The 55,499-nt window shown below is 69.1% G+C and carries 65 protein-coding genes (2 of these 65 only partly in view); 57 read left to right on the top strand and 8 right to left on the bottom strand.

Going from position 1 to position 55,499, the window contains the following annotated elements:
* From rpsL to map, 29 genes are all read left to right on the top strand, one after another.
* Nucleotides 1-362: the 3' portion of a 30S ribosomal protein S12 gene (gene rpsL, locus DEJ12_RS02795; protein WP_017885540.1), read on the top strand. It extends 7 nt beyond the left edge of the window; only the last 362 of its 369 coding nucleotides appear in the window; the start codon falls outside the window, past its left edge; its stop codon occupies nucleotides 360-362.
* A gap of 5 nt (nucleotides 363-367) precedes the next feature.
* Entirely contained in the window at nucleotides 368-838 is a 471-nt protein-coding gene (rpsG, locus tag DEJ12_RS02800; protein ID WP_017885539.1) for a 30S ribosomal protein S7, read from the top strand.
* Nucleotides 839-925: 87 nt separating this feature from the next.
* Nucleotides 926-3,043 (top strand): elongation factor G, encoded by a 2,118-nt coding sequence (gene fusA, locus DEJ12_RS02805; protein ID WP_027466735.1) that lies wholly within the window; start codon nucleotides 926-928, stop codon nucleotides 3,041-3,043.
* A gap of 147 nt (nucleotides 3,044-3,190) precedes the next feature.
* Nucleotides 3,191-4,378: an elongation factor Tu gene (gene tuf / locus DEJ12_RS02810; RefSeq protein WP_027466734.1), complete on the top strand. Its 1,188-nt coding sequence runs from the start codon at nucleotides 3,191-3,193 to the stop codon at nucleotides 4,376-4,378.
* Between the two features lie 173 nt (nucleotides 4,379-4,551).
* Nucleotides 4,552-5,529 (top strand): DNA topoisomerase IB, encoded by a 978-nt coding sequence (locus DEJ12_RS02815; protein WP_111023287.1) that lies wholly within the window; start codon nucleotides 4,552-4,554, stop codon nucleotides 5,527-5,529.
* 80 nt (nucleotides 5,530-5,609) lie between these two features.
* Nucleotides 5,610-6,437 carry a DarT ssDNA thymidine ADP-ribosyltransferase family protein gene (locus tag DEJ12_RS02820; protein ID WP_084741336.1) on the top strand — a complete coding sequence of 276 codons (828 nt, stop codon included), beginning with the start codon at nucleotides 5,610-5,612 and terminating at the stop codon, nucleotides 6,435-6,437.
* Between the two features lie 521 nt (nucleotides 6,438-6,958).
* Complete coding sequence (gene rpsJ / locus DEJ12_RS02825) at nucleotides 6,959-7,267, top strand: 30S ribosomal protein S10 (protein ID WP_017885534.1); 309 nt, start codon at nucleotides 6,959-6,961, stop codon at nucleotides 7,265-7,267.
* Nucleotides 7,268-7,279: 12 nt separating this feature from the next.
* Nucleotides 7,280-7,936 (top strand): 50S ribosomal protein L3, encoded by a 657-nt coding sequence (rplC, locus tag DEJ12_RS02830; protein WP_027466731.1) that lies wholly within the window; start codon nucleotides 7,280-7,282, stop codon nucleotides 7,934-7,936.
* A 2-nt stretch (nucleotides 7,937-7,938) separates the two neighbouring features.
* Entirely contained in the window at nucleotides 7,939-8,598 is a 660-nt protein-coding gene (gene rplD / locus DEJ12_RS02835; protein WP_027466730.1) for a 50S ribosomal protein L4, read from the top strand.
* Entirely contained in the window at nucleotides 8,595-8,894 is a 300-nt protein-coding gene (gene rplW / locus DEJ12_RS02840; protein WP_027466729.1) for a 50S ribosomal protein L23, read from the top strand. The genes rplD and rplW overlap by 4 nt, the downstream gene beginning before the upstream one ends.
* 18 nt (nucleotides 8,895-8,912) lie before the next feature.
* Nucleotides 8,913-9,752 (top strand): 50S ribosomal protein L2, encoded by an 840-nt coding sequence (gene rplB, locus DEJ12_RS02845; protein WP_027466728.1) that lies wholly within the window; start codon nucleotides 8,913-8,915, stop codon nucleotides 9,750-9,752.
* Nucleotides 9,753-9,763: 11 nt separating this feature from the next.
* Complete coding sequence (gene rpsS / locus DEJ12_RS02850) at nucleotides 9,764-10,045, top strand: 30S ribosomal protein S19 (RefSeq protein WP_017885529.1); 282 nt, start codon at nucleotides 9,764-9,766, stop codon at nucleotides 10,043-10,045.
* Between the two features lie 25 nt (nucleotides 10,046-10,070).
* Entirely contained in the window at nucleotides 10,071-10,463 is a 393-nt protein-coding gene (rplV, locus tag DEJ12_RS02855) for a 50S ribosomal protein L22 (protein ID WP_035809257.1), read from the top strand.
* Nucleotides 10,463-11,275, top strand: a complete 813-nt coding sequence (rpsC, locus tag DEJ12_RS02860) for a 30S ribosomal protein S3 (protein WP_017885527.1) — start codon at nucleotides 10,463-10,465, stop codon at nucleotides 11,273-11,275. The genes rplV and rpsC overlap by 1 nt, the downstream gene beginning before the upstream one ends.
* Nucleotides 11,276-11,277: 2 nt before the next feature.
* The gene (gene rplP, locus DEJ12_RS02865) at nucleotides 11,278-11,697 is read left to right on the top strand and encodes a 50S ribosomal protein L16 (protein ID WP_017885526.1); all 420 of its coding nucleotides are present in this window, start codon (nucleotides 11,278-11,280) and stop codon (nucleotides 11,695-11,697) included.
* A complete protein-coding gene (rpmC, locus tag DEJ12_RS02870) occupies nucleotides 11,697-12,017 on the top strand; it encodes a 50S ribosomal protein L29 (RefSeq protein ID WP_017885525.1) in 321 nt (106 codons plus the stop codon). Before rplP ends, rpmC begins: the two co-directional genes overlap by 1 nt.
* Complete coding sequence (gene rpsQ / locus DEJ12_RS02875) at nucleotides 12,017-12,301, top strand: 30S ribosomal protein S17 (protein WP_017885524.1); 285 nt, start codon at nucleotides 12,017-12,019, stop codon at nucleotides 12,299-12,301. The genes rpmC and rpsQ overlap by 1 nt, the downstream gene beginning before the upstream one ends.
* 31 nt (nucleotides 12,302-12,332) lie before the next feature.
* A complete protein-coding gene (gene rplN / locus DEJ12_RS02880; RefSeq protein ID WP_017885523.1) occupies nucleotides 12,333-12,701 on the top strand; it encodes a 50S ribosomal protein L14 in 369 nt (122 codons plus the stop codon).
* 3 nt (nucleotides 12,702-12,704) lie between these two features.
* Nucleotides 12,705-13,064, top strand: coding sequence for a 50S ribosomal protein L24 (gene rplX / locus DEJ12_RS02885; RefSeq protein WP_111028970.1), 360 nt, complete (start codon nucleotides 12,705-12,707; stop codon nucleotides 13,062-13,064).
* Nucleotides 13,064-13,654 (top strand): 50S ribosomal protein L5, encoded by a 591-nt coding sequence (gene rplE / locus DEJ12_RS02890; protein ID WP_042537502.1) that lies wholly within the window; start codon nucleotides 13,064-13,066, stop codon nucleotides 13,652-13,654. The genes rplX and rplE overlap by 1 nt, the downstream gene beginning before the upstream one ends.
* Nucleotides 13,655-13,807: 153 nt before the next feature.
* Nucleotides 13,808-14,206, top strand: coding sequence for a 30S ribosomal protein S8 (rpsH, locus tag DEJ12_RS02895; RefSeq protein WP_017885519.1), 399 nt, complete (start codon nucleotides 13,808-13,810; stop codon nucleotides 14,204-14,206).
* A 6-nt stretch (nucleotides 14,207-14,212) separates the two neighbouring features.
* Complete coding sequence (gene rplF / locus DEJ12_RS02900) at nucleotides 14,213-14,749, top strand: 50S ribosomal protein L6 (protein WP_017885518.1); 537 nt, start codon at nucleotides 14,213-14,215, stop codon at nucleotides 14,747-14,749.
* Nucleotides 14,750-14,751: 2 nt separating this feature from the next.
* Nucleotides 14,752-15,126 (top strand): 50S ribosomal protein L18, encoded by a 375-nt coding sequence (gene rplR / locus DEJ12_RS02905; RefSeq protein WP_027466725.1) that lies wholly within the window; start codon nucleotides 14,752-14,754, stop codon nucleotides 15,124-15,126.
* On the top strand, nucleotides 15,123-15,971 hold the full coding sequence (gene rpsE / locus DEJ12_RS02910; protein ID WP_111028971.1) for a 30S ribosomal protein S5: 849 nt from the start codon (nucleotides 15,123-15,125) through the stop codon (nucleotides 15,969-15,971). The genes rplR and rpsE overlap by 4 nt, the downstream gene beginning before the upstream one ends.
* Nucleotides 15,971-16,156 carry a 50S ribosomal protein L30 gene (gene rpmD / locus DEJ12_RS02915; RefSeq protein ID WP_017885515.1) on the top strand — a complete coding sequence of 62 codons (186 nt, stop codon included), beginning with the start codon at nucleotides 15,971-15,973 and terminating at the stop codon, nucleotides 16,154-16,156. The genes rpsE and rpmD overlap by 1 nt, the downstream gene beginning before the upstream one ends.
* On the top strand, nucleotides 16,153-16,617 hold the full coding sequence (gene rplO / locus DEJ12_RS02920) for a 50S ribosomal protein L15 (RefSeq protein ID WP_027466723.1): 465 nt from the start codon (nucleotides 16,153-16,155) through the stop codon (nucleotides 16,615-16,617). Before rpmD ends, rplO begins: the two co-directional genes overlap by 4 nt.
* Before the next feature lie 147 nt (nucleotides 16,618-16,764).
* Nucleotides 16,765-18,087 carry a preprotein translocase subunit SecY gene (gene secY / locus DEJ12_RS02925; protein ID WP_027466722.1) on the top strand — a complete coding sequence of 441 codons (1,323 nt, stop codon included), beginning with the start codon at nucleotides 16,765-16,767 and terminating at the stop codon, nucleotides 18,085-18,087.
* Nucleotides 18,084-18,674, top strand: a complete 591-nt coding sequence (locus tag DEJ12_RS02930; RefSeq protein WP_111028972.1) for an adenylate kinase — start codon at nucleotides 18,084-18,086, stop codon at nucleotides 18,672-18,674. The genes secY and DEJ12_RS02930 overlap by 4 nt, the downstream gene beginning before the upstream one ends.
* A gap of 59 nt (nucleotides 18,675-18,733) precedes the next feature.
* Entirely contained in the window at nucleotides 18,734-19,513 is a 780-nt protein-coding gene (gene map, locus DEJ12_RS02935; protein WP_245164871.1) for a type I methionyl aminopeptidase, read from the top strand.
* 140 nt (nucleotides 19,514-19,653) lie between these two features.
* Here map and DEJ12_RS02940 read toward each other — a convergent pair whose 3' ends face one another.
* Complete coding sequence (locus DEJ12_RS02940) at nucleotides 19,654-20,946, bottom strand: LCP family protein (RefSeq protein WP_111028974.1); 1,293 nt, start codon at nucleotides 20,944-20,946, stop codon at nucleotides 19,654-19,656.
* Between the two features lie 294 nt (nucleotides 20,947-21,240).
* On the opposite strand from DEJ12_RS02940, the gene infA reads away from it, so the two are divergent.
* From infA to glmM, 13 genes are all read left to right on the top strand, one after another.
* Nucleotides 21,241-21,462 (top strand): translation initiation factor IF-1, encoded by a 222-nt coding sequence (gene infA / locus DEJ12_RS02945; protein WP_017885509.1) that lies wholly within the window; start codon nucleotides 21,241-21,243, stop codon nucleotides 21,460-21,462.
* A 70-nt stretch (nucleotides 21,463-21,532) separates the two neighbouring features.
* Nucleotides 21,533-21,649, top strand: coding sequence for a 50S ribosomal protein L36 (gene rpmJ, locus DEJ12_RS02950; protein ID WP_022903266.1), 117 nt, complete (start codon nucleotides 21,533-21,535; stop codon nucleotides 21,647-21,649).
* Between the two features lie 186 nt (nucleotides 21,650-21,835).
* Nucleotides 21,836-22,210, top strand: coding sequence for a 30S ribosomal protein S13 (gene rpsM, locus DEJ12_RS02955; RefSeq protein ID WP_017885508.1), 375 nt, complete (start codon nucleotides 21,836-21,838; stop codon nucleotides 22,208-22,210).
* Between the two features lie 9 nt (nucleotides 22,211-22,219).
* On the top strand, nucleotides 22,220-22,618 hold the full coding sequence (rpsK, locus tag DEJ12_RS02960) for a 30S ribosomal protein S11 (RefSeq protein ID WP_017885507.1): 399 nt from the start codon (nucleotides 22,220-22,222) through the stop codon (nucleotides 22,616-22,618).
* 205 nt (nucleotides 22,619-22,823) lie between these two features.
* Nucleotides 22,824-23,819 carry a DNA-directed RNA polymerase subunit alpha gene (locus tag DEJ12_RS02965; RefSeq protein ID WP_017885506.1) on the top strand — a complete coding sequence of 332 codons (996 nt, stop codon included), beginning with the start codon at nucleotides 22,824-22,826 and terminating at the stop codon, nucleotides 23,817-23,819.
* 63 nt (nucleotides 23,820-23,882) lie between these two features.
* Nucleotides 23,883-24,461, top strand: coding sequence for a 50S ribosomal protein L17 (rplQ, locus tag DEJ12_RS02970; RefSeq protein WP_071245471.1), 579 nt, complete (start codon nucleotides 23,883-23,885; stop codon nucleotides 24,459-24,461).
* Between the two features lie 122 nt (nucleotides 24,462-24,583).
* On the top strand, nucleotides 24,584-25,720 hold the full coding sequence (locus DEJ12_RS02975) for an aromatic acid exporter family protein (RefSeq protein ID WP_146244986.1): 1,137 nt from the start codon (nucleotides 24,584-24,586) through the stop codon (nucleotides 25,718-25,720).
* 76 nt (nucleotides 25,721-25,796) lie between these two features.
* Nucleotides 25,797-26,705 carry a tRNA pseudouridine(38-40) synthase TruA gene (gene truA, locus DEJ12_RS02980; RefSeq protein WP_111028975.1) on the top strand — a complete coding sequence of 303 codons (909 nt, stop codon included), beginning with the start codon at nucleotides 25,797-25,799 and terminating at the stop codon, nucleotides 26,703-26,705.
* Nucleotides 26,702-27,445 carry an MBL fold metallo-hydrolase gene (locus tag DEJ12_RS02985; protein WP_111028976.1) on the top strand — a complete coding sequence of 248 codons (744 nt, stop codon included), beginning with the start codon at nucleotides 26,702-26,704 and terminating at the stop codon, nucleotides 27,443-27,445. Before truA ends, DEJ12_RS02985 begins: the two co-directional genes overlap by 4 nt.
* A gap of 85 nt (nucleotides 27,446-27,530) precedes the next feature.
* Nucleotides 27,531-30,617: an ExeM/NucH family extracellular endonuclease gene (locus tag DEJ12_RS02990; protein WP_111028977.1), complete on the top strand. Its 3,087-nt coding sequence runs from the start codon at nucleotides 27,531-27,533 to the stop codon at nucleotides 30,615-30,617.
* A 330-nt stretch (nucleotides 30,618-30,947) separates the two neighbouring features.
* Nucleotides 30,948-31,394: a 50S ribosomal protein L13 gene (gene rplM / locus DEJ12_RS02995; protein ID WP_111028978.1), complete on the top strand. Its 447-nt coding sequence runs from the start codon at nucleotides 30,948-30,950 to the stop codon at nucleotides 31,392-31,394.
* 36 nt (nucleotides 31,395-31,430) lie between these two features.
* The gene (rpsI, locus tag DEJ12_RS03000) at nucleotides 31,431-31,916 is read left to right on the top strand and encodes a 30S ribosomal protein S9 (RefSeq protein WP_027466716.1); all 486 of its coding nucleotides are present in this window, start codon (nucleotides 31,431-31,433) and stop codon (nucleotides 31,914-31,916) included.
* 22 nt (nucleotides 31,917-31,938) lie between these two features.
* The gene (gene glmM, locus DEJ12_RS03005; RefSeq protein WP_071406153.1) at nucleotides 31,939-33,312 is read left to right on the top strand and encodes a phosphoglucosamine mutase; all 1,374 of its coding nucleotides are present in this window, start codon (nucleotides 31,939-31,941) and stop codon (nucleotides 33,310-33,312) included.
* A 98-nt stretch (nucleotides 33,313-33,410) separates the two neighbouring features.
* On the opposite strand, the gene coaA is transcribed toward glmM, so the two are convergent.
* From coaA to DEJ12_RS03020, 3 genes are all read right to left on the bottom strand, one after another.
* Nucleotides 33,411-34,355 carry a type I pantothenate kinase gene (gene coaA / locus DEJ12_RS03010; RefSeq protein WP_027466714.1) on the bottom strand — a complete coding sequence of 315 codons (945 nt, stop codon included), beginning with the start codon at nucleotides 34,353-34,355 and terminating at the stop codon, nucleotides 33,411-33,413.
* 105 nt (nucleotides 34,356-34,460) lie between these two features.
* Complete coding sequence (locus tag DEJ12_RS03015; protein WP_111023295.1) at nucleotides 34,461-34,946, bottom strand: glutathione peroxidase; 486 nt, start codon at nucleotides 34,944-34,946, stop codon at nucleotides 34,461-34,463.
* Nucleotides 34,947-34,956: 10 nt separating this feature from the next.
* Nucleotides 34,957-36,144, bottom strand: coding sequence for an ATP-binding protein (locus tag DEJ12_RS03020; RefSeq protein WP_071406151.1), 1,188 nt, complete (start codon nucleotides 36,142-36,144; stop codon nucleotides 34,957-34,959).
* A 116-nt stretch (nucleotides 36,145-36,260) separates the two neighbouring features.
* Between DEJ12_RS03020 and glmS the strand changes: the two genes are divergently transcribed.
* The 10 genes from glmS to DEJ12_RS17925 all read left to right on the top strand — a co-directional run bounded on the left by glmS (nucleotide 36,261) and on the right by DEJ12_RS17925 (nucleotide 45,692).
* Entirely contained in the window at nucleotides 36,261-38,108 is a 1,848-nt protein-coding gene (gene glmS / locus DEJ12_RS03025; protein ID WP_111028979.1) for a glutamine--fructose-6-phosphate transaminase (isomerizing), read from the top strand.
* Nucleotides 38,109-38,116: 8 nt separating this feature from the next.
* Nucleotides 38,117-38,512, top strand: coding sequence for a holo-ACP synthase (locus DEJ12_RS03030; protein ID WP_110863202.1), 396 nt, complete (start codon nucleotides 38,117-38,119; stop codon nucleotides 38,510-38,512).
* Nucleotides 38,509-39,612: an alanine racemase gene (gene alr, locus DEJ12_RS03035; protein ID WP_071406148.1), complete on the top strand. Its 1,104-nt coding sequence runs from the start codon at nucleotides 38,509-38,511 to the stop codon at nucleotides 39,610-39,612. Before DEJ12_RS03030 ends, alr (DEJ12_RS03035) begins: the two co-directional genes overlap by 4 nt.
* Entirely contained in the window at nucleotides 39,609-40,775 is a 1,167-nt protein-coding gene (alr, locus tag DEJ12_RS03040) for an alanine racemase (protein ID WP_181433001.1), read from the top strand. The genes alr (DEJ12_RS03035) and alr (DEJ12_RS03040) overlap by 4 nt, the downstream gene beginning before the upstream one ends.
* Nucleotides 40,772-41,281, top strand: a complete 510-nt coding sequence (tsaE, locus tag DEJ12_RS03045) for a tRNA (adenosine(37)-N6)-threonylcarbamoyltransferase complex ATPase subunit type 1 TsaE (protein ID WP_181433000.1) — start codon at nucleotides 40,772-40,774, stop codon at nucleotides 41,279-41,281. Before alr (DEJ12_RS03040) ends, tsaE begins: the two co-directional genes overlap by 4 nt.
* A 154-nt stretch (nucleotides 41,282-41,435) precedes the next feature.
* Nucleotides 41,436-42,602, top strand: a complete 1,167-nt coding sequence (locus DEJ12_RS03050; RefSeq protein WP_111028981.1) for a Fic family protein — start codon at nucleotides 41,436-41,438, stop codon at nucleotides 42,600-42,602.
* Nucleotides 42,603-42,633: 31 nt separating this feature from the next.
* Nucleotides 42,634-43,269, top strand: a complete 636-nt coding sequence (gene tsaB, locus DEJ12_RS03055) for a tRNA (adenosine(37)-N6)-threonylcarbamoyltransferase complex dimerization subunit type 1 TsaB (protein WP_111028982.1) — start codon at nucleotides 42,634-42,636, stop codon at nucleotides 43,267-43,269.
* Nucleotides 43,266-43,811 (top strand): ribosomal protein S18-alanine N-acetyltransferase, encoded by a 546-nt coding sequence (gene rimI, locus DEJ12_RS03060; RefSeq protein WP_111028983.1) that lies wholly within the window; start codon nucleotides 43,266-43,268, stop codon nucleotides 43,809-43,811. The genes tsaB and rimI overlap by 4 nt, the downstream gene beginning before the upstream one ends.
* The gene (tsaD, locus tag DEJ12_RS03065) at nucleotides 43,798-44,853 is read left to right on the top strand and encodes a tRNA (adenosine(37)-N6)-threonylcarbamoyltransferase complex transferase subunit TsaD (RefSeq protein WP_111028984.1); all 1,056 of its coding nucleotides are present in this window, start codon (nucleotides 43,798-43,800) and stop codon (nucleotides 44,851-44,853) included. Before rimI ends, tsaD begins: the two co-directional genes overlap by 14 nt.
* Nucleotides 44,854-44,939: 86 nt before the next feature.
* The gene (locus DEJ12_RS17925; RefSeq protein ID WP_181432999.1) at nucleotides 44,940-45,692 is read left to right on the top strand and encodes a DUF4190 domain-containing protein; all 753 of its coding nucleotides are present in this window, start codon (nucleotides 44,940-44,942) and stop codon (nucleotides 45,690-45,692) included.
* A gap of 63 nt (nucleotides 45,693-45,755) precedes the next feature.
* On the opposite strand, the gene DEJ12_RS03075 is transcribed toward DEJ12_RS17925, so the two are convergent.
* Entirely contained in the window at nucleotides 45,756-46,958 is a 1,203-nt protein-coding gene (locus DEJ12_RS03075) for a class I SAM-dependent methyltransferase (RefSeq protein ID WP_111028986.1), read from the bottom strand.
* A 160-nt stretch (nucleotides 46,959-47,118) separates the two neighbouring features.
* On the opposite strand from DEJ12_RS03075, the gene groES reads away from it, so the two are divergent.
* Entirely contained in the window at nucleotides 47,119-47,415 is a 297-nt protein-coding gene (gene groES, locus DEJ12_RS03080; RefSeq protein WP_017885484.1) for a co-chaperone GroES, read from the top strand.
* A 165-nt stretch (nucleotides 47,416-47,580) separates the two neighbouring features.
* Nucleotides 47,581-48,543 carry an EamA family transporter RarD gene (gene rarD, locus DEJ12_RS03085; RefSeq protein ID WP_071406138.1) on the top strand — a complete coding sequence of 321 codons (963 nt, stop codon included), beginning with the start codon at nucleotides 47,581-47,583 and terminating at the stop codon, nucleotides 48,541-48,543.
* A 99-nt stretch (nucleotides 48,544-48,642) separates the two neighbouring features.
* Here the strand turns inward: rarD and DEJ12_RS03090 are convergent, their stop codons facing one another.
* Nucleotides 48,643-49,971, bottom strand: coding sequence for an ABC transporter substrate-binding protein (locus DEJ12_RS03090; protein ID WP_071404636.1), 1,329 nt, complete (start codon nucleotides 49,969-49,971; stop codon nucleotides 48,643-48,645).
* 262 nt (nucleotides 49,972-50,233) lie between these two features.
* Here DEJ12_RS03090 and DEJ12_RS03095 point away from each other — a divergent pair, with 262 nt between their 5' ends.
* On the top strand, nucleotides 50,234-51,034 hold the full coding sequence (locus tag DEJ12_RS03095) for an SDR family oxidoreductase (RefSeq protein ID WP_111029107.1): 801 nt from the start codon (nucleotides 50,234-50,236) through the stop codon (nucleotides 51,032-51,034).
* A 52-nt stretch (nucleotides 51,035-51,086) separates the two neighbouring features.
* Here the strand turns inward: DEJ12_RS03095 and DEJ12_RS03100 are convergent, their stop codons facing one another.
* Both DEJ12_RS03100 and guaB read right to left on the bottom strand, forming a co-directional pair.
* Nucleotides 51,087-51,488, bottom strand: a complete 402-nt coding sequence (locus tag DEJ12_RS03100) for a VOC family protein (RefSeq protein WP_111028987.1) — start codon at nucleotides 51,486-51,488, stop codon at nucleotides 51,087-51,089.
* 75 nt (nucleotides 51,489-51,563) lie between these two features.
* Nucleotides 51,564-53,066 (bottom strand): IMP dehydrogenase, encoded by a 1,503-nt coding sequence (guaB, locus tag DEJ12_RS03105; protein ID WP_071404638.1) that lies wholly within the window; start codon nucleotides 53,064-53,066, stop codon nucleotides 51,564-51,566.
* Nucleotides 53,067-53,392: 326 nt separating this feature from the next.
* Between guaB and DEJ12_RS03110 the strand changes: the two genes are divergently transcribed.
* Together DEJ12_RS03110 and DEJ12_RS03115 are read left to right on the top strand one after the other, a co-directional pair.
* Nucleotides 53,393-54,703, top strand: coding sequence for a branched-chain amino acid ABC transporter permease (locus tag DEJ12_RS03110; protein WP_084740736.1), 1,311 nt, complete (start codon nucleotides 53,393-53,395; stop codon nucleotides 54,701-54,703).
* Nucleotides 54,704-54,715: 12 nt separating this feature from the next.
* Nucleotides 54,716-55,499 carry the 5' portion of a branched-chain amino acid ABC transporter permease gene (locus tag DEJ12_RS03115; protein ID WP_027466698.1) on the top strand. The gene runs 203 nt beyond the window's last position, so only the first 784 of its 987 coding nucleotides appear in the window; the start codon lies at nucleotides 54,716-54,718; the stop codon falls past the right edge of the window.

Here is a 55,499-nt window from a genome sequence, read left to right on the forward strand (position 1 = left end):
CTATTCAGCAGCTGGTTCGCAAGGGTCGTACGCCGAAGGTCACCAAGACCAAGGCGCCCGCCCTGAAGGCGAACCCCCAGCAGCGTGGTGTGTGCACCCGCGTCTACACCACCACCCCCAAGAAGCCGAACTCGGCACTGCGCAAGGTCGCTCGTGTCAAGCTCTCGAACGGCACCGAGGTCACGGCCTACATCCCCGGTGAGGGCCACAACCTCCAGGAGCACTCGATGGTGCTCGTCCGCGGCGGTCGTGTGAAGGACCTCCCGGGTGTGCGGTACAAGATCATCCGTGGCGCCCTGGACACCCAGGCAGTCAAGAACCGTAAGCAGGCTCGTAGCCGCTACGGCGCGAAGAAGGGTTGAGTTAGATGCCTCGTAAGGGTCCCGCCCCCAAGCGTCCCGTCGTCGCCGACCCGGTCTACGGTGCGCCGATCGTCAGCCAGCTCGTCAACAAGATCCTGCTCGACGGCAAGAAGGGCCTCGCCGAGCGCATCGTCTACGGTGCACTCGAGGGCGTTTCCGCCAAGAACCAGCAGGATGCCGTCGTGACGCTGAAGAAGGCGCTCGACAACGTCCGTCCGACCCTCGAGGTCCGTAGCCGCCGCGTCGGTGGCTCGACCTACCAGGTCCCGGTCGAGGTCAAGCCGCACCGCGCGAACACCCTCGCGCTCCGTTGGCTCACCTCGTACGCCAAGGCCCGTCGCGAGAAGACGATGACCGAGCGTCTCATGAACGAGATCCTCGACGCGTCGAACGGTCTCGGTGCCGCGGTCAAGCGCCGCGAGGACACGCACAAGATGGCCGAGTCGAACAAGGCCTTCGCCCACTACCGCTGGTAGTCCCGGCACCGTCCGGGCGCCGGTGGTCAAGAACCCCGGCGCCCGGACGGCCGCCAACCTCTCCTACAACTCTTCCGGAGGAACCCTGTGGCACAGGACGTGCTCACCGACCTGAACAAGGTCCGCAACATCGGCATCATGGCGCACATCGATGCCGGCAAGACCACGACGACCGAGCGCATCCTGTTCTACACGGGCATCACGCACAAGATCGGTGAGGTCCACGACGGCGCTGCCACGATGGACTGGATGGCGCAGGAGCAGGAGCGCGGCATCACGATCACGTCGGCCGCGACGACCTGCTTCTGGGACAACAACCAGATCAACATCATCGACACCCCCGGTCACGTGGACTTCACGGTCGAGGTGGAGCGTTCGCTCCGCGTCCTCGACGGTGCGGTCGCCGTCTTCGACGGCAAGGAGGGCGTCGAGCCCCAGTCCGAGACCGTCTGGCGTCAGGCCGACAAGTACGACGTCCCGCGCATCTGCTTCGTCAACAAGATGGACAAGCTGGGCGCCGACTTCTACTACACCGTCGACACCATCGTGAACCGCCTCGGCGCGGAGCCCCTCGTGCTCCAGCTGCCGATCGGTTCCGAGAGCTCGTTCGAAGGCGTCGTCGACCTCGTCCAGATGCGTGCACTCACCTGGCGCGGCGACGCCAAGGGTGACGTCGCGATGGGCGCGAAGTACGAGATCGAAGAGATCCCGGCCGACCTGCAGGACCGCGCCGCCGAGTACCGCGAGAAGCTCATCGAGCGCGTGGCCGAGGCGGACGACGTCCTCATGGAGCGCTACCTCGAGGGCGACACCGACTTCTCGGTCGCCGAGATCAAGGCAGCCATCCGTGCCCTCACGGTGAGCAGCACGCTCTACCCGGTCCTCTGCGGTTCCGCGTTCAAGAACCGTGGTGTCCAGCCGATGCTCGACGCCGTCATCGACTACCTCCCGTCCCCGCTCGACGTGCCGCCGATGATCGGCCACGACGTCAAGGACGAGGAGAAGGAGATCATCCGCAAGCCCGACGCGTCGGAGCCGTTCTCGGCCCTCGCGTTCAAGGTCGCGGTGCACCCGTTCTTCGGTCGTCTGACCTACGTGCGCGTCTACTCCGGCTCGATCGAGTCCGGTGCCCAGGTCATCAACTCGACCAAGGGCAAGAAGGAGCGCATCGGCAAGATCTTCCAGATGCACTCCAACAAGGAGAACCCGGTCGCCAACGTGACCGCTGGCCACATCTACGCGGTCATCGGCCTCAAGGACACCACCACCGGTGACACCCTGTGCGACCCGACCAACCAGGTCGTCCTCGAGTCGATGACGTTCCCGGAGCCGGTCATCGAGGTCGCCATCGAGCCGAACACGAAGGCCGACCAGGAGAAGCTCTCCACGGCCATCCAGAAGCTCGCCGAAGAGGACCCGACGTTCCGCGTCGAGCTCAACGCCGAGACCGGTCAGACGACGATCAAGGGCATGGGCGAGCTCCACCTCGACATCCTCGTCGACCGCATGAAGCGTGAGTTCCACGTCGAGGCGAGCGTCGGCAAGCCCCAGGTGGCCTACCGCGAGACGCTCACCAAGATCGTCGAGCGCTACGACTACACCCACAAGAAGCAGACCGGTGGTTCCGGCCAGTTCGCGAAGGTGCAGATCGCGCTCGAGCCGATGGAGGTCACGAGCGAGAAGGTCTACGAGTTCGTCAATGCGACCTCCGGTGGCCGTGTCCCGCGCGAGTACATCCCGTCGGTCGACGCCGGTATCCAGGACGCCATGCAGGTCGGCATCCTCGCGGGCTACCCGACGGTCGGCGTGAAGGCCATCCTCAAGGACGGCGCGGCGCACGACGTCGACTCGTCCGAGATGGCGTTCAAGATCGCCGGTTCGATCGCCTACAAGGAAGCGGCTCGCAAGGCCGGTCCGGCGATCCTCGAGCCGATCATGGCCGTCGAGGTCCGTACTCCTGAGGAGTACATGGGCGACGTCATCGGTGACCTGAACTCCCGTCGTGGCCAGATCGCCTCGATGGAGGACGCCTCGGGCGTCAAGGTGGTCCGCGCGAGCGTGCCGCTGTCCGAGATGTTCGGCTACGTCGGCGACCTGCGGTCGAAGACCTCTGGTCGTGCGGTCTACTCGATGACCTTCGAGACCTACAGCCAGGTCCCGGCCAAGGTCGCCGAGGAGATCATCGCGAAGAACGCGGGGGAGTAGCGCTCAGCGCTTCTCCACAGGCGGGGGCGCCCGGCGACGGGCCCCTCGCCACCAAGTAAAGTACAGACACACACCGCGCACCAACGGTCCCGAGCCCATCCAGGGCCGGCCGGGGGTGACGCTTCCGAGTCCTGAGGAGGACCCACAGTGGCCAAGGCCAAGTTCGAGCGCACCAAGCCGCACGTCAACATCGGAACCATCGGTCACGTCGACCACGGCAAGACCACGCTCACGGCGGCGATCACCAAGGTTCTGCACGACCAGTACCCGGACCTCAACGAGGCCCGCGACTTCGCGCAGATCGACAACGCTCCCGAGGAGCGCCAGCGCGGCATCACGATCAACATCTCGCACGTCGAGTACCAGACCGAGAAGCGTCACTACGCGCACGTCGACGCCCCCGGTCACGCCGACTACGTGAAGAACATGATCACGGGTGCGGCACAGATGGACGGCGCGATCCTCGTGGTCGCCGCCACCGACGGCCCGATGCCCCAGACGCGTGAGCACGTCCTGCTCGCCCGCCAGGTCGGCGTCCCCTACATCGTCGTCGCACTGAACAAGTCCGACATGGTGGACGACGAGGAGATCCTGGAGCTCGTCGAGCTCGAGGTCCGCGAGCTCCTCGGCTCGCAGCAGTTCGACGAGGACGCCCCCGTCGTGCAGGTCTCGGCGCTCAAGGCGCTCGAGGGCGACGAGAAGTGGGTCAAGTCGGTCCAGGACCTCATGGCCCAGGTCGACGAGCACGTGCCGGACCCGGTGCGCGCCACCGACCAGCCGTTCCTGATGCCGATCGAGGACGTCTTCACGATCACCGGTCGTGGCACGGTCGTCACCGGCCGCGTCGAGCGTGGCACGCTCAACCTGAACGCCGAGGTCGAGATCGTCGGCATCCGCGCGACGCAGAAGACCACGGTCACGGGCATCGAGATGTTCCGCAAGCTGCTCGACCAGGCGGTCGCCGGTGACAACACCGGTCTGCTCATCCGTGGCCTCAAGCGCGAGGACGTGGAGCGCGGCCAGGTCGTCGTGAAGCCGGGTTCGGTCACGCCGCACACCGAGTTCCAGGCGAACGCGTACATCCTGACCAAGGACGAGGGTGGGCGTCACAACCCGTTCTACGCGAACTACCGCCCGCAGTTCTACTTCCGCACCACGGACGTCACCGGCGTCATCACGCTGCCCGAGGGCACCGAGATGGTCATGCCCGGCGACACCGTCGCCATGACGGTCGAGCTGATCCAGCCGATCGCCATGGAAGAGGGCCTCCGTTTCGCCATCCGTGAGGGTGGTCGTACGGTCGGTGCCGGTACGGTCGAGAAGATCATCAAGTAACTCCGGTTCCTTGCGACAGCGGGGTCGGGCCTTCGGGCCCGGCCCCGCTTCGTCGTACGCGGCCACTGGCGAGCCGTACAGGGCGCCGGACAGGAGGCCCGTGGCAGCGCCCGCCACGGGCCTCCTGTCCGCCCCGTGACCCGTCACAGGCGTCACGGAGTTGGCTCGACGTCGTGACCCGCCTCCGCAGATCCGCGACCTCCGGTCGCGGCTACCACCGCGTCCGTTCCGGACGCGGTTTCTCGTTCCGCGACCCCGACGGCAACACCGTGACCGACCCGGACGAGCGCCGTCGACTCGAAGAGTTCGTGATCCCGCCGGCGTGGGACGACGTCTGGATCTCCCCGTACGCGAACGGCCACATCCTGGCCACCGGCACGGACGGTGCGGGGCGCCGCCAGTACATGTACCACCCGTCCTGGCGTGAACGGATGGACCGGATCAAGTACGACCGTGCGCTGGCACTGGCCGAGTCGTTGCCGGTCGCCCGCCGCGGTGTCACGCAGGACCTCCGTCGCCCCGAGCCGGACCGCCGCCGTGCGCTGGCTGCAGCGTTCCGCATGCTCGACCAGGGGTCCCTCCGGGTCGGGTCCGAGCGGTACGCCACCGAGCACGGCAGTCGGGGGCTGTCGACGCTGCTCTGCGCGCACGCTCACGTGTCGGGCGACGACATCGAGCTCGACTTCCCCGGCAAGAGTGGGCAGGAGTGGTCGTCGTCGATCCACGACCACGACCTGGCGCGGGTCATCGCCGGCATGAAGCGTCGCGGGCCCAACGCGCGGTTGCTCTCGTTCCGCGAGCGTCGCGGTGCGGAGTGGGAGCCGCTCTCCGCCGAGGACATCAACGCCTACGTGAAGGAACGCGCGGGCGACGAGTTCACCGCGAAGGACTTCCGGACGCTGCACGGCACGGTCGCGGCCGCGGTCGACCTGGCGAAGACCGGACCGCAGTCGTCCCAGGCCAAGCGGAAGAAGGCCGTCTCGCACGCGGTGAAGGCCGCCAGCGACGAGCTCGGCAACACCCCGACGGTGTGCCGACAGAGCTACATCGACCCCCGGTTGCTCGACGCGTACGACCACGGCGAGACCATCGATCCGAACCGCCTGGCGTCCGCCGAGGCCGAGGTCCGGGCACTGCTCTACCGACAATGACCCGGGGGCCGTCCGGATGACGTAGCGTTGGTCGACGTGCCGGACCACCCCCACACGGCACGGAAGGACCCACAACAGTCGTGACCGACGAGTGCATCCACGGATTCCCCACCGAGCTCTGCGACATCTGCGCACCCCGGCAGCGCGAGGCGTCGGAGATCCCAGCCACCCCGGCACCCCGCCGGACCCGCATCACCACCAACCTGCGCGTCGACCCGCCGGCCTCCGGGCCCGGGACGTCGCTCCGGTCGCCGACGTCGCTCCGTTCGTCGTCCGCCGACCTGCCCGAAGCACGTGAGTTCGCAGCGCTCCGCGCCCACCACGTCACCCACATCGACAACCTCGACGGCATCGTCGGCGCCGGCGCGATCCTGGCGTCCGACCAGGCCGAGCCGGTCGTGGACGTCAGTTCCGCCGACACCCGCGCTGCCCGCGCCGAGGCCGAGGCGCCCGACGGCTCCTCGATCGCCGGCCACGTGCCGTTCACGCTGTCGCCCGACGCCACCCGCTGGGACGAGCTCCGTACGGGCGCCGAGGGCGAGCGCTGGTCGGACGCCGCCCGCCGCACCCGGGCGATCGACTACGTCGTGCTCGTCGTGCCGGTCTCCGCGTTCGGTGCCTCGGTGATCGTCGCCGACCAGGACGCCGACGCTGACGACGTCCGGTTCGCCGTCGGTCCCGACGCCGGCACGAACCTGATCCGTCGCACCGACTTCACGGACCCGGAGATGCACGGCCTCGAGCTGCTCGCCGGACCGAGCGTGCCGTTCACGTCCGTCGCGGTCATCGGCGTCCCGAACGACAAGGCCCGGCAGACCGTCCGCGCCGTGCTCGCCGACCACGGTGGACACGCTCCGCGAGTGGCCGTCTTCCCGCCGTGGTTCGTGCCCCCGGTGACCGCCGAGTGACGGTCTCCTGACCCGTGTCGACGCACCCTCCGGACCCCGTCCGGAGGGTGCGTCGCGTTGCGGGGCCGAGCCGGGCCTCCAGGCCGTCCGATCCGCGTGGATCCGGGCAAGCGAGCCGGCGGGACACGCCCGGCAATTCGCGACACGCCCGGGTTGCACGTGGGCCGGGGCTATGCGAGACTTGTCCGGTTCCGAATTCCCCGTGGGTGTATGCCCACAGGATCACTGCTCTGGCAGTGCACAACCCCCTTGTTCAGCAGGGCTGGGTTGGGCCGCAGGCAGCAGAACACGACTCCCCGAAGGGTGACGGACGCGGTGTACCACTGCTGCGCCCGGAGCACGAGGCAGTCGATTGCCCACGCTGGACGGCCACGGTCGCCCGCGAGGTTGACAGGTGAACAGCGGTCATCCCCAGTGGATGCGGCCGGTTGGTTCAGGAAAACAGCACGGTCCGCAGGAATGCGGAACCGAGCGGCGTCAGGCGGCCAGAGGGTGCGCGGCGCAGAGAGGACAAGAGACACATGGCGGGACAGAAGATCCGCATCCGGCTCAAGTCGTATGACCACGAGGTCATCGACACGTCGGCCCGGAAGATCGTCGACACGGTGACCCGTGCCGGTGCAACCGTGGTCGGCCCGGTGCCGCTCCCCACCGAGAAGAACGTGATCGCAGTGATCCGTTCCCCTCACAAGTACAAGGACTCGCGCGAGCACTTCGAGAAGCGCACGCACAAGCGGGTCATCGACATCGTCGACCCGACGCCGAAGGCCGTGGACTCGCTCATGCGACTCGACCTGCCGGCCGACGTCAACATCGAGATCAAGCTGTAAGGGGGCTGACCAATGGCGAACTCAACCAAGACCGTCAAGGGCCTCCTCGGCAAGAAGCTCGGGATGACCCAGGTGTGGGACGAGAACAACAAGTTCATCCCCGTCACCGTGATCGAGGTCGGCCCGAACGTGGTCACCCAGATCCGCAACGCTGAGCGCGACGGCTACGAGGCGATCCAGATCGCCGCCGGCGCCATCGACCCGCGCAAGGTCAACAAGCCGGCCGCTGGCCACTTCGAGGCCGCTGGCGTGACCCCGCGTCGCACCCTCACCGAGATCCGTACCAACGACTCCGCTGAGTACACGCTCGGCCAGGAGCTCACCGTGGACGGCACGTTCACGGCGGGCCAGAAGGTCGACGTCGTCGGTACCTCCAAGGGCAAGGGCTTCGCCGGTGTCATGAAGCGCCACGGCTTCCACGGCGTCGGCGCCTCGCACGGTGCGCACCGCAACCACCGCAAGCCCGGCTCGATCGGTGCTTCCTCGACCCCGTCGCGCGTCTTCAAGGGCATGCGCATGGCTGGTCGTATGGGTGGCGACCGCGTGACCGTCCTCAACCTCACGGTGCACGCCGTCGACGCCGAGAAGGGTCTGCTGCTCGTCAAGGGCGCCGTCCCCGGTGCTCGTGGCCGCTCCGTCTTCGTCCGCACCGCCGTGAAGGGTAAGTGATCATGGCCACCACGACCGCAACCACGATCGACGTCCTCGACGCATCGGGTGCCAAGTCCGGCACCGTCGAGCTCCCCGCAGCTCTCTTCGACGTCGAGACCAACGTCCCGCTGATCCACCAGGTCGTCACCGCGCAGCTCGCAGCCGCGCGTCAGGGCACCCACAAGACCAAGAACCGTGGCGAAGTCCGCGGTGCCGGTCGCAAGCCGTTCAAGCAGAAGGGCACCGGCCGCGCCCGTCAGGGTTCCGTCCGTGCTCCGGAGCACACCGGCGGTGGCGTCGTCCACGGACCGACCCCGCGCGATTACTCGCAGCGCACCCCGAAGAAGATGATCGCCGCTGCTCTGCTCGGCTCGCTCTCGGACCGCGCCCGCGGTGGCCGCATCTCCGCTGTGGAGGGCTTCGTCGCGGCTGAACTGCCGTCGACCAAGACCGCCCGCACGCTCCTCGAGAAGGTCGCGCCCGTCAAGAACGTGCTCGTCGTGCTCGAGACGGACGACGAGCTGACGCTCAAGTCGATCCGCAACCTGTCGAACGTCCACGCGCTCTCGTACGGCCAGCTCAACGCCTACGACGTGCTGCGTTCGGACGCCGTCGTCTTCAGCAAGAGCGCCCTCGACGCCTTCATCGCGTCGAAGACCGCGAAGGAGATCACCGCATGAGCGGCTTCAACAAGGACCCGCGCGACGTCATCATCTCGCCGGTCGTCTCGGAGAAGAGCTACGCGCTCATCGACCAGGGCAAGTACACGTTCATCGTGGACCCCCGCTCGAACAAGACCGAGATCAAGCTCGCCATCGAGAAGATCTTCGACGTCAAGGTCGCGAGCATCAACACGCTGAACCGCCCGGGCAAGACCCGTCGCACCAAGTTCGGTCTCGGCAAGCGCAAGGACACCAAGCGCGCCATCGTGACGCTCAAGTCCGGTTCGATCGACATCTTCACGGCTGTCGGCTGAGGACCAGAGGGATAAATCATGGCTATTCGTAACTACAAGCCGACGACCCCCGGTCGTCGCGGCTCGTCGGTCGCCGACTTCGCTGAGATCACCCGTTCGACTCCGGAGAAGTCACTGCTTCGTCCGCTGCCGAAGACCGGTGGTCGCAACAGCTCCGGCCGTATCACCACGCGTCACATCGGTGGTGGCCACAAGCGCCAGTACCGCGTGATCGACTTCCGTCGCTCCGACAAGGACGGCGTCGACGCCAAGGTCGCTCACATCGAGTACGACCCCAACCGCACTGCGCGCATCGCGCTCCTGCACTACGTGGACGGCACGAAGCGGTACATCATCGCGCCGAACAAGCTGAAGCAGGGCGACGTCATCGAGCAGGGCCCCGGCGCCGACATCAAGCCCGGCAACAACCTGCCGCTGCGCAACATCCCCGTGGGTACCGTCGTGCACGCCATCGAGCTCCGCCCCGGTGGCGGCGCCAAGATGGCTCGCTCCGCCGGCGCCTCGGTGCGTCTCGTCGCCAAGGACGGCCCCTACGCGCAGCTCCGTCTGCCGTCGGGCGAGGTCCGCAACGTCGACGCACGCTGCCGCGCCACGATCGGCGAGGTCGGCAACGCCGAGCAGTCGAACATCAACTGGGGCAAGGCCGGCCGCATGCGCTGGAAGGGCGTCCGCCCGACCGTCCGTGGTGTCGCCATGAACCCGGTCGACCACCCGCACGGTGGTGGTGAGGGCAAGACGTCCGGTGGTCGTCACCCGGTCAGCCCCTGGGGCCAGTCCGAGGGCCGTACGCGCAAGCCGAACAAGCCGAGCGACAAGCTCATCGTCCGTCGCCGTAACGCCGGCAAGAAGCGCAAGTAGGAGTTCAGAAGATGCCACGCAGTCTGAAGAAGGGCCCCTTCGTCGACGAGCACCTGCTCCGCAAGGTCGTCACGCAGAACGAGGCCAACACCAAGAACGTGATCCGTACGTGGTCGCGTCGGTCGATGATCGTCCCGAACATGCTCGGGCACACGATCGCCGTCCACGACGGCCGCAAGCACATCCCGGTGTTCGTCACCGAGTCGATGGTCGGTCACAAGCTCGGCGAGTTCGCGCCGACCCGCACCTTCCGTGGTCACGTGAAGGACGACAAGAAGGGCCGTCGCCGCTGAGGCGGCGACGCAGAGGAGGAACGAAATGGTGGAGTCGATCGCACGCGTGCGACACATCCGCGTCACGCCTCAGAAGGCCCGTCGCGTCATCGAGCTGATCCGCGGCAAGCAGGCCCACGAGGCCCTCGCCATCCTGAAGTTCGCCCCCCAGGGCGCTTCGGAGCCCGTGTACAAGCTGGTCGCCTCGGCGATCGCGAACGCACGGGTCAAGGCGGACTCGACGAACAGCTTCCTCGACGAGCGCGACCTCTACGTGAGCCGCGTCTTCGTCGACGAGGGCACGACCCTGAAGCGGTTCCAGCCGCGCGCCCAGGGCCGCGCCTTCCGCATCAACAAGCGCACCAGCCACATCACGGTCGTCCTCGCGACGCCCGACGAGGCCGAGGTTGCCGCGACGAGCAAGAAGGCGAGCAAGTAATGGGCCAGAAGGTCAACCCGTACGGCTTCCGTCTCGGGATCACGACGGACCACGTCTCGCACTGGTTCACCGACAGCAAGAAGGCCGGTCAGCGCTACGCCGACTACGTGGCCGAGGACATCAAGGTGCGCGAGTACCTGAAGAAGACCCTCGACCGCGCCGGCGTCGCACGCATCGAGCTCGAGCGCACCCGTGACCGTGTCCGCGTGGACATCCACACGGCTCGTCCGGGCATCGTCATCGGCCGCCGCGGCGCCGAGGCGGAGCGCGTTCGCGGTGAGCTCGAGAAGCTCACCAAGAAGCAGATCCAGCTGAACATCCTCGAGGTCAAGAACCCCGAGACCGAGGCTCAGCTCGTCGCGCAGGGCATCGCCGAGCAGCTCTCCGCTCGTGTCGCGTTCCGTCGCGCCATGCGCAAGGGCCTGCAGGGTGCACAGCGCGCCGGCGCCAAGGGTGTCCGCATCCAGGTGTCGGGTCGTCTCGGCGGCGCCGAGATGTCGCGTTCGGAGTTCTACCGCGAAGGCCGTGTGCCGCTGCACACCCTCCGCGCGAACATCGACTACGGCTTCTACGAGGCCCGGACCACGTTCGGCCGCATCGGCGTGAAGGTCTGGATCTACAAGGGCGACATCACGAACAAGGAGCTCGCTCGCGAGCAGGCGAACCAGCGTTCGTCGCGCCCGGAGCGTCGTGGCGGCCCGCGCGGTGAGCGTGGCGACCGTGGCGGCGACCGTCGTGGCGGCGACCGCGGTGACCGTCGTCCGCAGCAGGCCCCGCAGGACGCGCCGGCCGGCGCAGGAGTTGAGGCGTAACCATGCTTATTCCCCGTCGAGTCAAGCACCGCAAGCAGCACCACCCGAAGCGTTCGGGTCAGGCCACCGGTGGTACCAAGGTCAGCTTCGGCGACTACGGCATCCAGGCCCTCACCCCGGCGTACGTGACCAACCGTCAGATCGAGTCCGCTCGTATCGCCATGACGCGTCACATCAAGCGTGGTGGCAAGGTCTGGATCAACATCTACCCGGACCGTCCGCTGACCAAGAAGCCCGCCGAGACCCGCATGGGTTCCGGTAAGGGTTCGCCCGAGTGGTGGGTCGCGAACGTGAAGCCGGGCCGGGTGCTCTTCGAGCTCTCCGGCGTCAGCGAGGAGATCGCCCGTGAGGCGTTGACTCGTGCAATCCACAAGCTGCCCCTCAAGGCACGCATCATCAAGCGCGAGGAGGGCGACGCATAATGGCGATCGGTTCCAAGGAGCTCCGTCCGACGGAGCTCGACACGTTCGAGAACGAGCGTCTCGCTGACGAGCTGAAGAAGGCCAAGGAGGAACTCTTCAACCTCCGCTTCCAGTCGGCCACCGGCCAGCTGGAGAGCCACGGTCGTCTCCGTGCCGTCAAGCGCGACATCGCCCGCATCTACACCGTCCTCCGCGAGCGCGAGCTCGGCATCCGTGCCACTCCCGCGCCCGTCGAGACCGCCCCCAAGGCCAAGAAGACGACGAAGAAGGCTGACAAGCCGGCCGAGTCGACCGAGGCCGAGACCGCCGAGGAGAAGTAATGGCGAACGAAGAGAAGAACTCCGCCGCCCTCACTCGCGGCTACCGCAAGACGCGTCGCGGCTACGTGACGAGCGACAAGATGGACAAGACCATCGTGGTCGAGGTCGAGGACCGCGTGAAGCACGCGCTCTACGGCAAGATCATCCGTCGTACGTCCAAGGTGAAGGCCCACGACGAGCTCGGCACCGCTGGTGTCGGCGACCTCGTCGTGATCAGCGAGACCCGTCCCCTCAGCGCCTCCAAGCGCTGGCGCCTGGTCGAGATCCTCGAGAAGGCCAAGTAGGCCTCGGCCTGCTTCGGAATAGGAGACAGCAGTGATTCAGCAGGAATCCCGCCTGAAGGTCGCCGACAACACGGGTGCCAAGGAGATCTTGACCATCCGCGTGCTCGGTGGCTCGGGTCGTCGCTACGCCGGCCTCGGTGACGTCATCGTCGCCACGGTGAAGGACGCCATCCCCGGCGGCAACGTGAAGAAGGGTGACGTCGTCAAGGCAGTCATCGTTCGCACCAAGAAGGAGACCCGTCGTCAGGACGGCTCCTACATCAAGTTCGACGAGAACGCGGCAGTGATCCTCAAGGCCGACGGCGACCCGCGCGGTACGCGCATCTTCGGTCCGGTCGGTCGCGAGCTCCGTGACAAGAAGTTCATGAAGATCATCTCGCTCGCGCCGGAGGTGCTGTAAGCCATGGCGAACATCAAGAAGGGTGACCTCGTCCAGGTCATCACGGGCGCGACGCAGGAGCGTGGCGGCGACCGTGGCAAGCAGGGCAAGGTCATCGAGGTCCTCAAGGACAAGAACCGCGTCGTCGTCGAGGGCGTGAACTTCGTCACGAAGCACGTCCGCGTCGGTCAGACGCAGCGTGGTTCGAAGACCGGTGGCATCGAGCAGCACGAAGCCTCGATCCACGTCTCGAACGTCGCACTCGTCGACCCGAAGACGAAGAAGCCGACGCGTGTCGGCTTCCGCACCGAAGAGGTGGAGAAGGACGGCGTCAAGAAGACCGTCCGTATCCGCTACGCGAAGAAGTCTGGTGAGAAGCTCTGATGACTGACACGACTGCTGCGCCCGCTGGCAAGATCCAGCCGCGCCTCAAGCAGAAGTACCTGGCCGAGATCAAGACGGCCCTCACCGAGCAGTTCGGTTACGCGAACGTCAACCAGGTCCCCGGCCTGGTCAAGGTCGTCGTGAACACCGGTGTCGGCGAGGCCGCTCGTGACTCCAAGATCATCGAGGGGGCCATCAAGGACCTCACGGCGATCACGGGTCAGAAGCCCCAGGTCAACATCGCCCGCAAGTCCATCGCACAGTTCAAGCTGCGCGAGGGTCAGGCCATCGGCGCGCACGTCACCCTCCGTGGTGACCGCGCGTGGGAGTTCCTGGACCGCCTGGTGACGCTCGCACTGCCCCGCATCCGCGACTTCCGCGGTCTCAGCGACAAGCAGTTCGACGGCAACGGCAACTACACGTTCGGTCTCACGGAGCAGTCCGTGTTCCACGAGATCGACCAGGACCGCATCGACCGTGTCCGCGGCTTCGACATCACTGTCGTGACCACCGCGAAGACGGACGACGAGGGACGCGCGCTGCTCCGCCAGCTCGGCTTCCCGTTCCGCTCCAACGAGCAGACGGTCTAAACTACTTCGGGCGGTGCGGGCCGGAGGATTCACGTCCTCCGGCCCGCACGCACGAACACACCGATCTCGGGGAACCGCCCCGGGATCACTCGATCGCTCAGGTCGGCATTCGTGGAACGGGTGTCGAAACCAGGCGAGAAATGGACGAACATCATGACGATGACCGATCCGGTCGCAGACATGCTGACCAGATTGCGGAACGCGAACTCCGCGCACCACGACGCAGTCGCGCTCCCGAGCTCCAAGCTCAAGAAGAACATCGCCGACATCCTCAAGCGTGAGGGCTACATCAGCGAGTGGAAGGTGGAGGACGCCCGAGTCGGGCAGACCCTCACCATCGACCTGAAGTACGGCCCCGAGCGCGAGCGTTCGATCGCCGGCATCAAGCGCGTCTCGAAGCCGGGCCTCCGGGTCTACGCGAAGTCGACGGAGATCCCCCAGGTCCTCGGTGGCCTCGGCGTGGCGATCCTCTCGACCTCCTCCGGCCTCCTGACCGACCGCGAAGCCGAGCAGAAGGGCGTGGGTGGGGAAGTCCTCGCCTACGTGTGGTGATCGACAATGTCACGAATCGGACGTCTCCCCATCGACATCCCCGCCGGCGTCACCGTCTCCGTTGACGGTCAGAACGTGGCGGTCAAGGGCCCGAAGGGCGAGCTCGCGCTCGTCATCGCGGAGCCCATCCAGGCCAAGGTCGAGGAGAACCAGGTCCTCGTCACCCGTCCGGACGACGAGCGCGAGTCGCGTTCGCTCCACGGACTGACCCGGACGCTCATCGCCAACAACATCATCGGCGTGACCCAGGGCTACACCAAGGGCCTCGAGGTCGTCGGTACGGGTTACCGTGTCGCGGCCAAGGGCTCGAACCTCGAGTTCGCCCTCGGGTACTCCCACTCGATCACGGTCGAGCCGCCGGCGGGCATCAGCTTCGCGGTGGAGGGCAACAACAAGGTCACCGTCGCCGGTATCGACAAGCAGGCTGTCGGCGAGGTCGCCGCGAACATCCGGAAGCTCCGGAAGCCCGAGCCCTACAAGGGCAAGGGTGTCCGTTACGCCGGCGAGAACGTGCGCCGCAAGGCCGGAAAGTCAGGTAAGTGATCATGGGACTCCTCAAGACACGAGGCAAGAGCAAGGCGGCCGCCAAGGCGCGTCGTCACAACCGTCTCCGCAAGAAGATCACCGGCACCGAGGCTCGTCCCCGTCTCGCCGTTACCCGCTCGTCGCGTCACGTGTTCGTGCAGGTCATCGACGACTCGAAGGGTCACACCCTCGCAAGCGCCTCGACGATGGAGGCAGACCTCCGCTCGTTCGACGGCGACAAGACCGCCAAGGCCCGTCGCGTCGGTGAGCTCCTCGCCGAGCGCGCGAAGTCGGCTGGCGTCGAGGCCGTGGTCTTCGACCGCGGTGGCAGCAAGTACGCCGGTCGCGTCGCCGCGATCGCCGATGGTGCCCGTGAAGGAGGGCTGAACCTGTGAGCGACAACGCGAACACCAACGAAGACGCCAAGACCGAGGCCGTCGAGGCCACGGAGACCGAGGCTGTCGAGACCACGGAGACCACCGAGGCGAGCACGGAGGCCACGGCCACCGACGCAAGCGCCGAGGCGACCACCGAGGGCGCCAAGACCGGCAAGGAGGCGGAGGCACCTGCCGTCGCCGAGCGTCCGGTCGAGACCGCCGCGGGCTCCGCGTCCAACAACCGCGACTCCGCTGACAACCGTGGCCGTCGTGGTGGCGGTCGTGACCGCCAGCAGGGCCGCGACCGCAACAACCGCGGTGGCGACAGCCAGTTCCTCGAGCGCGTGGTGACCATCAACCGCGTCTCGAAGGTCGTCAAGGGTGGTCGTCGCTTCAGCTTCACGGCGCTCGTCGTCGTCGGTGACGGCAACGGCCTCGTGGGCGTCGGCTACGGCAAGGCCAAGGAGGTCCCCACGGCGATCTCCAAGGGTGTCGAAGAGGCGAAGAAGAACTTCTTCCGCGTCCCCCGCGTCGGCAACACGATCCCGCACCCGGTGCAGGGTGAAGCCGCCGCTGGCGTCGTCCTCCTGCGTCCGGCCGGCCCCGGTACCGGTGTCATCGCCGGTGGTCCGGTCCGCGCCGTGCTCGAGTGCGCCGGCATCCACGACGTCCTGAGCAAGTCGCTCGGCTCGTCGAACACCATCAACATCGTGCACGCGACCGTCGAGGCCCTGAAGCAGCTCGAGGAGCCCCGCGCCGTCGCGAGCCGTCGTGGCCTCGACGTCGAGCGGGTCGTCCCGGCCCGTCTGCTCCAGGCCGAGGCCGCAGCCCTGCGTGCCGCGACCGAGAAGGCAGGTGCGTGATGGCGATGCTGAAGATCACGCAGATCAAGTCCGTTATCAGCGAGAAGCAGTACCAGCGCGACACCCTGCGCAGCCTGGGCCTCAAGCGCATCGGCCGTTCGGTCGAGCGTGAGGACAACTCCCAGAACCGCGGGTACATCGCGACGGTGGCGCACCTCGTGAAGGTCGAGGAGGTCGACGCATGAGCGACGAGAAGAACGAGCGCGTGCAGGTGCTGAAGCTGCACCACCTCCGTCCTGCAGAGGGCGCCAAGAAGGACCGCACCCGTGTTGGTCGCGGTGAGGGCTCGAAGGGCAAGACCGCTGGGCGTGGTACCAAGGGCACGAAGGCCCGTTACCAGGTCCGGGTCGGCTTCGAGGGTGGGCAGATGCCGCTGCACATGCGCACCCCGAAGCTCCGCGGGTTCAAGAACCCGTTCCGGGTCGAGTACCAGGTCGTGAACCTGGACAAGATCTCGGAGCTCTACCCCGATGGTGGCGACGTCACCGTTGCGGGCCTGGTCGCCAAGGGCGCCGTCCGCAAGAACGAGAAGGTCAAGGTTCTCGGTCAGGGTGACATCACCGTGAAGATCACGGTCACGGTCGACAAGGTCTCGGCGTCCGCCGCCGAGAAGATCGTGGCTGCTGGCGGCACCGTCTCCCAGTAACCCCCGTCGGCGGCCCGTGCGTTTGCGCACGGGCCGCCGTTACGGTTTCCTTGACAGTGGCCGGCATCCGCCAGCCGGGTCGGCCCTGCCGACCGAAACCGGTCCGGCCGCGATCGACGGCCCCGGTCCCACAAGTTCGGAGTCATCGTGTTCAGAGCGGTCGCGCGCATCATGCGCACCCCTGATCTTCGCAAGAAGATCGGCTTCACCCTCGCGATCATCGCGCTGTTCCGTCTCGGGTCGTACATCCCGGCACCGTTCGTCGACTACGCCGCCGTGCAGAGCTGTCTCGCCAGCGCGTCGTCCTCCGGCGGTCTCTACGACCTCATCAACCTCTTCTCCGGCGGCGCGCTGCTGAAGCTCTCGGTCTTCGCGCTCGGCATCATGCCGTACATCACGTCGTCGATCATCGTGCAGCTCCTGCGTGTGGTCATCCCGCACTTCGACACCCTCTACAAGGAGGGCCAGTCGGGTCAGGCGAAGCTGACGCAGTACACGCGCTACCTCACCATCGCGCTCGGTGTGCTGCAGTCCACGACCCTGATCACGGTCGCCCGCTCCGGCGCCCTGTTCGGCACCAACGCCTCCGCGTCCTGCACGTCGATCATCTCGAACGACAGCTGGTACGCCATCATGCTGATGGTCGTCACGCTGACCGCGGGCACCGGCCTCATCATGTGGATGGGCGAGCTCGTCACCGAGCGCGGCATCGGCAACGGCATGTCGCTCCTGATCTTCACGTCGATCGCGGCGCAGTTCCCGTCGGCGCTCTGGGCGATCGAGCAGTCGCAGTCGTTCGAGCTCTTCCTGTTCGTGATCCTGGTCGGACTCGTGATCATGATGGCGGTCGTGTTCGTCGAGCAGTCACAGCGGCGGATCCCTGTGCAGTACGCCAAGCGCATGGTCGGGCGGCGGACGTACGGCGGCAACAACACCTACATCCCGATCAAGGTGAACATGGCCGGCGTCGTGCCCGTCATCTTCGCCTCGTCGCTGCTGTACCTGCCGGCCCTGATCGCGCAGTTCAACCAGCCCTCGGACGGCTCCGAGCCGGCCGCGTGGGTGACCTGGATCCAGAACAACCTGACCTCGGGTGACAACTGGTTCTACATGGTCCTGTACTTCCTGCTCATCGTCGGGTTCACGTACTTCTACGTGGCGATCACCTTCAACCCCGAAGAGGTCGCCGACAACATGAAGAAGTACGGCGGGTTCATCCCCGGCATCCGTGCCGGTCGTCCGACCGCCGAGTACCTCGACTACGTCCTCACCCGGGTGACGCTGCCCGGTTCGCTCTACCTCGGTCTCATCGCGCTCATCCCGCTGGCAGCACTGGCGCTGTTCGGCGCGAACCAGAACTTCCCGTTCGGTGGCGCGAGCATCCTCATCATCGTGGGTGTCGGTCTCGAGACCGTGAAGCAGATCGACTCGCAGCTGCAGCAGCGTCACTACGAAGGGCTTCTCCGTTGAGCGCACGTCTCATCATCGTCGGACCTCCCGGAGCCGGGAAGGGCACCCAGGCCGGCCGCATCGCCGAGTCCTTCGGGATCCCCGCGATCTCGACCGGGGACATCTTCCGCAAGAACGTGGCAGAGGGCACGCCCCTCGGTGTGCAGGCGAAGGCGATCATGGATGCCGGTGACTACGTGCCGGACTCCCTGACGAACGAGCTCGTGAAGTCCCGCCTGCAGGAGCCCGACGCCGAGCACGGCTTCCTGCTGGACGGCTACCCGCGCACGGTCGGTCAGGTCGAGTACCTCGACGCGCTGCTCGCTGAGCAGGGCACCGGGATCGACGCCGTCGTGCAGCTCGTCGCCGACCAGGACGAGCTCGTCGGTCGCCTGCTCAAGCGCGCCGAGGACCAGGGCCGCAGCGACGACAACGAGGAGACGATCCGTCGTCGCCAGCAGGTCTACGCCGAGCAGACGGCGCCCATCGTGGCGGCGTACGGCGAGCGTGGCCTCGTCGTCGACGTCGACGGCCTCGGTGCCATCGACGAGGTCGGCGACCGCATCCAGACGGCACTGGCGGGCCGCGGGCTCTCCGCGACCGTCTGACCAGCGTGGTGCGGTTCAAGAAGCCCTCGATCTACAAGACCCCGGACGAGCTCCGGGCGATGGTCCGGCCGGGCCTGCTGACCGCCGAGGCGCTCGACGCCGTCCGTGCAGCGATCCGTCCGGGGATCACCACCGGTGAACTCGATGCGATCGCCGAGCGCACCATCCGTGACGGCGGGGGAGTCCCGAACTTCCAGCTCGTGCCCGGCTACCGCCACACGCTGTGCGTGTCGGTGAACGACGAGATCGTGCACGGGATCCCCGGTGAGCGCGTGCTCGCGCCCGGCGACATCGTGTCGGTGGACGCCGGTGCCGAGGTCGACGGCTGGAACGGCGACAGCGCTTTCACGACCGTCGTGCCCGGCGGCGACGCTGCGGTCACCGCAGCCCGTCAGACGCTCTGCGACACGACCGAGCGGTCGCTCTGGCACGGCATCGCCGCGCTCGCCCACGCGAAGAACCTGCACGAGGTCGGCTCCGCCGTGGAGGACGCGATCGACGAGACCGGCGCGTGGGGCATCGTCGAGGACTACACCGGCCACGGCATCGGTCGGTCGATGCACGAGGAACCGCCGGTCTTCAACTACCGCGTGCGCGGTGCCGGACCTGCCGTCAAGCCGGGGCTGGTGGTCGCCATCGAGCCGATGGTCACGGCCGGCGCGATCGACAGCTCGACGGACGACGACGAGTGGACGGTCCGGACGCTCGACGGCTCCGACGCCGCGCACTGGGAGCACAGCGTCGCGGTGCACGCGGCCGGCATCTGGGTGCTGACGGCCGCCGACGGCGGCGCTCGGGGCCTGGCCCCGCTGGGTGTGACGCCCGTCCCGATCCCGTAGGACGGGCCTCCAGTCCGCACGCGGTGCCCACGCTGGGTGTCTCCGCACGATGCGACGGCCACGAGGCCCGGCTGGCGTCCGCCGCCTCGACGACGTCGCGTGGACCCACCCGACCACCGCCGGGCGCACGCGCCGTGGCGTCAGTTGCCGACGGAGCAGGTCTCCTCGGAGGCGCTCTGCCCGGTGATCGACGAGGGCAGCGGCGTCGCCGACGCGGTCGGTGTCCGCGTTGCGGTCGCGCTCGGCGTCGCCGACGGTGTGCCGGCGGACGAGGTCCCGGACGAACCCGAGGTGCCGGACGACCCCGAGGAGCCGGACGACCCAGTGCTGCTCGACGTCCCGCCGCTCGACGGCGACTCCTCGGAGGCGCGACCGGTGCTCGAGTCGCTCAGCGACGACCGGACGTCGTTCTGCAGCGCCACGTTCAGGGTGTGGGCCGTCTCCTGGTCGACGATCACGCGGGCGTTGTCGGCGGGGTCGTCGGCCACCGGGTACTGCACGAAGAGCATGTTGGCCGTGCTCATCCCGCGCAGGGCTGCCGCGAGCTTGACGAGGGTGCCGGTCTGGGCCAGGCCGTCGGACAGCGTCATGTTGGACAGGGCCGCGCCGGCCAGCTTGTAGAGCGTGATCGGGTTCGAGAGCGTGCCGTCCGAGGTGACCTTGCGGAGGAGCGCCGACAGGAACACCTGCTGCGAGCTGATGCGGGCGAGGTCGCTGCCGTCGCCGACCCCGTGGCGGGTGCGCAGGAAGGCCAGGGCGTCCGAACCCTCGAGGGAGTGCGAGCCCGTCGTGAGGTGCAGGCCGGTGAACGTGTCGTCGATCGGCTCGGCGACGCAGACGTCCACACCGCCGAGGGCGTTCGACATCTCGATCACGCCGTCGAACGTGATGAGCCCGGCGTAGGGGATGCTCAGGCCGGTCAGGTTCTCCACCGTGTCGACGACGCAGGAGACACCGCCGTTGCCGAGCGCGGTGTTGAACATCGCCGAGGTGGACGCCGGGTACGTCGTACCGGTCGCGGGGTTCGTGCAGGCCGGGATGGGGACCATCAGGTCACGGGGGAAGCTGACCGCGGTGAGCTGCTGGTGGTCCGCCGAGATGTGGATGAGCATCGTGACGTCGTTGCGAGCGCCCTCGACGTCCTCGTCGGAGTCGAACTGGCCGACCCGGGTGTCGCTCCCGATGAGCAGGATGTTCGCCCCGCCCTTAATCGCCGAGATGTCCGCGGTCTTCGCGGTGCTCTGGTCGTCGGTGCTGAGCGCGACGGTCTGCGGCGCGGTGGCGAGCTGTGCCCCGGCGATCGCGGCGACGCTCGTGCCGCTGACGAGCAGGACGGCGACGGCGGACGCGACGACGGTGACGAGCGTGCCCCAACCCCGGCGACGGGCCTGCTTGCCGTGGCTGGCGAAGGGGCGTCGGGTGGCGTCGGGCACGTGTTCTCCGTTCGGTGGTCCGGCGCGAGCTGCGGGTGCGACGGACGTGGCTGCGGAGCAAAACTACGGTTCGCGCGCATGTGTGCGCCCGGAGCGCGCCGTCAAACCACTGTGCAACGCTCAGGCACGGCCCCGGAAGCCCCAGACGTGGGGTGTTCCGCGTCCCCACTTGGCAATTGCGGGTTTACCACATAAGATCGATCTTTGGTGTGTCATGCCCTCTCGGGTGTGGCGACCGACCCGCAGACCGGTTCGGGGATCACACCTGTTCCACAACCAAGCGACAGTGAGGCTATGGCCAAGAAAGACGGCGTCATCGAGATCGAAGGCTCGGTGCTCGAAGCTCTGCCCAACGCGATGTTCCGCGTTGAGCTGACGAACGGACACAAGGTCCTCGCGCACATCTCCGGGAAGATGCGCCAGCACTACATCCGCATCCTCCCCGAGGACCGCGTGATCGTGGAGCTGAGCCCGTACGACCTGACCCGCGGCCGGATCGTCTACCGCTACAAGTGATCCGCGAGCTGGAAAGGAACGGCACGGCAATCCTGCCGAGCACGAAGCCAGCGAGCACGAGGAAAGAACCATGAAGGTCAACCCCAGCGTCAAGCCCATCTGCGAACACTGCCGTGTGATTCGCCGCAAGGGCCGCGTCATGGTGATCTGCAAGAGCAACCCGCGTCACAAGCAGCGCCAGGGCTAGTCCCGGGCGCGTGACCGGCGCCGACGGTGTCCATCGGACACCAGGCTGCTCGAGCACGACCCACAACTGAAGATCGACAACGCAGTACCAGAACCCGGTCGCACGACGACCGGGGGACACCTCGGGGCGGAGGCCCGAGCACCGGTACTGCGCCACACCTCCATCGACAACAGGAGCAGCCATCACATGGCACGTCTAGCAGGCGTCGACATCCCGCGCGAGAAGCGCGTGGAGATCGCACTCACGTACATCTACGGCGTCGGCCGTACCCGCGCCGTCCAGGCACTGACGGAGACCGGTATCTCCGGTGACATCCGCGTCAAGGACCTGACCGACGACCAGCTCGTCGCCCTCCGTGACTTCATCGAGGGCAACTTCAAGGTCGAGGGTGACCTCCGCCGTGAGGTCGCCGCCGACATCCGCCGCAAGGTCGAGATCGGCAGCTACGAGGGTCTTCGCCACCGTCGTGGTCTCCCGGTGCGCGGTCAGCGCACCAAGACCAACGCTCGTACCCGCAAGGGACCGAAGCGCACCGTGGCAGGCAAGAAGAAGGCTCGATAGGAGACCCCGATGGCTACCCCCAAGACTGCCGCGCGCAAGCCGCGCCGCAAGGAGAAGAAGAACGTCGCTGTGGGCCAGGCCCACATCAAGAGCACGTTCAACAACACGATCGTCAGCATCACCGACCCGTCGGGTGCCGTCCTCAGCTGGGCGTCCTCGGGTGCCGTGGGCTTCAAGGGTTCGCGCAAGTCGACGCCGTTCGCGGCGCAGCTCGCTGCCGAGTCCGCTGCGCGTCAGGCGCAGGAGCACGGCGTCAAGAAGGTCGACGTCTTCGTGAAGGGCCCGGGTTCGGGTCGCGAGACCGCGATCCGCTCCCTCCAGGCCGCTGGCCTCGAGGTCGGCTCGATCAACGACGTCACGCCGCAGGCGCACAACGGGTGCCGCCCGCCCAAGCGCCGTCGCGTCTGACGCGAGGAGCAACCGGCCGCGCCCTGCTCGTCCCCTGACCGGATCCGTTCCGGCGAGGGCGGGCAGGGCCCGCGGCCATTCCTGGTCGTTCGATCGCGCACGTGTGTGCGCGTGATCACAACTCAACAGACCCGTCGGGGCCCATGCGGCCCCGTCGTACCGCCAAGTGTCATATAGCGGACACTTCGCCGAAAGGAATCCCACAGTGCTCATTGCACAGCGCCCCACCCTGACCGAGGAGCCGATCTCCGAGCACCGCTCGCGCTTCGTCATCGAGCCGCTCGAGCCGGGCTTCGGTTACACCCTCGGCAACTCGCTGCGCCGCACGCTCCTCTCCTCGATCCCCGGCGCGGCTGTCACCAGCATCCGCATCGACGGCGTCCTCCACGAGTTCAGCACCGTTCCCGGTGTCAAGGAAGACGTCACCGAGATCATCCTCAACATCAAGAGCCTGGTCGTCTCCAGCGAGCACGACGAGCCCATCACGGCGTACCTGCGCAAGCAGGGTGCCGGACAGGTCACCGCGGCGGACATCTCCGCTCCGGCCGGCGTCGAGATCCACAACCCGGAACTCGTCATCGCGACCCTGAACGACACCGCGCGCTTCGAGCTCGAGCTCACGATCGAGCGTGGCCGTGGCTACGTCTCGGCGACGCAGAACCGTTCCGAGTTCAGCGAAGCCGGTCAGATCCCGATCGACTCGATCTACTCGCCCGTCCTCAAGGTCACCTACCGCGTCGAGGCGACGCGTGCCGGTGAGCGCACGGACTTCGACCGCCTGGTCGTCGACGTCGAAGCGAAGCCGGCCATCACGCCGCGCGACGCCATCGCGTCGGCCGGTCGCACGCTGGTCGAGCTGTTCGGGCTCGCTCGCGAGCTCAACACGGCGGCAGAGGGCATCGAGATCGGCCCCGCGCCGGTCGACGCCGTGCTCTCGAACGAACTGCAGACCCCGATCGAGGACCTCGACCTGTCGGTCCGCAGCTACAACTGCCTGAAGCGGGAGGGCATCAACACGGTGTCCGAGCTCGTCGCCCTGTCGGAGACGCAGCTCATGAACATCCGCAACTTCGGTCAGAAGTCGGTGGACGAGGTCAAGGACAAGCTCACCGAGCTCGGCCTGTCCCTCAAGGACACCGTCCCCGGATTCGACGGCGCCCACTTCTACAGCGGGTACGACGAGGACGAGTCCAACAACTGACCTCGCGCTCACGCGCAAGCGCGCTGACACCGCGCGCACCACTTTCACCACTGGAGAACTGACATGCCGAAGCCCACCAAGGGCCCCCGCCTCGGTGGCGGTCCCGCCCACGAGCGCCTGCTCCTGAGCAACCTCGCCAACGCCCTCTTCACGCACGGTCGCATCACGACCACCGAGACGAAGGCCAAGCGCCTCCGCCCGGTCGCCGAGCGTCTCATCACGTTCGCGAAGCGCGGCGACCTGCACGCGCGTCGTCGTGTGATCAGCATCCTGCGCGACAAGTCCGTCGTGCACACGCTGTTCACCGAGATCGCTCCCCAGGTCGAGGACCGCCAGGGCGGTTACACCCGCATCACGAAGCTCGGCTTCCGCAAGGGCGACAACGCCCCGCTGGCGTCGATCGAGCTCGTCCTCGAGCCCGTCTCGAGCACGCCCGCTCCGGTCAAGCGCAACTCGGCTCCGGCCGCTGCTGCCGCCCCGGTCGACGAGCCCGCCGCCGACGAGACCACCGAGGAGGCCCCGGTCGAAGAGACCGAGACCACCGAGGAGTCCGCCCCGGTCGAGACCGAGTCCGAGACCGAGGCTGCTGCCGAGGTCGAGGCCGACGCCGCCGAGAAGTCGGACGACGCCGACACCAAGTAGTCCGGTGCCCTCCGGGGCGCTGCACCACCACGAGGAAGCCCCCGCGACCCAGGTCGCGGGGGCTTCCTCGCGTCCGAGGCTGGTCGTGCACACCGACTGCTCGGCGTACCGTCACGGGCCGGGTGCGACGGAAGGAAGTCATGGCGTTCCAGCACGTTGCGGGTCTGGGGACCCGGGTCTGGCGGTGGAGCCGGACCTCGGGCACACAGCCGCGCCTGCTGCACGCCGGCAAGGCCGCCGCCGCCGCGGTGATCGCCTGGTTCGTGGCGCGGCACATCCCGGGCGTCGCGGCCGAGTACCCGTACTACGCACCACTCGGCGCCGTCGTCGCGATGCAGACGACGGTGTTCGCGGGCATCCGGAGCGGTGTGCAGACCCTGGTCGGGATCGCCCTCGGCATCCTCATCGCCGCGTTCACGATGTGGGTCGGCGATCCTGGCTTCCTCGCGATCGCGCTCGCGGTCGGCGTCGGGGTGCTGGTCGGCGGGTTCCGCGTGCTGGGCGAGGGCAGCTCGTGGGTGTCCACCGCGGCGCTCTTCGTCCTGCTCGTCGGCGGTGCCAACGCCGAGGGGTACTCGCTCGGGTACCTCGTGCAGATGGCGGTGGGCGTCGTGATCGGGCTGCTGGTCAACTTCCTGGTGTTCCCGCCGCTGCACTTCTGGGACGCCGAACACCGCATCGACGCGGTGAACGGCGTGCTGGCGGACCACCTCGACGGGCTGGCAGCCGTGCTCGAGGAGGGCAAGCGCGACGAGAAGGCGTGGGACCACCAGCAGGACCGCCTGGACCGTGCGATCGCGGACGTCCGGTCACGGGTGGCGATCGCGCACGAGAGCCGTCGACTCAACCCCCGCGGTGCCCTGCGCGGGTCGCGGGCACGGCTCCAGAAGGACGGCGGACGCTTCCGCGCACTGGAGCGGGTCGCCTGGTACACGACCGACCTCACCGAGCTCGTGGCACGCTCCGGCCCGGTGTCCGAGGGCGTCGGGCGTCCGGACCCCGCGTTCGCCACCCCCATCGCCGAGGCACTGCGGAAGATCGCCAGCACGATCCGCGGCGACTCCCCGGAGGACCAGGCCGAAGAGGCCATCGCACGACTCGAGAGCGCGCTCGACGCATCGCGCGAGAACCCCTCGCACGTCGCGGTCACCTCGGCCGCGCTCGTCGCCCTGCGCGGGATCGTCGAGTCCGAGCGACGCGCCACCGACGACCTCGACACCCGGACCGGTCCGTCGGCTTTCGGCCGTCCGCGCGGCTGAGCGGGTACGGGCGGCCGCCGTCCGGCAGACCGAGCGCGGGCCGGGCGGCACGGATCACCCCCGCTACGGTGGTCACGTGGACGAGACGGTCGGCTTCCAGGACCCCGACAGCACGGGCGACGTGCGGCTGCGGCTGGACATCGCGTACGACGGAGCGGCGTTCTCCGGGTGGGCCCGGCAGCCCGGACTCCGGACCGTCCAGGGCGCCCTCGAGACCGCACTCGCCACCGTCTTCACCCGCTGGGGCGAACCGCCGTTGCTCACCGTCGCCGGACGCACCGACGCCGGGGTACACGCCACCGGGCAGGTCGCGCACCTGGACCTGTCGGCAGAACAGTGGGCAGCGCTGACCGCCAAGCGCGGGACGGGCCGGTCACCGCTCGACGGGTTGCTCAAGCGGGTCAACGGCATCGCGGCACCCGAGGGGGACGTCGTCGTCGCCGGTGCCTCGGTGGCACCCGCGGGGTTCGACGCCCGGTTCTCCCCGCTCTGGCGCCGGTACGAGTACCGGATCGCGGACGCCGACGCCCCGCGCGATCCACGTCGGCGTGGGCACACGGTCTGGCACGCGGCGCGGCTCGATCCGGCAGCGATGGAGCGCGGTGCGCTGACGTTGCTCGGGCTGCACGACTTCGCGACGTTCTGCAAGCCGCGCGAGGGGGCGACGACCATCCGGACGTTGCAGCAGTTCCGCTGGGACCGCGAGCCGGACGGCGTGCTGGTGGCGCGCCTCCAGGCCGACGCCTTCTGCCACTCGATGGTGCGGGCCATGGTCGGCGCGACCATCGCCGTCGGCGAGGGCCGCTTCGGCCCGGACCGCCTCGAGGAACTGCGCGTCGCCGAGGAGCGCACGAGCGCCTTCAAGACGGCGCCGGCGAAGGGACTGACGCTGACCGAGGTGGGCTACCCGGCAGACGCGGAGCTCGCGGAGCGGGCGGTGCAGACCCGGGCCCGACGGTCGGCGGACGGTACCGTCGAGGGATGAGCCCGCGCGAACCCCGTTCCGTCGTGTCCGTCGCCCCCGGAGTCGTCTTCGTCGAGGGCCCCGTGTCCAACTGGGTGGTGCTGGCCGAGGAGGACGGCGTCGCGCTGATCGACGCCGGCTACCCGGCCGACACCGACCTCGTGCTCGACACCGTGCGCGCCGCCGGACACGACCCCGCTGACCTGCGTCGCGTCTACGTCACGCACGGACACGTCGACCACGTCGGCGGCATCCCCGGGATCCTCGAGCGCCACCCCGGCGTCGAGGTGCTCGCCCACGCCGACGAGCTCGCCAACGTGCGCGGACCGGAACGGCAGCAGGTCACCCCGGCGGAGATCGGCGGCCGGCTCGCCAGCCCGCGCGTGCTCGCCTGGCTGGCACGGGCGATCCGATCCGACGCCCTGCGACCGACGACGGTGCCGTCCGCTCGCGCGTTCACCGGTGCGGACTTCGCGGGTCGGGCGATCGCACCGTTCCCGGCCGTCGGCCACACCGACGGCTCGACCGCGTACCTGCTGCCCGCGGCGGACGCGATCGTCACGGGCGACGCGGTCGTCAGTCGGCACGACACCCAGCCGGGGTCGTGGGCCCCGCGGCCGCGGATGATCACACCCTTCTTCACCGCCGACCAGGACCGCGCGCTCGAGTCGGCACGGGCGCTGCCGTTCCCGGCGCTCGTGCTGCCGGGACACGGACCGGCCGTCCGACGCGTGGGCGGGACCTGGCTACCGATCGGCTGATGCCGCGCGATCGGCTGATGTTGCCGAACGCAATCATTTACCTCGACGCAACCTGAACGACCCCGCAGGTCGGTAGCGTGCGGGCATGGCCAACACCCTCGGGCGCACTCTGCTGTGCGCCACGGCGGCCGCGACGCTCCTCGCGGCTCCACTCGTCACCGTCACCGCAGCGACCGCGAACCCCGAGGGGACCGACCTCGTCATCGAGGAGGCCTACCTGAAGGCGGGGAGCAAGGGCGCGTTCTACAACGAGAAGTTCGTCGAGATCGGCAACCCGACCGACGCCGCCGTGTCGCTCGACGGCTGGTCGTTGCAGTACCGGTCCGCCGCGGGCACCGGCACGTTCTCGGCCAGTGCGCTCCAGGGCACCGTGCCGGCCAAGGGCACCTTCCTGGTGTCGATGGCGGGCAACGGCGGGGCCAGCCCGGCTGGCGAGGACCTGCCCGCCGCCGACGACACCGCGACGCTCAACCCGTCGGGCACCACGGGCACGCTCGTGCTGTCCGACGCCACGGCACCCCTGGCGCTCGCCGCCGGACCCGTCACCACCGGAACCGACGGCGTGGTCGACCTGCTCGGCTACGGCGCCTCGAACACGTTCGAGTCGACCGTGCGCACCGTGACCGGGGACAACTCCGTGCCGAACGGCCTGGTCCGCCAGGGCACCACGGACACCGACGTCAACGGTGCGGACTTCTCCGTGACGACGACGCTCACCCCGCGGAACGCCGCGGGCGAGACGACGGCACCGACCGAGCCCACGGACCCGACCGACCCGGGTGACGGCGGGACCCCCGCGCCCGGCACCCCCGCCGAGACGGTGACCATCGCCCAGCTGCAGGGCACCACGGACACCTCGCCGTACGCCGGCAAGAACGTCACGACCGACGGCGTCGTCACCGCGGTCTACGGCACCGGTGGCTTCAACGGCTACACGATCCAGACCCCCGGCACCGGCGGTGCGATCGACCTCGGCGCCCACACCGCGTCCGACGCGGTGTTCGTCTTCTCGTCCGCCACCGCCGGCCTGGTGCACGAGGGCGACCACGTGCGGGTCACCGGTGCCGTGTCCGAGTACTTCGGCCTGACCGAGCTCACTGTGTCCGGGGCCTCGTCGCTGCAGCAGCTGGACGACACCGTCGCGGCGCCACAGCCCGCAGCGGTCGCGTTCCCGTCGTCCGACGCCCAGCGGGAGTCGCTCGAGAGCATGCTCGTCGCTCCCCAGGGCGCGTACACCGTCGCCGACAACTACACGACGAACCAGTACGGCGAGGTCGTGCTCGCCAGCGGCACGACGCGCCTGATCCAGCCGACGGAGGTCGGCCGACCGGGCAGCGCCGAGGCGAAGGCCGTCGAGGCCGACAACGCCGCGCGCAAGGTCACGCTCGACGACGGTGCGAGCACCAACTTCCTGACCCAGGCGAACCAGGGCATCCCGGTGTCGTGGCTCACCCAGGGCCCGGTCACCGTCGGGGCCGCCGCCACCTTCACCGAGCCGGTCGTCCTCGACTACCGCAACAACGGGTGGAAGTTCCAGCCGACCGCGCCGATCACGGGTGCGACCCCGGCCGCCGACCTGCCGGCGTCGTTCTCGAAGGTGCGCCAGCCGGCACCGCAGGACGTCGGTGGCGACCTGAAGCTCGCCGGCTTCAACGTGCTCAACTACTTCCCGACCACGGGCGACGAGCTCACCGGCTGCAAGTACTACACGGACCGTGCCGGTGACCCCGTCACGGTGAACTCGGGCTGCGACGCCCGCGGTGCCGCCGAGCAGGAGGACTTCCTGCGCCAGCAGGTCAAGATCGTGAAGGCCATCAACGGCCTGGACGCCGACGTCGTCTCGCTCGAGGAGATCGAGAACTCCGTCCGCTTCGGTCAGGACCGCGATGCCGCCGTGGCCACCCTGGTCGACGCGCTCAACGCCGCCACCGGCCAGGACACCTGGGCCTACGCGAAGTCCCCGGCCGTCGTGCCCGCGAGCGAGGACGTCATCCGCCTCGCCCTCATCTACAAGAAGGACCGCGTCGAGCCCGTCGGCGAGTCGACGATCCTGCTCGACGACGCGTTCACGAACGCCCGCCAGCCCGTCGCGGACGCGTTCCGCCCGGTCGGCGGCACCGCGGACGACGACTTCCTGGTGATCGCGAACCACTTCAAGTCCAAGGGCTCCGGCACCGGCGAGAACGCCGACCAGGGCGACGGGCAGGGGGCCTCGAACGCCGACCGCGTCGAGCAGGCGAAGGCCCTCGTGACCTTCTCCACCGACATGCAGGAGCAGTACGGCACCGACAAGGTGTTCATGCTCGGCGACTTCAACGCCTACAGCAAGGAGGACCCGGTGGTGGTCCTCGACGAGGCCGGCTACACCGACCTCGGCCCGGCGCTCGACAGCACCGAGTACTCGTACGTGTTCTCCGGCCTGAGCGGCTCGCTCGACCACGTGTTCGCGTCGGAGGCCGCGCTCGAGACGGTCACGGGCGTGGACATCTGGAACATCAACTCGGTCGAGTCGGTGGGCCTGGAGTACAGCCGCTACAACTACAACGCGACGAACCTGTACACCGACGACGTGTACCGGGCGAGCGACCACGACCCGATCCTGGTCGGGTTCGACCTGGACGCCGCGGGCACCGACCCGGGGACGGACCCGACGCCGGTGCCGACGCCGACGCCGACCCCGGTGCCGAACCCGACGCCGACCCCGACTCCGGTGCCGCCGGTCGACGGGATCACCCCGCCGGTTGCTCCGGTGGCACCGTCGGAGTCGTTGTTGACGGAGGCGAACCGTGGTGGGGTGTCGGCTCCGGCGTCGGCTCGTGCGGGGGAGACGATCACGGTGACGGTCGGCTCGGCGTCGGCCGGTGACGTCGTGAACGTGTGGTTGTTCTCGGAGCCGACGCTGATCGGGACGGCTGTGGTTGCTGCTGACGGGACGGTTCGTGTGACGATCCCGGCGGACACGGTGGCTGGTGCGCACCGTCTGGCGGTGACGGCTGCTGACGGGACTCTGATCGGGTGGACCCCGATCACGATCACCACGGATGGGCAGCTCGCGTTCACGGGTGCTGCGGGCCTCGGTGCCGGTGCGTTGGTGGCGTTCCTGCTGCTCGCGGCGGGCGCGGGTGTGCTGATCGTGCGTCGCCGACGTCGGACTGCGGCCGCCGCGGAGTAGTCCCCACGCCCCCCGGGCGCACTTGGTGAGCAGGAACGGTCGGGTTCGCTCAGCGGACCCGACCATTCCTGCTCACCATGCGCGGTGGGCGCGACCGCGCGACGGACGGGAGGCGCGGTGCGGGGCCGCCCCGCGCCTCCAGGCCGGCAGCCGGCCGCGTTTGACCGACGTACCCCGCGTCGGCTAGGCTCTCACCTTGGTCTGTGCGCCCCGCGCGCGGACAGTCAGATGAGCCCTCCAACCGAGGTGTTCCCCGTGCTTCTGCCCGTGGAACTCCCGACCGGAGTGGGATTCACGGACTCCTCACCTCGACACGAAAGCAGCACTCCTGTGACTCGCACGTTCTCACCGAAGCCGGCAGACGTCCAGCACGACTGGATCGTCATCGAAGCCACCGACGTCGTCCTCGGCCGTCTCGCCACCCACGCCGCGGCGCTCCTGCGCGGCAAGCACAAGGCCACCTTCGCCCAGCACATGGACATGGGTGACTTCGTCATCATCGTGAACGCCGACAAGGTCGCCCTGACCGGTTCGAAGCTCGCGAAGAAGGTCTACTACCGTCACTCGGGTTACCCGGGCGGCCTGACGGCGACCTCCTACCCGGAGATGCTCGAGAAGCACCCCACCCGCGCCGTCGAGAAGGCGATCCGCGGCATGCTGCCGAAGAACACCCTCGGCCGCGAGCAGCTCAAGAAGCTGAAGGTCTACGCCGGCGCGGAGCACCCGCACGCCGCGCAGCAGCCCAAGCCGTACATCTTCGACCAGGTCGCACAGTAGTTCCGGCCACGACGACTTCAAGGACACAGAAAACTCATGGCTCAGATCGCTGATTCCCTCGACCAGACCCCGGAGAGCTTCACCACGGAGAGCGCACCCGCCGCTGCCGAGGCCGCTCCCCGTCAGATCCTCAACGTCTCCGGCGGTGCCGTCGGGCGCCGCAAGGAGGCCATCGCGCGCGTCCGGCTCGTCCCGGGCTCCGGCACGTTCGTCGTGAACGGCCGTACGCTCGAGGACTACTTCCCGAACAAGCTGCACCAGCAGCTCATCAACGACCCCTTCAAGGTGCTTGAGCTCCTCGGCTCGTACGACGTCGTCGCCCGCATCACCGGTGGCGGCCCCTCGGGTCAGGCCGGCGCGCTCCGCCTCGCCATCGCCCGCACCCTGAACGAGATCGACCGCGAGAACAACCGCGCGACCCTCAAGAAGGCCGGCTTCCTCACCCGTGACGCCCGCGTCATCGAGCGCAAGAAGGCCGGTCTCAAGAAGGCCCGCAAGGCTTCGCAGTTCTCGAAGCGCTAGTCGTCACCGGCTGAAGATCGCAATGCCGCGTCTGTTCGGTACCGACGGGGTTCGTGGTCTCGCCAACGGCGAGCTGACGGCCGCGCTCGCACTGGGTCTTGCCCAGGCGAGCGCGGCCGTCCTCACACACGGACACCATGCCGACGCCCGCCGGGCGTCGGGTCGACCGCGCCCGCGCGCGGTCCTCGCGCGTGACCCGCGCGTCTCCGGCGAGTTCCTCGGTGCCGCCGTCGCGGCCGGGCTCGCCTCGGCCGGCGTCGACGTGCTCGACGCCGGGGTCATCCCCACCCCCGCCGCGGCGTTCCTCGTCGCGGACATCGACGCCGACTTCGGCGTGATGATCTCCGCATCGCACAACCCCGCTCCCGACAACGGGATCAAGTTCTTCGCCACGGGTGGCCGCAAGCTGCCGGACGAGGTCGAGGACCGCATCGAAGCGGCCATGCACGACCACTCCGCACCCACCCCCACCGGCATCGACGTCGGGCGCATCTCGCGGTTCGCCGACGCCGAGGACCGCTACGTGGTGCACCTGCTCGGCACGCTGCCGCACCGGCTCGACGGCATCCACGTCGTGCTCGACTGCGCGAACGGTGCCGCCGCCGGCGTCTCGCCCGAGGTCTTCGTCAACGCGGGAGCCCGCGTGACGCTCATCGGCGCCGACCCCGACGGCTGGAACATCAACGACGGCGTCGGTTCGACCCACATCGACAACCTCGCCCGCGCGGTGCTCGAGCACGGTGCCGACGTCGGCATCGCGCACGACGGGGACGCGGACCGCTGCCTGGCGGTCGACGCCGCGGGCAACGCGATCGACGGCGACCAGATCATGGCGATCCTCGCGCTGTCCCTGCAGGAGCGCGGACGGCTGAAGGACGACACCCTCGTCGCGACGGTCATGTCGAACCTCGGGCTGAAGCGCGCCATGGCCGACGCGGGCATCACCGTGATCGAGGCCGGCGTGGGCGACCGCTACGTGCTCGAGAAGATGACCGAGGGCGATTACTCCATCGGTGGCGAGCAGTCCGGCCACATCATCTTCAACGAGTTCGCCACCACGGGTGACGGCATCCTGACCGGGCTGCACCTGGTCGCCGAGATGGCGCGCACGGGCAAGACCCTGCAGGAGCTCGCCTCGTGCATGACGGTGTTCCCGCAGGTGCTGCTCAACGTCCGGGGCGTCGATCGTCACGGGCTCGCCGACCAGGGCGTGCAGGACGCCATCGCCGCCGCCAGTGAGGCGCTCGGGGACAGCGGTCGTGTGCTGCTCCGTCCGTCGGGCACCGAGCCGGTCGTTCGCGTCATGGTCGAGGCCGCTTCGCAGGACGACGCCCAGCGCATCGCCGAGGAGCTCGCCGCCGTCGTGCAGGACCGCCTGGCGCTCGACGCCGCGTAAGGTCCCCTCCGCAAGACACCGGTGTTCGCCGGTTGAACACGCGCAGAACGCGGTTCAGCTCGCGAACACCGGTGTTTTGCGCTGCGCTGCCCCCCCGCTCAGATCTTGCGGAGCAGGACCGAGTTCACCTTGTGGTTCGCGCCCTTCTTCAGCACCAGCGTGGCGCGGGAGCGCGTGGGCAGCACGTTCTCGATCAGGTTCGGCTCGTTGATCGCCCGCCAGACCTCGGTCGCCGTCCGGACCGCGTCCTCACGCGAGAGCGAGGCGAACCGGTGGAAGAACGAGTCGGGGCTCGAGAACGCCTCTTCCTGCAGGGCGAGGAACCGGTCGACGTACCAGGACTCGATGTCCTTCGTCTTCGCGTCCACGTAGATCGTGAAGTCGAACAGGTCGGACAGCGCGAGCCGCCCGTGCACCGGGGGCGCAAGCACGTTGAGGCCCTCGACGATGAGCACGTCGGGCTGCCGGACGACGATCTCGGCATCGGGCACGATGTCGTAGACCAGGTGCGAGTAGTACGGCGCGCGGACCTCGGTGGCCCCGCTCTTCACCTGGCTCACGAAGCGCAGCAGGGAGCGGCGGTCGTACGACTCCGGGAAGCCCTTGCGGTCCATGATCCCGCGGCGCTCGAGCTCGGCGTTCGGGTACAGGAAGCCGTCGGTCGTCACGAGCTCGACCCGAGGGGTGTCCGGCCAGCGCTTCGTCAGCTCGCGCAGCAGACGGGCGACGGTGGACTTGCCGACCGCGACGGAGCCCGCGACGCCGATGACGAACGGCGTGCGTCCGGCGCGCTCCCCGAGGAACCGGCTCGTCTCGGCGTGCAGGTTCCGCGCGCCGGCGGCGTAGAGCGTGAGCAGGCGGGACAGGGGCAGGTAGACCTCCTGCACCTCCTGCATGTCCAACCGGTCGCCGAGACCGCGCAGCTGCACGATCTCGGTCTCGGTGAGCGACAGGTGCTCCTTCGGGGCGAGCTGGGACCACTCGTCACGCGGGATCTCCACGAACGGGGTCGGGTGCGCGACGGCGGTCTCCGAGAACGGCATGGGATCGAGCGTACAGACGGGAGGCCCGGGGCACGTGAGCCGGTCGGCTCACGTGCCCCGGGCCTCCCGTCCAGTGCTCGGTGCGCGTCCGCAGGACGCGACGCGTCAGGCGGGGAGGGCCGCCTCGATGGCGGCGACGACCTCGGGGGCGTCCGGCTTCGTGGTGGGGCGGAAGCGCGTGACGGAGCCGTCGGGGGCGACGAGGAACTTCTCGAAGTTCCAGGCGACCCGGCCGGCCTTGCCGTCGGCGTCCGGGGTCTCCTTGAGGGCCTGGTAGAGCGGGTGGGCGCTCTTGCCGTTGACCTTGACCTTCTCGGACATCGGGAACGTGACGCCCCAGGTGGTGGAGCAGTACTCGTCGATCGCCTCGGACGAGCCGAGCTCCTGCAGGAACTGGTTGCTCGGGAAGCCCAGCACCGTGAACCCGCGGGGGCCGTACTGCTTCTGCAGGGCCTCGAGCTGCTCGTACTGCGGGGCGAGGCCGCACCGGGAGGCGACGTTCACGACCAGTACGGCCTTGTCGGCGTAGGCGCCGAACGTGGTGTCCTCGCCGTGCAGCGTGGTGATGGCGATGTCGTCGAAGCGTCCCATGGCCCGGACGCTAGTCCACGATGTCGAGATCGGCCTGACGGCGGACGAACTCGCCCATGTTCGGCACCGTGAACGCCACCTTGCCGCGCTCGGGCGCGTAGATGATGCCTTTCTCGATCAGTCCCTGTCGTGCCGGGCTGGTCCCCTTCGGTTCCGCACCGAGGCGCGATGCCACGACGGCCGTCCCGGAGACGCCGGCCGGATCCTCCGACATCGCCACGAGGTACTGCCGCTCCGCAGGTGTGGCACGGTCCCAGCGGGCCGGGAAGAAACCGCTGTCGAGTTCCGCGTTGCCGCGGTCGACGGCAGCTGCTGCGTCATCGTGGGTGATCCGTCGGTCGGCCGCGAGGTCCCACGCCGCCGCCCCGTAGGTCTGGAGGTAGTACGGGTACCCGCCCGAGGCATCGATGAGGAGATCGAGCGCCGCGGCATCGAAAGTCACCCCGGAACGGGCGGCCGGAACCGTGAGCGCGTCAGCGGCTGCTCCCGACGGCAGCGAGCCGATCTCCCGGTAGTCGAAGAGGCGCTCGGCGTAGGACCGGGCCGCCGTCAGCTTGGCCGGTACGTTCGGCAGACCGGCCCCGACCATCACGAACGGCCAGCCACGTTGTCCGGCCCGGTGCTGGACGGACAGCAGCGCGGACAGCAACTCGAGGTCGAGGTCCTGGACCTCGTCGATGAAGAGTGCGAGCGCGCGGTTCTGCTCCCGCAGCGCGGGGGCGAGGTCCTCGACGAGTTCCTCGAGGTCGATCTCGATGACGCCGGAGTCCGCGCGACCCTCGACGGCGGAGAACCCCAGGTCGAAGCCGATGTTCCCGAAGTGCACACCGAACGACGTGACCGTGCCGAGCGCGCGCTGCACGGCTGCGCTGACCGAGCGGCCGCGGGCAAGACGACGTGCTGCGAGCGCGATCTCCCGCGCGAGCCTCCGTCGAGCACCCTCGCGGCCGGACACGCTCGTCTGTCCTTCGACGTCGACGACCAACCACTCCGCGGCGTCAGCCTGCATGCGGAACTGGTTCAGGAGGACGGTCTTCCCGACCCCACGCAGCCCGTGGAGGATCATGCTGCGCGTTCCGAGCGCGCGCCGCGACCGTGCCACGACGAGGTCGAACGCCTCGATCTCGGCGTCGCGCCCGACCAGCTCCGGGGGGCGCAGGCCGGCGCCTGGCGAGTACGGGTTCAGTGCGGCGTGCATCGAGGAGACTCTACGCTTGTCTAACGGATTCCGCAGAATGCTCCCGATTGTGCTCGATTCGCTCCCCTCGGTCGCTTCGCAGGGTGGGCGTCCAGGCAGACCGTAGGATCGGTCCCATGTGTGGAATCGTCGGCTACGTCGGCAGCAACAGCAGCCAGGACGTCCTCCTCGGTGGCCTCCGTCGCCTCGAGTACCGCGGCTACGACTCGGCGGGCATCGCCGTCGTCGACCCAGCCGGAGACCTCGTGTCGGCCAAGAAGGCGGGCAAGCTCCAGGCCCTGGTCGACGAGCTCGAGTCGTCGCCGATCCCGGACGGCACGACGGGCATCGGGCACACGCGCTGGGCGACCCACGGTGGCCCGACCGACGGCAACGCCCACCCGCACCTGGCCGACGGCGACAAGCTCGCCCTCATCCACAACGGCATCATCGAGAACTTCTCCGAGCTCCGCGCCGAACTGCAGGCCGAGGGCATCGAGTTCCGCAGCGAGACCGACTCCGAGGTCGCCGCGCACCTGGTCGGACGCGCCTTCCGCGACACCGGTGACCTGACCGCCGCCATGCAGCAGGCCGTGCAGCGGCTCGAAGGGGCATTCACGCTCCTCGTCGTGCACGCCGACCAGCCCGGCGTCGTCGTCGGTGCCCGTCGCAACTCGCCCCTGGTGGTCGGGCTCGGCGACGGTGAGAACTTCATGGGCTCGGACGTCGCCGCGTTCGTCGCCTACACGCAGCGCGCGCTGTCGATCGGGCAGGACGAGATCGCCACGATCCGCCCCGACGGCGTCGACGTCATCCACTTCGACGGCACTCCGGCCACGCCGAGCGAGTTCGAGGTCAACTGGGACGCCTCCGCCGCCGACAAGGGCGGCTGGAGCTCGTTCATGGCGAAGGAGATCAGCGAGGAGCCCGAGGCCGTCGCGAAGACGATCCTCGGTCGCGTCCACGACGGCGCCGTCACGCTGACCGACCTCGACCCGATCGCCGAGCGCCTGGCGACCGTCGACCGCGTCATCGTGATCGCCTGCGGTACCGCCGCCTACGCCGGCATCCTCGGCAAGTACGCCATCGAGCAGTGGGCCCGCATCCCGGTCGAGGTCGAGCTCGCGCACGAGTTCCGCTACCGCGACCCGGTGCTGAACGAGCGCACCCTGGTCGTCTCGATCAGCCAGTCCGGCGAGACCATGGACACGCTCATGGCCGTCAAGTACGCCCGTGAGCAGGGCGCGCAGGTCCTGTCGATCTGCAACACCCAGGGCGCCACGATCCCGCGTGAGTCCGACGCCGTGATCTACACGCACGCCGGGCCCGAGGTCGCCGTCGCGTCGACCAAGGCCTTCATCGCCCAGGGCGTCGCGCTCTACCTGCTCGGGCTGCACCTGGCGACGCTGCGCGGCACGCTCACCACCGAGCAGATCGCCGAGCAGGTGGCCGAGCTCGAGGGGCTCGCCCCGAAGCTGCAGCAGACCATCGAGGACGCCGCCGGCATCAAGGACCTGGCGCGCTGGATGGCGGACACCCGGAGCGTGCTGTTCCTCGGCCGCCACGTCGGCTACCCGATCGCACTCGAGGGCGCCCTCAAGCTCAAGGAGCTCGCGTACATCCACGCCGAGGGCTTCGCCGCCGGTGAGCTCAAGCACGGCCCGATCGCCCTGATCGAGCCGGGCCAGATCGTCTTCGTCATCGTGCCCTCGCCGCGCGACCCCCGATCGCTGCACCCGAAGGTCGTTTCGAACATCCAGGAGATCCGCGCCCGCGGTGCCCGGGTGATCGCGATCGCCGAAGAGGGTGACGCCGCGGTGCTGCCGTTCGCCGACGAGGTCCTGCGGATCCCGCTGGCGACCCCGCTGTTCGAGCCGCTGCTCGCCGTGGCACCGCTGCACATGTTCGGCATGGAGCTCGCCGCGGCCAAGGGCCTCGACGTCGACCAGCCACGCAACCTCGCGAAGTCGGTCACCGTCGAGTAGTCGCGACGGTGATCATCGGGATCGGGGTCGACGTGGTCGACCTGGAGCGGTTCGAACGGGTGCTGGAGCGCACACCGGCGATGCGGGCGCGGCTGTTCACGCCGTCCGAGCAGGTCCGTGACGGCGAACCCCGGCCGATCGCGTCCCTCGCTGCACGGTTCGCGGCGAAGGAAGCCCTGATCAAGGCCTTCGGGTCGAGTGCCGGACTGAGCTGGCAGGACCTCGAGGTCGTGTCCGACGACCAGCGGAACCCGTCGCTCACCCTGCACCAGGGGGCCCGGCAGGTGGCGGACGCGCGTGGCGTGACGTCCGTGCACCTGTCGCTCTCGCATGATGGAGGGATCGCGACCGCGTTCGTGGTCCTGGAAGGAACAGACGTGGTCCTGGAGGGGACGGTTCAGTGAGTGCGTTCACCGGGATCACGGTCGACCGTGGGGCCCTGATCGAGAACTACGCGACGATCGCCGACCGGGTCGCCCCGGCCGGCGTCATCGCCGTGGTCAAGGCGAACGCCTACGGCCACGGGGCCCTCGACGCCGCGCAGGCCTTCGTGGACGCCGGTGCCGAGTGGCTCGGGGTCGCCGACATCGACGAGGCCGTCGCGCTCCGTCAGGGTGGCATCGACGAGGGCGTCCGGATCCTCGCGTGGCTGCACGCCCCCGACGAGGACTTCCGTCGCGCCGCGCAGTTCGACGTCACGCCCGCGGTGTCGAGCGTCGAGCAGCTCTCCGCAGCAGCCGACTCCGACGTCCGCGCCGTGCACCTGTGCGTCGACACCGGCCTGAGCCGGAACGGTGCGGTCGAGTCCGAGTGGGCCGAGCTCTTCGCGACCGCCGGCGCCCTGGCCCGCGGCGGCAACCGCACCCGGGTCGAGGGGCTCATGTCCCACCTGTCGAACGCGTCGCGCACCGACGACCTCGACCAGGACGCCGCACTGCAGCGGGCGCTGGACGGCCTCGCCGCGAACGGCATCGTGCCGGACGTGGTGCACCTCGCCGCGAGTGCCGCGAGCATCGCCGTGCCGGAGACCCGCCACGACCTGTCCCGCGTCGGACTCGCCCTGTACGGGCTGAGCCCCTTCGACGGTCGCACCTCGGCCGACCTGGGGCTGCGCCCGGCGATGCGGGTCACCGCCGCCGTGCTCCGCACCGTGCCGGTCGCCGCGGGCGACGGTGTCTCCTACGGCTACACCTGGCGCGCCGAGACGGACACCCGTCTCGCCGTGATCGGCCTCGGCTACGCGGACGGCTTCGACCGCGACTTCGGCAACCGGGTCTCGGTGCGGATCGGCGACCGGACGTTCCCGGTGGTCGGACGTGTCGCGATGAACGCCATGCACGTCGACATCGGCGATGCCGACGTGCAGGTCGGTGACGAGGCCGTGCTGTGGGGCGACCCCGCGAACGGCGACCCCGCCGTCGAGGACTGGGCCGACGCCATCGGCACGATCAACTACGAGGTGGTCGCCCGGATCGGCCGCAGCGTGGAACGGAGGACGACGTGAGCTCCGCACCGCTGCGTCAGGCGCGCATCGACCTCGACGCCTACCGGGCCAACCTCGACCGTGTCCGCGAGTGGATGGACCCGGTCGCCGTGATGGCGATCATGAAGGCCGACGCGTACGGGCACGGCCTCGAGCCGATCGCGCTCGCCGCCGTCGACGCCGGCATCCGCTGGATCGGCGTGCTGACGGTGCCCGCGGCCCTGCGGCTGCGCTCGATCGGCGTCGGCGAGGACGTCCACCTGTTCACCTGGCAGCACGACCCCGACCTGGACTTCCGTGACGCCATCGACTCGGCCGTCGACCTCGGCGTCTCGAACGTCGCCGAGCTGCAGCGCATCGTCGACGCCGTCGACCAGCGACCGGCCCGGGTGCACCTCGGCGTCGACTCCGGCCTGCACCGCGACGGCGCGACCCCGGCGGACTGGCCGGCGCTCGTCGAGCTCGCCCGGGACGCCCAGCGGAACGGCCGCATCGAGGTCGTCGCCGCGTACACGCACCTGGCCGAGGCGTCCGACCACGAGGACAGCGCCGCGGTCGCCGTGTTCGACGCCGCGATCGAGATCGCCGAGGACCTGGGGCTCGACGTCCCGATGGAGCACGTCGCCGCGTCGCTCGCGGGGCTGGAGCGCAAGGAGTTCCGCAAGGACATGGTCCGGATGGGCGCGAACCTGTTCGGCATCCCCGGAGCCGACGGCGTCTCGGCGGCCGACCTCGGACTCGAGCCGGTGATGACCCTGACCGCGTCGGTCGCGAAGACGAAGCGCGTCCCCGTCGACACCGGCGTCTCCTACGACTACACGTACCGCACGGCGACCGAGACGACCCTGGCGCTCGTGCCCGTCGGGTACGCCGACGGGGTCCCGCGTCTGGCGCAGGGCCGCATCGAGGTCGCGATCGGCGGCAAGCGCTACCCGATCGCCGGCCGCGTCGCGATGGACCAGTTCCTGGTGGACGTCGGCGAGGACGACGTGCAGACCGGCGACTCCGTCGTGCTGTTCGGCACCGGCGAGCACGACGAGATGACCGTGCTCGAGTGGGGCGCGGCGCTCGAGACCATCGGCGAGGAGATCGTCTGCCGCATCGGCAGCCGTGTGCCCCGGTTCTACGAGGGCCACGACATCGAGGGACGGGTCGGGGAGTACCTGCGGGGCGAGCGGCCGTGACCGAGTTGCCGCACGTCCTGCTCGACACCACCGTCGACGGCACCGAGGCGATGGGGGAGCTCGGGGCCCGGTTGGCCGCGGTGCTGCGCGCGGGGGACCTCGTCGTGCTGACCGGGCCGCTCGGTGCCGGCAAGACGACCCTGACGCGCGGGCTCGGCGCCGCACTCGGCGCACGCGGCCAGGTGTCCAGCCCGACCTTTGTCCTCGCCCGGACGCACCCGACGGCCGCCGGCCCCGACCTGGTGCACGTCGATGCCTACCGTCTGTCCGATCCGGTCGAGCTCGACGACCTCGACCTCGACTGGGACGCCGCCATCGTGGTCGTCGAGTGGGGTCGCGGCATGGTCGAGGGCATCAGCGACAGCGTGCTCGACGTCGAGATCACCCGTGCCACCGGTGCCGATGACGCAGCTGCCGACGACACGGATCCGGACGACGTGCCCGACGAACCCCGCCGCGTCGTCGTCACCGTCACCGGTCCGCGTTGGGACGGCGTGGTCCTCTGACCCAGCACCGATGACCAGGCGTGGTACCGACGATCCAGGCGGTCGCCAGCGACGTCGACATCGTTCGCCGTGCGATCACGACGGACAACGCGTCAATGTTTGGAAGTTCCACCGGAACTTATAACTCAAAGCCCATTTTGCTTATGATGACAGGATGCGTCGAGAAGACTTCCGATCAGAACGCTTCGGCACACTCGCCACGCGTCCGTTGTCGGAGTGGCCGCACGCCTACTTCCTCCCCGCGCCGTTACCACGTGAGCTCGTCCTCGAGCCGATGACGAACGCCGCAGTGTCCCGCGCGGACATCGCGATCGGTCGGCTCGCCGGGCTCGGGCAGCTCATCCAGGAACCGGAACTCCTGCTCGGCCCGTCCATGGCGCAGGAGGCGCTGGCGAGTTCGCGCATCGAGGGGACCCAGGCGTCACTGAGCGATGTGCTCAGCGTCGAGAACGACGACGAGATCCTCGACGAGGATCTCCGCGAGGTGGACAACTACCTCCGGGCCGCCCGCGAGGGAGTGGCGCTCCTCGCAGATCTCCCCATCACCCAACGGTTCATCTGTTCGCTCCACGAGACCCTGATGCGGGAGGTCCGTGGAGACGAGAAGTCGCCCGGTGAGCTTCGTCGCTCACCAGCGTGGATCGGATCTCCGAACGCTCGACCGGAGACTGCCCGGTTCATCCCGCCGCATCAGGACCACCTTCCCGAGACCCTTGACGACTGGGAGCGTTTCGTCAACGCACCACTGGACTCGATGTCGGTCACGGTGAAGTGCGCCCTGATGCACTACCAGTTCGAGACGATCCACCCGTTCCTCGACGGCAATGGTCGGATCGGGCGCCTCCTGATCGGGTTCTCGCTGATCGCAGACGGCATCCTGCCCGCGCCGATCTTGCACATCTCGGGGTACTTCGAACAACACCGCACCGAGTACTACGAGCGGTTGCAGGCCGTTCGGGAGCGCGGAGAGGTCAACGAGTGGATCCAGTTCTTCGCCGAGGCGGTGGCCGTCCGAGCGAATGACAGCGCCGAGCGGATCCGGAAGCTCGTGGAGATCCGCGAGCGGTACCGCCTCGCTGCGCGGACGGAGCGTTCGGCGCTCCCCGGGCTCGTCGACGTGATCTTCAAGAACCCCGTCCTCACGGTGGCGTCGGTCCGGAGGGCGCTCGGGGTGTCACAGCCGACGGCATCCGCGTTGCTCCGTCGAGCCGAGGAGTACGGCTGGCTCCGGTCACTCGGGCGAGCGGGCAGAGGCGGTCGCGAGCGCTGGCGTGCCGACGAGATCTGGAACGCGGTCGCTGGCAGCCTCGACGAGGACTGACCCCTTGCCCCGCCCCGCCTACGATGGACGGGTGCTGCTCGCGATCGATACCTCCGCCGGGACCTCCGTCGCCGTCGTCGACCCGGCCACCGGCCAGGCCCTCGCGACCCGCGACACCGAGGACAGCCGCCGGCACGCCGAGGTGATCGGCCCCTTCCTCGCCGAGACCCTCGCCGAGGCCGGCATCACCGGAGCCGACGTCACCGGCGTCGTCGCCGGCATGGGCCCGGGCCCCTTCACCGGCCTGCGCGTCGGAATCGCCGCCGCCCGCACCTTCGCCGCCGCTCGCGGCGTCCCCGTCCTGCCCCTCGTCAGCCACGACGCCGTCGCCCTCGACCAGCGGGACTCGGGGATCGCCGGTCCGTTCGTCGTCCTCACGGACGCCCGCCGCCGCGAGGTCTACTGGAGCGCCTACGACGCCGACGGCGTCCGCGTGGCCGGCCCCGGACTCGCCAAGCCCGCCGATCTCGACGACGCGATCCGCGCCTCCCGGCCCGCAGCGGTGCGCTGGGACCGCGTGACGGTTGCGTCCATCCCGGCCTGGAGGCTCGGCTCGCTCGCCGCGGACCGGCTCGCGTCCGGTGCGGCGTTCGACCAGGACACGCCCCTGTACCTGCGCGACCCCGACGTCACGGTGCCGGGTGCGCCGAAGCGGGTGAAGCAGTGACCCTGCCGGACGGGCTCCGCCTGCGGCGGGCACACCCGCAGGACCTCGACGACATCATGTGGCTCGAGCACGTCTCGTTCCCGACGGACGCCTGGTCGGCTTCGCAGATGTCCGGCGAGCTGTACTCACCGCACGGGTACTACGTCGTGATCGAGACGGTCGACGACACGTCCGCGCCGCTGGTCGTCGGGTACGCCGGGCTCTCGTCGCTCGCGGGCAACCCGGTCGCCGACGTGCAGACCATCGCCGTCGCCGCGGACCAGCGCGGCAAGGGGCTCGGGAGGGTCCTGTTCACGGAACTGCTTGACGAAGCGCAGCGCCGCGGTGTGCGCGAGGTGTTCCTCGAGGTGCGCGCGGACAACCCCGTGGCACAGGCGATGTACACGGCGTTCGGGTTCGAGCACATCGCGACCCGGCCGCGCTACTACCAACCGGACGGCGTCGACGCGTGGGTGATGCGGGCGGAACTGCCCGGCCCGGACGCCGAGCGGTCGTCCGGCGTCGGACCCATCGGACAGGAGGCCCTCGGTGAGCGCGACTGAACCACTGGTGCTCGGCATCGAGACCAGCTGCGACGAGACGGGCGTCGGCATCGTGCGGGGGAGCACCCTGCTGGCGAACGTGATCGCCTCGAGCATGGACGAGCACGCGCGCTACGGCGGGGTCGTGCCCGAGGTCGCCGCACGGGCCCACCTCGAGGCGATGACCCCGACGCTGCACGAGGCGCTCGAGCGTGCCGGCGTCACCCTCGACGAACTCGACGCCGTCGCAGTGACCGCCGGGCCGGGCCTGGCGGGGGCGCTCATGGTCGGGGTGGGCGCGGCGAAGGCGCTCGCCGTGGCCACGGGCAAGCCCCTGTACGGCGTGAACCACCTGGTCGGGCACGTCGGCGCCGACGTGCTGCGCGAGGACGGCAGTGGGATCGAGCTGCCGACGATCGCGCTGCTGGTCTCCGGTGGCCACACGTCGCTGCTGCTGGTGCGGGACCTGGTCGGCGACGTCGAACTGCTCGGCGAGACGATCGACGACGCGGCGGGCGAGGCGTTCGACAAGGTCGCGCGGCTGCTCGGCCTGCCCTACCCCGGCGGCCCGCAGATCGACCGTGCGGCGGCTGAGGGCGACCCGACGGCGATCCGGTTCCCCCGGGGACTGACGCTGCCGAAGGACATGGCCGCGCACCGGTACGACTTCTCGTTCTCGGGGCTCAAGACCGCCGTCGCACGGTGGGTCGAGCGCTGCCGCGACGAGGGCCGCGAGGTGCCGGTGGCCGACGTCGCCGCGAGCTTCCGCGAAGCCGTCGTCGACGTCCTGCTGACCAAGGCCCTGAACGCGTGCCGCGACACCGGCGTCGACCGGCTGCTGCTCGGTGGCGGGGTCGTCGCGAACGCCCGACTGCGACAGGTCGCCGAGGAGCGCTGCGCGGCCGCGGGCGTGCGGCTCCGGATCCCGCCGTTCGACCTGTGCACGGACAACGGCGCGATGATCGCCGCCGTCGGCGCCCGACTCGTGGCCGAGGGGCACGCGCCGAGCGACCTCGGCATCGCCGCCGACTCGACCCTGCCGGTGACGACCGTCCAGGTCTGACCAGTTCGGCCCCGGTCCTTCTTCGGGAGCCTGTGGGAGGATTCACACGGGCGTCGGAGAGACCGGACGCCCGAGAGGGGTGGACGGTGTCCGATCAGAACGAGTGGCCGAAGCCGGGCGAGACGCCGAACGGCCCGGCGAACGGACAGCCCGACGGCACGCCCGCCCCGGACGCCCCGCAGGCTCCTGACGCACCGCAGGCGCCGTCGGCCCCGGAAGCGCCCCAGAACCCGTACGGCCAGCAGCAGGACCCGTACGCGGCCCCACAGCAGCAGAACCCGTACGGCGCTCCGCAGCAGCCGCAGAACCCGTACGGTCAGCAGCAGCAGAACGCGTACGGGCAGCAGCAGAACCCCTACGCGGCACCGCAGGCTTCGTCGAACCCGTACGGGCAGCAGCAGCAGCAGAACGCGTACGGCGCCCCGCAGAACCCGTACGGCCAGCAGCAGAACCCGTACGCGCAGCAGCAGAACCCGTATGCGCAGCAGCAGCAGCCCTACGCGTCGAACCCGTACACGTACCAGCCCTACGCGCAGCGCCCGAAGACGAACGTCCTGTCGATCCTGTCGATCGTCTTCGCGTTCGGCGGCATCATCATCTGGCCGCTCATCATCCTGACGAGCCCGGCCGGCGCGATCATGGGCCACATCGCCCTCGGCAAGATCAAGCAGACCGGCGAGGGTGGCCGCGGCCTGGCGCTCGCCGGCATCATCGGTGGCTGGATCCTGACGGGCCTGTTCATCCTGATCGTCGCCCTGGTGTGGATCTCGATCGCGAACGCGTCGGACTACTCCGACTACTCCGACTACAGCTCGAACTCCGGCGCCTTCGTCAGCTGACGCAGCCGCTGACGCTGACGCTGCCGCTGGCGCGCTCGCAGCACCGCACGCGGCCCCCGGCCGTCAGCCGACCGTGTCGGTGAGCCGCTCGCACAGGATCGCCGTGTGGCGTCCCTCCAGGCGGGTGAGCACGAGCGTGACGCGACCCGATCCGCGCAACCGCAGCCGTTTGCGGAACTGCGCCGGGTCGACGTCGACGCCGCGCTTCTTGATCTCGACGGTGCCGATGCCGTCGGCGGCGAGCCGTGCGGCCAGTCGCTTGACGTCGAGCGGCATCGTGTCGAGCACCCGGAAACCCTGCGCGAAGGGGGTCGTGACGGCGCGGTCGGACGTGACGTAGGCGATGCCCTCGGACAGCATGTGCCCGTCGAGGCCTCGTGCCAGGTCGCCGATCAGCCGTGCGCGGATCACGGCGCCGTCGGGCTCGTACAGGTAGGCACCGAGCGGTCCGACCTCGGCGTCGTCGGCGTCGGCCGCTCCGGTCATCTCGGCGATGCCGTGTGCACCGATGACGGTCGCAGCGCGGCGGATCCCGGGGCGGGCGAGGGGGCCGAACCACAGGGCGAGCTCCACGACCTCGCGGTCGACGGAGGTCCACTGCGCCTCGGCGGTGTCCGGGATCAGGTCGCGGTCGATGCCCGGTCCGAGCTTCACGCCGGTCGGCGTCGTCGTCGCCGCGGCGAACACGGTGTCGAGCGAGGGCGACCAGTCGTCGGGGTCGGCGAGCCGGCGGGTGTCCGAGTGGCCGGAGGTGCGTCGTGCGGGGTCCATCCACACGCCGTCCACCGAGGACAGGTCGAAGGACGCGGCATCACCGAGCTCCACCCGCGCGTTCGGCCAGACCGCGAGGTTGTGGGTCGCGACGGCCGCCGTCACCTCGTCACGGTCGACGGCGGTGACGTCGAGGTCGAGCGCCGCCATCGCCATGGCGTCCCCGCCGATGCCGCAGCCGAGGTCGGCGACCCGGGTCAGGCCGGCCGCGGCGAAGCGTCCGGCGTGCTGGGCCGCGACCTGCAGCCGGGTGGCCTGCTCGAGCCCGGCCTCGGTGAAGAGCATGCGGGAGGCGAAGTCGCCGAACTTGCTACGGGCCTTCAGCCGCAGTTTCGCCTGGGTCAGCACCGCGGCGACCAGCCGGGGATCGTGTCCCTCGGCGCGCAGCCGGGACACCACGCGGACGATCTCGCCACCGTCGGAGACACCCGGGGTACGGTCGAGCAGGGCCATCCCGTCGGAGGTCAGCAGTGCGGTGAGTTCGGCGGCGTCCATGCGTCGATCCTCGCAGGTGCTGCGTGTTCTCCGGATGTGCTGGCACTCGGATTGACCGAGTGCCAGAGGCCCCCTAGAGTTGGCGTTGGCACTCTCCTGTGCGAAGTGCCAACCCGGTTTTCATCTGTACCGAGTCCGTACCGAGAAAGAAGAGGTCACCGTGGCCGTCAGCATCAAGCCGCTCGAGGATCGCATCGTCATCCGCCAGGTCGAGGCGGAGCAGACCACCGCTTCCGGTCTGGTCATCCCCGACACCGCGAAGGAGAAGCCCCAGGAGGGCGAGGTCGTCGCCGTGGGTCCGGGTCGCATCGACGACAACGGCAACCGCGTCCCGCTCGACGTCGCCGTGGGTGACAAGGTCATCTACTCCAAGTACGGCGGAACCGAGGTCAAGTACTCGGGCGAGGACCTGCTGGTCCTGTCGGCCCGCGATGTCCTCGCGGTCATCGTTCACTGAGTCGAGTACTCACCACGGACGCCCCGTCCGGCCTTCGGGCCGACGGGGCGTTCGTGCGTCCGGGGCCGGTCACCCGGGTGCGCCGGTCCTGATCGGTCCGCTATCACCTCGCCTGGAGGCCCGGTGCGCGTCCCACGCGTCGGCGGTCGTTCCTAGGATGGTTCCGTGAGTGAACCGAGTCCGGCGCGACCCGTCCGCAGCGAGGCATCCGTCGGCGTGGTGCAGGCCATCGTGGCCTACGGGCTCTGGGGGCTGATGCCGCTGCTCTTCGCGGCCATGGCCCCCGCGGCGGCGTTCGAGATCGTGTCGTGGCGGATCGTCTTCGGCCTGGTGTTCTGCGCGGTGGCGATCGCGGTGACCCGGTCGTGGCTCCGCACCCGCACCCTGATGGCCCAGCGCCGTGTGATGCTCGTGATGGGGCTCGCCGCCGTCCTGATCCTGGTCAACTGGACCGTCTACGTCCTCGCGACGACCACCGGCCACACCGTCGAGGCCGCGCTCGGCTACTTCATCAACCCGCTCGTCACCATCGCGCTCGGCGTCGTGGTCCTGCGCGAACGCCTGCGTCCGGCGCAGTGGGCGGCCGTCGGGCTGAGCGTCGTGGCGGTCGTCGTCATCGCGATCGGCTACGGGCAGATGCCGTGGATCTCGCTGGCCCTGGCGTTCTCGTTCGGACTGTACGGCCTGGTGAAGAAGCGGGTCGGCGGCACCGTGGACGCCCTGAGCGGCCTGACGATCGAGACCGTGTGGCTGCTGCCGATCGCGGTCGTGGCGCTGGTAGTGCTCGGTGTGACCGGGCTCGGTGGCGGCGTGACGTTCACGAGCGAGGGCTGGGGGCACGCGGTCATCACGGTGCTGACCGGGCCGGCGACCGCGGTGCCGCTGCTGCTCTTCGCGTCGTCGGCACGCCGGGTGAGCCTGTCGACGCTCGGGCTGACCCAGTACCTGGCGCCCGTGATGCAGCTGCTCGTCGGGGTGCTCGTGCAGCACGAGGAGATGTCGGCCGGACGCTGGTTCGGCTTCGGCATCGTGTGGCTCGCGCTCGTGGTGCTGACGGCGGACTCGTTCGCCGCCGCGCGGGCGTCCCGTCGCCGGGCGCTCGCACCCACCCAGGCCGAGCCGGTCTGACGGACGCACCACGGGCCTCCAGGCCGACGCCAAAGCGACAGGCCCCCACGGAAGTTCCGTGGGGGCCTGTCGCTTTCGCGAGCGGTGCTGGGCTGAGCCCTACTTCTTCACCGCACCCTGGATGGCGCTCTGGTAGACGGGCTTGTTGTCGCCGTCGAACTTGTAGATGCCGATGTAAGCGGCCGACGGGTCGTTGTTCTCGTCGAACGGACCGATGCCGGACGGGCCGGTGTAGTGGATGTCCTTGCCGTCGTCCAGGAGCGTCTTGCACTCCTTGAACGTGGCGCACTCGGTGCCGCCGTCAGCACCCGACACCGCAGCCATGTTGGCCTGGATGGTGCCGGAGTCGGTGCCCTTGCCCTTCACCGCGGCGAGGGCGGCGAGGACGGTGGCGTCGTAGGACTCCGCCGCGTACGAGTAGTCGGCGAGCGTCTTGCCCGACGAGTCCTTGTAGAACGCAGCGAGCTGCTTCTTGAAGTCGTCCTTCGGCGAGGCACCGGGGATGGTGCCCTGGGCACCGGTCAGGGTGCCCTTGTCGAAGTCCTTCGAGTAGTCCGCCGTGTTGCCGTCGGACATGTAGATCTTCGCCTCGTTGCCCTGCGAGACGAGCTCCGGGATGATCGACTTCGTCTCGTCGAAGGCCAAGACGACGATCGCGTCGGGCTTCGCGGCCAGGGCCGCGGTCACCTCGGACGAGAACGTGGTCTGGCCGGGCGGGAACTCCTGGCCCTCACCCTTGCCGCCGTAGACGACCTGGCCGCCCGACGCCTCGACCGCAGCCTGCACCGAGTTGCGGAGGCCGGTGCCGTACGTGTCGTTGAAGACCAGGAAGGCGACCTTCGCGTTGCCGTCACCGGTCACGAGCTGGCCGAGCGCGGAACCCTGCACCGAGTCCGGCGGTGCGGTCCGGTAGTAGTACGACGAGTAGCCGGAGAGGTCGGTCGCGGTGTTCGCGGGCGAGATCTCGACGATGCAGTTGCTCGTCAGCTGGTCGATGACGTTCAGCGTGACCGACGAGGACTCGGCACCGATCGCGACCGGCACCTTCGCGTTGACGAGCTTCGTCGCGGCCGAGCTCGACACGGTCATGTCGTTGCTGTCGCCGGAGTCGGTCGCCGGGTCGATCGTGACGTCCTTGTCGAGGACGCCGCCCGCGGCGTTGATGTCCTTGACGGCCAGGCCGACACCGGACTCGGCCGGCGGGTTGAGGTAGGCCAGCGAACCGGTCAGGGGCAGGATCGTGCCGATCTTCAGCGCGTCCGTACCGGGGGTGTCCGGGGCCTTGCAGCTGGCGGCGGGATCCTTCTTCGCATCGCTCGACGCCGAGCTCGAGGGGGAAGCACTGCCGGTGGTGGAACACGCGGCGAGGAGGACGGCTGCTGCGCCCGCCAACGCCAGTGCCGCGGTGGCACGGGTGGTTCTGATCATCCGTGGAGCCCTTTCTCTGCGCGGAGGCTGTGCCGCTTCGGGTGAATGCGACGCCTCCACTGGATGTCGAGAAACGTAGGGTCCATGTGTTTCGCCCGTGTGACGGGGCGGTACGCAAAGGTGTTTCGTTACCGAGCCGTGACGTTCCTGTGCGCAGGGACAGGGATCGGCGCAGGAGCGACGGTGCCGTCGTGGCGACCCGACCTGCGCCAGGCGGATGGTCCGGCAGGGCGCCCGGGAGGCCCGGCGTACGTTCCGCCGCATGAGCGACTTCCAGCCCACCACAGCCATCGTCACCGGCTCCGAATCCGGGATCGGCCGTGCGACCGCCGTCGCACTCGCCGAAGCCGGCATGGACGTCGGCATCACCTTCCTGTCCGAACCCGACCGTGCCGAGGAGACCGCGGAGGAGGTCCGGAAGATCGGCCGTCGTGCCTTCGTCGAGCAGATCGACGTCTCCGACCTCGCCGGGGCGGCCGCCGTCGTCGACCGCCTCGTCTCGCAGCTGGGCGGCGTCGACGTCTTCGTGGCCGACGCCGGCACCGGCGACAACGCCCCGTTCCTCGAGATGACCCTCGACCAGTGGCGCCACACGGTGTCGACCGACCTCGACGGCGCCTTCGTCACGATGCAGGCCGCCGCGAAGCACATGGTGCAGGCCGGCGCCGGCGGCCGGATCATCGGCATCACGAGCGTGCACGAGCACCAGCCCCGCTACGGCTCGAGCGCCTACGACGCCGCGAAGCACGGTCTCGGCGGCCTGCTGAAGACCATGGCGATCGAGCTCGCCGAACACGGCATCACCGTGAACGCCGTCGCCCCCGGCGAGATCGCCACCCGGATGACCGGCGCCGAGGACGAGGACCCGCACACCATCGACCGCCCCGGTGTGCCACTCGGCCGTCCGGGCAACGCGTGGGAGATCGCGGCAGCCGTGGCGTTCCTGGCCTCGCGTGCGTCGTCCTACATCACCGGGGTGTCCCTGCCGGTGGACGGCGGGATGCTGCAGATGGGCCCGCACGGTGGCTCGCACATCACGTCGAACGACTGGCGTTCGGCGTAGTGGCTCGGCCGGAGGCCCGGCGGCCCGGCCAGCGGGCCGGTCGCCGGGTCGGTCAGCTCTGCGTGACGGCTTCTTCGTCGAGTTCGGCCTGGGACCGCAGGACGCAGAACTCGTTGCCCTCCGGGTCGGCGAAGACCACCCATCCGCCGTCCGGGTGGCGCAGGTCGGCGAGCTCCACGGCACCGATGCCGCGGAGCCGCTCGACCTCTTCGTCGCGGGTGCGGTCGGTGGGGCGCAGGTCGAAGTGGATCCGGTTCTTCACGGTCTTCACCTCGGGCACCTGGATGAAGAGCACGGTGTGGGACCGGTCGGGTGCCGTGATCTCGCACTCCTCGTGCCCGGGCGCGTTCGGGTCGTCGGGCAGATCGACGTACCCGAGCACCTGCTTCCACCACTCGGACTGGGCGTAGGCGTCGCGGGAGTCGATCGTGGTGTGTGAGACGGCGCTGACCATGCGGCGACACTACCGCCGGGGAATGCAGCACGCCCCCGCTCCACAGGGGAACGGAGGCGTGCTGTCGAACGCTGTCTAGCTGCGGTAGTTCGGCGCCTCGACGACCATCTGGACGTCGTGCGGGTGGGACTCCTTGAGCCCCGCCGCCGTGATGCGGACGAACTTGCCACGGGCCTTCAGCTCGGGGATCGTGCGACCGCCGACGTAGAACATCGACTGCCGCAGCCCACCGGTGAGCTGGTAGACGACGTTGCCGACCGAACCGCGGTAGGGCACCTGGCCCTCGATGCCCTCGGGGATGAGCTTGTCGTCGTTCGGCACGTCCGCCTGGAAGTAGCGGTCCTTCGAGTACGAGGTCTTCTTGCCACGGGTCTGCAGGGCCCCGAGGGACCCCATGCCGCGGTAGGCCTTGAACTGCTTGCCGCCCACGAAGACCAGGTCACCGGGGGACTCGTCGGTGCCGGCGAGCAGCGAGCCGAGCATGACGGTGTCGGCACCGGCAACCAGGGCCTTCGCGATGTCACCCGAGTACTGCAGGCCACCGTCGGCGATGATCGGCACACCGGCTTCACGTGCGGCGAGGGAGGCCTCGTACACGGCGGTCACCTGCGGCACACCGACACCGGCGACGACGCGCGTGGTGCAGATGGAGCCCGGGCCGACACCGACCTTGACGGCGTCCACACCGGCGTCGATGAGCGCCTGGGCGCCCGCGCGGGTGGCGACGTTGCCGCCGATGACGTCGATCGCGTCGAACGTCGGGTCGGCCTTGAGGCGGCGGACCATGTCGAGCACGCCTTCGCTCTCACCGTTGGCGGTGTCGACGACGAGCACGTCGACGCCGGCGTCACGCAGGGCCTCGGCACGCTGCCAGGCGTCGCCGAAGAAGCCGATCGCGGCACCGACGCGGAGTCGGCCCTCGTCGTCCTTCGTGGCGTCCGGGTACTGCTCGCTCTTGTCGAAGTCCTTGACGGTGATGAGGCCGCGGAGCTTGCCGTCGGCGTCGACCAGCGGCAGCTTCTCGATCTTGTGCTGCGCGAAGATGGCGATCGCCTCTTCGGGGTCGATGCCCTCCATCGCGGTGATCAGCGGGGCCTTCGTCATCACGTCGCGCACGTACGTGGTGGCCTGCTCGAACGTGGCCACGAAGCGCATGTCGCGGTTCGTGATGATGCCGACGAGGGTGCCGTCCTGCTCGACGACCGGCAGGCCGGAGACGCGGAACTGGCCGCAGAGCGCGTCCACCTCGGCCACGGTGGCGTCCGGGGTGGTGGTCACCGGGTTGGTGATCATGCCCGACTCGGAGCGCTTGACCTTGTCGACGTAGGCAGCCTGGTCCTCGATGGACAGGTTGCGGTGCAGGATCCCGATGCCGCCCTGGCGCGCCATGGCGATGGCCATGCGGGCTTCGGTGACGGTGTCCATCGCGGCGGAGAGCAGCGGGACGTTGACGGAGATCCGCTTGGTGAGCCGGGACGCCGTGGACGCCTCGCTCGGGATGACGTCGGTGTGCCCGGGCAGCAGCATGACGTCGTCGTACGTGAGTCCGATGAATCCGAACGGATCCGGCTGGTCCATGGGTCCCCTTCGTGGGCGAGTGAAGTGTCGAGACACCGGGAACACGACGACGGGTTCCGGATAGGACATGGTAACGCGAGCGGCTGTCGCCGCATTCCGCCTGGAGGCACGGATCGCGCCCGCCTCGGAGCATTCCTCCACAACGTCACAGTTCGGGTACGAATCACACAGGGAACGTGTTGGAAACACGGGTGTCACAAAATCCCCATAGGTTCCTCGTCATCCGAACGAGAGGCTCTTCCGTGGGATCCATCACTCCTCCGGGACGGGCGCAGCCGCGCCTGTTCCGCCTCCGCCACGCACGACGACGACCGGTCCTGGCGGCCGTGCTCGTCGCCGCGTTCCTGGCGACCTTCCTGATCGACTGGGCGGTCACCCTGCCGGCCTTCAGTGCCACCTCGGCACCGGCCACCAGCCAGGCGTGCACCGTCAGCCCCGACAACGGGTGCATCCAGGGCACGATCACCGACTCCGAGCGTGAGCCGGCCGAGGGCGTCGACGTCGACGTGACCGGCCCGAGCGGCTTCGACCAGACGGCCACGACCAACGGCGACGGCCGCTGGTCCGTCAGCGTCGACACGGCCGGCGAGTACACGGTGAGCGTCGACCAGGGCACCCTGCCGAAGGGTCAGTACCTGACGAACGCCGCCGACGCCGATCGCAAGGTGCAGGCCACCCTGAACGCCAACGTCGGGCAGATCTTCCAGCTGTCCGACCAGAAGGGCGCCACGACCTCGACGGACTCGTCGGGTGTGAGCATCCAGCGGGCCTGGCAGCAGTTCGCCTCCGGCCTCAGGCTCGGGCTGCTCATCGCCCTGGCGTCGATCGGGCTCTCGCTCATCTACGGCACGACGGGGCTGTCGAGCTTCTCGCACGGTGAGCAGGTCACCCTCGGCGGTCTGCTGGCGTACGTGTTCGCCAACCAACTCGGCTGGAACATCTGGGTCACCGGGATCGTCGTCACGCTGTTGTGCGCCGCGACCGGGTACCTGCAGGACGCCGCGATCTGGCGCCCACTCCGGCGACGGCGCATCAGCCTCACGCAGCTCATGATCGTGACGATCGGTTTGTCGATCGCCGCCCAGTACGCGTTCCAGTACTTCTTCGGTGCCTCGACGGTCCGCATCCAGCAGGGCAACCCGGAGACCGTGCGGTTCGCCGGCGTCACCCTGACGGTGCAGTCCTACGTCGCCATGGGGATCGCGCTCGTGGTCCTCGTCGCGACCGGGCTCTTCCTGGCGAAGACGCGCTTCGGCCGGGCGACCCGCGCCGTGTCGGACAACCCGGCGCTCGCCGCGGCCTCCGGCATCGACGTCGACCGGGTGATCCGCTTCGTGTGGACGCTCGCCGCCGGCCTCGCGGGGCTCTCCGGCGTGATGCTCGGACTCGTCCTGAACGGCGTGAACTGGCAGACCGGGCTCCAGCTGCTCCTGCTCATGTTCGCGTCGGTCACGCTCGGCGGCCTCGGCACCGCGTACGGCGCCCTGGTCGGCTCGATGATCATCGGCGTCGTCGTGGAGCTCACGAACCTGGTGCTCCCCGGTGACTTCAAGTACGCCACCGCCCTCGTCATCCTCATCCTCATCCTGCTGTTCCGGCCGCAGGGCATCTTCGGCCGCGCCGAGCGGATCGGCTAAGGGAGCACGCGCATGGACTACATCCTCAACCTGCTGTCCTCGCTCACCCAGGAGGCACTCGCCCCGACCACGGCGGCGTTCGCGCTGGCCGCGATCGGCCTGAACGTGCACTTCGGGCTCACCGGCCTCGTGAACATGGGCCAGGCGGCGTTCCTGCTGCTCGGCGCCTACGGCTTCGCGATCTCGATCACGAACGGACTGCCGTTCGTGATGGCGGTCCTCATCGCCCTGCTCGTCGCGATCGTGTTCGCGATCATCCTCGGCATCCCGACCCTGCGGTTGCGCGGCGACTACCTGGCGATCGTCACGATCTCCGGCGCCGAGATCATCCGCATGGTGGGCCGCTCGAGCCTGCTCACCTCGACCACGGGTGGCTCGAACGGCATCACCGGGTCGAGCTACCGCGACCCGTTCACCGCCCTCAGCCCGCTGCCCGACGGCACCACCACGATCCTGTGGTTCACGTACGCGAACAACGGCGTCAACGGCTGGTGGATCCGCATCGCGGCGTGGGCCATGGTCGCCCTGTTCACCCTGGTGCTCTTCCTGCTCATGCGCAGCCCGTGGGGCCGCGTGGTGAAGGCGATCCGCGAGGACGAGGACGCCGTCCGCTCGCTCGGCAAGAACGTCTACTCGTACAAGATGCAGGCGCTCGTGTTCGGTGGGGCGCTCGGTGCGATCGCGGGCATCATCTACGTGCTGCCGAGTTCGGTGCAACCGGACGCCATGGGCCGCTCGATGACGTTCTTCATCTGGACGGCGCTCATCCTCGGTGGTGCGGCGACGGTGTTCGGAC

This window comes from Curtobacterium sp. MCLR17_059, from assembly GCF_003234665.1.
GTDB lineage: Bacteria > Actinomycetota > Actinomycetes > Actinomycetales > Microbacteriaceae > Curtobacterium > Curtobacterium flaccumfaciens.

Coding starts and splice junctions, on each gene's coding strand:
- DEJ12_RS03100 (WP_111028987.1), bottom strand. CDS start 51,488: ATGGTCAGCGCCGTCTCACACACCACGATCGACTCCCGCGACGCCTAC.
- map (WP_245164871.1), top strand. CDS start 18,734: ATGGTCCGGCCGGGCCTGCTGACCGCCGAGGCGCTCGACGCCGTCCGT.
- rpsK (WP_017885507.1), top strand. CDS start 22,220: ATGGCTACCCCCAAGACTGCCGCGCGCAAGCCGCGCCGCAAGGAGAAG.
- DEJ12_RS03090 (WP_071404636.1), bottom strand. CDS start 49,971: ATGATCAGAACCACCCGTGCCACCGCGGCACTGGCGTTGGCGGGCGCA.
- rplP (WP_017885526.1), top strand. CDS start 11,278: ATGCTTATTCCCCGTCGAGTCAAGCACCGCAAGCAGCACCACCCGAAG.
- rpsI (WP_027466716.1), top strand. CDS start 31,431: ATGGCTCAGATCGCTGATTCCCTCGACCAGACCCCGGAGAGCTTCACC.
- rpsH (WP_017885519.1), top strand. CDS start 13,808: ATGACGATGACCGATCCGGTCGCAGACATGCTGACCAGATTGCGGAAC.
- glmS (WP_111028979.1), top strand. CDS start 36,261: ATGTGTGGAATCGTCGGCTACGTCGGCAGCAACAGCAGCCAGGACGTC.
- rpmD (WP_017885515.1), top strand. CDS start 15,971: ATGGCGATGCTGAAGATCACGCAGATCAAGTCCGTTATCAGCGAGAAG.
- rplX (WP_111028970.1), top strand. CDS start 12,705: ATGGCGAACATCAAGAAGGGTGACCTCGTCCAGGTCATCACGGGCGCG.
- rpsJ (WP_017885534.1), top strand. CDS start 6,959: ATGGCGGGACAGAAGATCCGCATCCGGCTCAAGTCGTATGACCACGAG.
- rplO (WP_027466723.1), top strand. CDS start 16,153: ATGAGCGACGAGAAGAACGAGCGCGTGCAGGTGCTGAAGCTGCACCAC.
- glmM (WP_071406153.1), top strand. CDS start 31,939: ATGCCGCGTCTGTTCGGTACCGACGGGGTTCGTGGTCTCGCCAACGGC.
- rplC (WP_027466731.1), top strand. CDS start 7,280: ATGGCGAACTCAACCAAGACCGTCAAGGGCCTCCTCGGCAAGAAGCTC.
- DEJ12_RS02985 (WP_111028976.1), top strand. CDS start 26,702: ATGAGCCCGCGCGAACCCCGTTCCGTCGTGTCCGTCGCCCCCGGAGTC.
- DEJ12_RS03015 (WP_111023295.1), bottom strand. CDS start 34,946: ATGGGACGCTTCGACGACATCGCCATCACCACGCTGCACGGCGAGGAC.
- rplE (WP_042537502.1), top strand. CDS start 13,064: ATGACTGACACGACTGCTGCGCCCGCTGGCAAGATCCAGCCGCGCCTC.
- rplD (WP_027466730.1), top strand. CDS start 7,939: ATGGCCACCACGACCGCAACCACGATCGACGTCCTCGACGCATCGGGT.
- rpsS (WP_017885529.1), top strand. CDS start 9,764: ATGCCACGCAGTCTGAAGAAGGGCCCCTTCGTCGACGAGCACCTGCTC.
- rplQ (WP_071245471.1), top strand. CDS start 23,883: ATGCCGAAGCCCACCAAGGGCCCCCGCCTCGGTGGCGGTCCCGCCCAC.
- rplW (WP_027466729.1), top strand. CDS start 8,595: ATGAGCGGCTTCAACAAGGACCCGCGCGACGTCATCATCTCGCCGGTC.
- infA (WP_017885509.1), top strand. CDS start 21,241: ATGGCCAAGAAAGACGGCGTCATCGAGATCGAAGGCTCGGTGCTCGAA.
- coaA (WP_027466714.1), bottom strand. CDS start 34,355: ATGCCGTTCTCGGAGACCGCCGTCGCGCACCCGACCCCGTTCGTGGAG.
- rplB (WP_027466728.1), top strand. CDS start 8,913: ATGGCTATTCGTAACTACAAGCCGACGACCCCCGGTCGTCGCGGCTCG.
- guaB (WP_071404638.1), bottom strand. CDS start 53,066: ATGGACCAGCCGGATCCGTTCGGATTCATCGGACTCACGTACGACGAC.
- rpsM (WP_017885508.1), top strand. CDS start 21,836: ATGGCACGTCTAGCAGGCGTCGACATCCCGCGCGAGAAGCGCGTGGAG.
- DEJ12_RS03095 (WP_111029107.1), top strand. CDS start 50,234: ATGAGCGACTTCCAGCCCACCACAGCCATCGTCACCGGCTCCGAATCC.
- DEJ12_RS03075 (WP_111028986.1), bottom strand. CDS start 46,958: ATGGACGCCGCCGAACTCACCGCACTGCTGACCTCCGACGGGATGGCC.
- DEJ12_RS02990 (WP_111028977.1), top strand. CDS start 27,531: ATGGCCAACACCCTCGGGCGCACTCTGCTGTGCGCCACGGCGGCCGCG.
- rpsG (WP_017885539.1), top strand. CDS start 368: ATGCCTCGTAAGGGTCCCGCCCCCAAGCGTCCCGTCGTCGCCGACCCG.
- DEJ12_RS03050 (WP_111028981.1), top strand. CDS start 41,436: ATGCGTCGAGAAGACTTCCGATCAGAACGCTTCGGCACACTCGCCACG.
- rplV (WP_035809257.1), top strand. CDS start 10,071: ATGGTGGAGTCGATCGCACGCGTGCGACACATCCGCGTCACGCCTCAG.
- rpsQ (WP_017885524.1), top strand. CDS start 12,017: ATGGCGAACGAAGAGAAGAACTCCGCCGCCCTCACTCGCGGCTACCGC.
- rpmC (WP_017885525.1), top strand. CDS start 11,697: ATGGCGATCGGTTCCAAGGAGCTCCGTCCGACGGAGCTCGACACGTTC.
- rplR (WP_027466725.1), top strand. CDS start 14,752: ATGGGACTCCTCAAGACACGAGGCAAGAGCAAGGCGGCCGCCAAGGCG.
- rplF (WP_017885518.1), top strand. CDS start 14,213: ATGTCACGAATCGGACGTCTCCCCATCGACATCCCCGCCGGCGTCACC.
- rpmJ (WP_022903266.1), top strand. CDS start 21,533: ATGAAGGTCAACCCCAGCGTCAAGCCCATCTGCGAACACTGCCGTGTG.
- rpsC (WP_017885527.1), top strand. CDS start 10,463: ATGGGCCAGAAGGTCAACCCGTACGGCTTCCGTCTCGGGATCACGACG.
- DEJ12_RS03020 (WP_071406151.1), bottom strand. CDS start 36,144: ATGCACGCCGCACTGAACCCGTACTCGCCAGGCGCCGGCCTGCGCCCC.